The following is a 55,590-nucleotide window of genomic DNA, read 5'->3' as shown; positions in this document are numbered from 1 at the left end:
CGTTCTGTGCAAAAGTCCATTGCACGGTTGCAGGCGATGCAACATAGCGCCTGAACGCCGTCGCGCTCCCTCGCCGCGCCCTACCCGCCCTATTGCCATCGACGCCCTGGCCGATAACCCCTCCAGGCCCGACTGCCGTGCGAGCTCAACCTGATCGGCGACCTGGCCAGGACGGCTGTCTTGCGCCCTGATGGCGAGCACCGGGTAAAAACCATACAATTTTGCTGGCAGCATAAATAGGCTCATCGCTGATCAAGCAAAAACAAACTCCTATATTTTCTGTTTATACAAATAGAGCGGCAATCCATGCAAAAAGTGATTGGTATTTATGGTGCAGGCGGTTTCGGCCGAGAAGTTTTACCCTTGGTTCGCGCGCAATACCCGGATGAGCAACTGTGCTTTATCGTTGACGCAGCAGAAGAAAAACACGTCAACGGCTGCCCGGTCTACACCTTCCAAGAATACGTGGACCTGCCCCACACCGGGAAGTCTGTGATCATTGCCATTGGCAGCAGCACCGCACGTGAAGCGCTCGAAGCCAAGTGCAGGCAAGAGCACCTGGGCATCGCGTCGGTAACAGCATCCAGCTCAATCATTTTAGATTCGGTCGAGGTGGGCGAAGGCGCAGTACTCTGCCACTTCACCCACCTGACCTCCAATATAAAAATAGGCAAGCAATTCCACGCCAACATTTATAGCTACGTGGCGCATGATTGTGTCATCGGCGATTACGTCACCTTTGCCCCAAACGTTCATTGCAATGGCCATGTGCACATCGAAGATCATGCCTATATCGGCACAGGGGCAATCATCAAGCCGGGCACCTCAAGCAAACCGCTGGTTATTGGCAAAGGCGCAGTTGTTGGCATGGGTGCGGTTGTGACCAAGAGCGTGGCCGCTGGGGTAACCGTAGTGGGCAATCCCGCCAAACCCTTGCTGTGAACCACCTGAAGCGCTTGATGCGAGCGCTTCCAGAAGCTGCTGGGCAAGCGTCTGGCTTCAAGCAAGATCTGCGGGTCGTAGCCATGCTCGCCGGCGCAAGCCTCGCCTTTGGACAAACGCGTTGATAAGGACCGCTACATCTGTGCAAAACCGGGGCATGGTGTTGAGTCCTAGCAGAGGGCTGTGGCTCACGCGCCTGTAGTGGCGGGTACGCGGCCCGGGATGCCCATTGTGATCAGTACCAGCACAGCGGTAGCGAAACGGTATCGGCAACGAAGGTGAACGGCAAATCCAGGAGCACAAGCGGACCAATAAACTGTGCGAGCTGATATTCAACCTCAAGCCCCTCATAGCAGTCATACGAACCATGGGAAACTGCTGCAGTCCAGGCACAGCCACCCACTTGTGAGATGGCCAATATCAACATGAGCTTCTGTAGCATGTAATGTCCTTATTACCTTTCCGTTGTCTGTCCTATAGACGCTATCGTGAAAAGTTAGTCACCTACCTCCCCCTGCGCGCCCAACGGCAACCAGCGATCCAGACTGCTCGGGTTGAGACAATCTCAAACATAGGGCAATCTTTCAGAGACGCATGCCCAGAAAAGGAGTTCTCAGATGGCATTTTCACCGAGGGAGCGAACCGCACTGCTCGCGCTCAAAGGCGTAGGCCCAACCGTTATCACCCGCCTCGAGCAAATGGGTATTGAATCGCTGGCAGAGCTCGGCAAAGCGGACGTCAGTGACATCCTGGCTCACGCATCAGCCGCACTAGGCTCGACCTGCTGGAAGAACAGCCCTCAAGCCCGAGCAGCCATTACCGCCGCCGTTGACCTGGCGAGAAGCACTCCAGAACACTCGCTCGCCGGCTAGCATGGTTCGATCATCTGCGCAGGTGCCAGCCAGTACTTTTCCAATGGTGGCCGGATAACGTTCAGACGGGGTTACCGGCGGTATAAAAAGGCAACGCATGGACCTGCAATTCAAGCGACTCAGTGAAATCAGCAGCGCCGATATCATCGAGCTCAACAACAACCCCGATGTCTTGCGCCACATGCCCTTGGGCCGCCCTGACTTTGACGAAGCCAAATGCTCAGCGTGGGTCGCCGAAAAAGAGTCACAGTGGCTGCTCAATGGATATGGCCCATGGGCTTTTTGGGTGAATCAGACATTTGCCGGCTGGGGCGGTTTGCAGCAAGAACAAGGTGATGCAGACCTGGCCCTGGTTTTACACCCGGACTACTGGGGCTTGGGCAAGGCAATTTTTGATGAGATCGTTCGGCGAGCCTTTCAGGAGATGGGACTGGGGTCGGTCACTGTCTTGCTTGCGCCAAGCAGAACACGCATCAAGGGTATTCTTCGAATAGGCTTTCGCCGTGATGGAGAGGTCGAGGTCGACGGCATACGCTTCGCTCGCTACCGGCTTCTTGCGAGCACTCGCGCTTGCATCCAACGACGGTAACGGGTGATTTTCTGCGGCTGTTTGCCTATGGCTTTTCTCTCCCGTGCAGGGCTCGCCCCCGTGCAAACGGCCGTAGAATTTGCAGCTGTCGACGCCAAGCGCCAACAGGTCAGTGAGCAGATCGCAACGTTACAGGCGCTGGACCGTCACCTGGTCGAACTCAAAGGCGAGATGAGCGCGCTGTTCGGCCAGCAAACCCAGGCCTGTCCTCGTACGGCTGGATCGCTCGCCTGCCAAGATAGCTGAACGCCGACCTCAGGCTATCCTCCGCAGAGCGCGGGCTGAAGCCCAGTTCCCGGCGCGCCTTGGCGATGCTGTACTCCTGGCGCACGTCATGGAACAGGCGTACCTGGCTCAGCAGCAACTGCGCCGGCCTGCCGGTCAGGCTCGCTATCCGCTCCTGTACCCAGGCGACACACATCAGCAACCAGCGCGGTGCTCGCGGAGGCTGACGATACCCCGGCACCCGTGCATTGGCCGCCTCCAGCAGATCGGCCAGTGACGAGGAGCGCTCGTTCGCGAGGATGTAGCGCTGCCCTGCCCGGCCCTTTTGCGCCGCCAGAATCAAGCCCTGGGCGACGTCACGCACATCGACGAAATTGAAGTGAAACCCCGGGTCCAGTGGCATCTGACGTTGGCGCACGGATTCGAGAAAGCTCATGGTGTCGGTCAGTTGCGTCGCATTGGGCCCGATCATGGCCGAGGGCAAGACCGAGACCATCCACAGGTCCAGCTCCCGCGCAGTCTGCCAGGCCATTCGCTCGGCGAGGATCTTCGACTTGTAGTAAGCGTTTTCGGTCTCGTCGTTCCAGGTGTCTTCATCCAGCGGTTGACCATCATGCCCGATCGCGGCCACCGAGCTGACGTACACGACCCGTTTCACACCCGCGCGAGACGCGGCCTGCAACGCATTGCGCGTACCCCGCACATTAGGTTCGACGATCTCGGCTTCTGGCCGCCTGGCCCAATGCCTGAACACCGCAGCCACCTGGAACAGTACCTCGACCCCTGCCATCGCCTTGAGCAGGGACGGTTCATCCTGCAATTCGGCATAGACGAGCTCGCAATCCAGCCCGTCAAAGGGCTCGGTCCTTGTCGTATCGCGCACGCCGGCCCGCACACGGTAGCCCTGATCGAGCAACGCCCTGACCAGGGTATTCCCCAGATGCCCATTGGCGCCTGTCACCAGACACAACTTGCTCACAGAACCTCCTTGTGACAGAACCCTGCCGCGTTTAATCGCCACAGCTTAAAGTCTGTCCCTAGGGGCATAGTCAAGCGGATACTGGGCAGTAGTTCTGATTTCACACTTCGAGCGGGAAACAGCGTCGTCAGGTGATTCGCCAATGCCTGCCCGACCACGGCCATCCAAGAGCACGATTGCCGTCAGCTTCCCCCGCCGATCAGAACGTGTAGGCCACTCCTGCCTGCACCGTGCGCGGAGCTCCAGGGTAGACATAGCTATTGAAGGCCCCTTCGTCATACCCCTTGTTGAACACGTTCTTCACGTCCAGGTTCAGGCGCACGTGCTCGTTGACCTTGTAGAAGCTCAGCAGGTCCACCACGCTGTAGCGTTCCATGGTGTAGGTCAGCGCTTCGGTTTGGCCACTGCGATCGTCCACGTACTTGACCCCCACCCCCAGGCCCAGGCCCTTGGCCAAACCGTCCTGGAACTCGTAGGTGTTGAGCAGGCTGAAGCTGTTGCGCGGGATATTGGCCAGGCGTGTGCCGGTGGGCAGGCGATTGTCCTTGGTCACCTCGGCATCGACGTAGGCGTAGCCGCCGATCATCCGCCATTCAGGGGTGATGTTGCCCGCCACGTTGATGTCCAGGCCACGGCTGCGTACCTCGCCGGCCGCCAGGCTGTAGTCGGTGTTCAGCGGGTCGCGGGTGAGCACGTTTTGCTTGACGATGTGGTACACCGCGGCATCGACACTCAGTTGCCGATCCAGCGCCTCCCACTTCACGCCCAGCTCATAGGACTTGCCTTTCTCCGGGTCGAAACCACCGCCGCCGGCCGGCGTGCCGGTGTTGGGTTTGAACGAGCGGGCGGTGTTGGCGTAGACCGCGACCGTGTCGCTCAGGTCGTAGAGCAGGCCAAAGCGCGGGGTGACGCCGTTCTGCCCTTTGCTGAAATCGCGGCTGTTGACGAGTTTGTCGTCATAGTCGTGCTCGAAGCGTTCAAAACGCACCCCGGCGAGGGCCTTGAGGCGCTCGGTCAGGGCCACCTGGTCCTGGATGAAGAAGGCCCAGGTCTGCAGGTTCTCCTTGTCCCAGGTGGTGACGCGGGTCAGCGCCGGGCGCGCCTGGCCAAGTACCGGGTTGTAGATGTCGATCGGGTAGGTACCGTTCGCCGCCGAGGAGCGCCGGATGATCGAGTTGTAGTCGTAGTCCTCGTACTCGACGCCGGTCAGTAGCGTATGGGCGAAGCCACCCGTGTCGAAATGACCGGTAAGGTTGAGTTGCCAGTCGCGGTCGGTCCATTCCAGCTTGCGGTAGTTGAAGTTGCGTTGCAGGGTGCGGCCGTCGGCCGGTGCGCCGTTGGCCTCCACGGCGTTGCCCTTGAGCGAGCCGTCGAGGAACTGGAAACCACCGCCCAGGGTCCAGTTGTCGTTGAGCAGGTGCTCGAAACGCACTTGGGCCATGTTGTTGTCGTTGTGCAGCAGGTTGTCGCTGCCTTTCTCCCAGATGTAAGTGTCGCGGGAGGCGCTACCGGTCTGGGTGCTGTAGCGGGTCAGGCCACGGTCGAGTGGGTGATTGTTGCGCATGAAATCGCCCTCGAAAACGACCTTCGTGCTGTCGTTGACCTGCCAGCTGATCACCGGTGCCACGTCGTAGCGTTCACTCTCGACATCGTCACGGAAGCTTTCACCGCCCTCACCGAGCACGTTCAGGCGGTAGGCGAGGCTACCGTCCTGGCTCAGCGGGCCCGTGGCGTCCAGGGTGGCGCGGTGCATGCCCTGGTCGTCGAACTGGCTGCCCAGGATGACCTTCGATTCGGGCAGCGGTTGCTTGCTGACCACGTTGAAGGTGCCGCCGGGGTCACCGCGGCCATAGAGGCTGGTGGCCGGGCCGCGCAGCACTTCCAGGCGCTCGACGGTGTTGGCGTCGGGGGCGTTGGGGTAGCCGCGGTTGATCGGGAAACCATTGCGGTAGAACTCGCCGGTGGTGAAACCGCGTACGGTGAAAGTGGTCAGGCCCTGGCCGCCGAAGTTGTTGGCGCGGCCGACGCCGCCGGCATAGTCGAGGCCATCCTGCAGGCGGGTGGCGCCGGTGTCCTCCAGGACATCCTTGGGCACCACGCTGACCGACTGCGGGGTTTCGTGCAGGGCAGTGTCAGTGCGTGTCGCACTGGCCGAACGGTTGGCTTTATAGCCCTCTACAGGCCCATCGGCACGCTCGTAATCGATCGCGTCAGCATTGATGCTGACTGCTTCTAGCTGAATGTTACCCGCCGCAAGAGGCGGTTCTGAGGCCCATACGAGTGAAGGCGCAGCGTGGAGCAGACACAGCGAGACGATCGTGCGACGCATCGATTGCGGTTCCAGAACAGGGAAGAACGGACAGTGAGGGTGAAGCGCGGCGATGGTATATGGTAACAATTCGTATTAGCAATAATTTTCTGCAGTCCCTCCCCTGGCGAGTCTCCTCAGCGGAATGAACGTCCGGGTTCACGCCACCTTTACGCCATCGAATCCGGTAAGCGTATTGGCCGGGCGCTTACCCCATCGTCAACTGTCTCCCGGTACAGGCCATTTCGACCGGTTCTGCCTGTAGCTCTGGCTCCCAGAAATCTTCCCATGTACTTTTAGCCATGGGAGTGGCGCCCCATCTGATCTCCTCGAGTGTTCGTCCGAGCGTCGGCCCCACCCGTGAGGCCATCGTACAAGTCGCCGCAGGACGAAAGACAGAGGCGATAAAACGGGCAAGACGCCCGCTACCTGCCTGAACGATATGTAAGGATCATGGATGATTGAGGTGAAGGATGTATCGCCCCCAGTTGGGCGAAAAGGGCAATACCAGGCCGAAGCATTACTGGTGTTCGTGGCCTTGGGATGGGGCCTGGGTTTTCCGCTGATGAAAGAAGCGGTGACCGGCAACCCGGTCCTGGTAATCCTCTGGCTGCGTTTCGCGCTTGCCGCACTGGTGGTGCTACCTTTCGCCTGGCGCAGCCTGAGCCAACTTAACCGTGCCGGGTTCAGCGCCGGCGTACTGCTCGGCACGCTGTTGTTCTGCTCATTCTTTTTGCTGATCTACGGCTTGCAGTACACCACGGCGGTCAACACCGGCTTTCTTGCCGGGCTATGCGTAATCTGGGTACCGCTGCTGGCAGGCCCACTGTTCAAAGTACCTACCGGTACCGGCACCAAGATCGGCGCGGTGCTAGCCCTTGCGGGGATCTTCGTGATGTCCGGTGCCGACGTGCAACAACTGCACAAAGGCGACCTGCTGGTGGTGTTTGGCTCGATATTCACGGCGTTGCACATCCTGGCCCTTGACCGGCTCGGTCACAAGGCTGGCAGCGCGGCTCTGGCCTTCATCCAGATCGCTACCATGGCCATTCTGGGCCTGCTGTGCAGTGTGTTTATGGTGGGTCAGGTATTGCCGACGCATCTGGATGCAAGTGTTGTTCGAGCGGTGGTGATCACCGCCGTATTGGCGACAGCATTTGCGTTCTGGGTCCAGACTCGCTTTCAACAACGGACAACCCCGGCACGAGCGACCTTCATCTATAACCTTGAACCGGTGTTCGCTGCGGTATTCGCAACACTGATTCTCAACGAGTCGTTGAGCCCGACGGTCTTTCTCGGCGGTGCAATCATTGTGCTGGGTATTGCCCTGTCGGAGTACTGGCCGGCCCTTCGCGGATATTGGCGCAGGCAAGCCGCGTCCTGACCGGGCGCACACCAGGAGACACAGAAGGAACGATGACCGCCTGAACGCCAGAGACGTGCAGGTGGTGACCGCACGGCGGCGATGATCCGTAGCGTATTTCTTTCCCAGGCAGGATCAAATGGCAGACAAAGTACACGACTACGAAGTTCAGGTAACTTGGATGGGTAATGAGGGCACAGGAACGTCAATTTACCTCGGTTGTTTTGAGGCCGAAGGTAATCTTGGCGTCGGGGTCTGACATCGAAAAAGCTAAGGCACTTCACCGGATCGCACACAAAAAGTGCTTCATTGCCCGTTCGGTTAACTTCCCCGTCAGTCATGAACCCGAAATATCGATAAGCCTGGATAGCTAACGTAACTAGAAATGCTGCTCACGTAGATGGGCACCATTTCTGTTTCGCGCAGCTACCAACGGCAGCCCCACCCACTAGCGGCAGCACGGGCAATGTCAGGCGACGGGGCAAGTGGCGAGCCGACCAGCGTCATCACCAGGCCGATGGTCGCCGACGCCCATATATGGACGGCCAGCAGATAGAGCTGCCAGGTAAAGTCCTGGTCCGTCGCGAACGTCGGCGAGGAAGACGCTCAGCCAACAGCCAGACGATTGCGCCCAGCCGCTTTGGCGATGTAGAGCGCCTGGTCTGCTTTATCGAGCAACGATTGCCATTGATCCAGGTTCGCTCCCGGCATGGAGGAGAGGCCGATGCTCACGGTAACATGCCCAAAGGGACTGCTTTCGTGAACGATATTTTGTCCGTTCAATCGATCAAGCATCAGCTGTGCAACCACCGTCGCCCCTGCGATGTCGGTATTGGGCAGGATCACAGCCATTTCCTCGCCACCGTAGCGGGCCAGCAGATCGGTTGGCCGCCGGACACATTCTGCAAGCACACTACCAACCTCCCTCAGGCACGCATCACCCGCAAGATGACCATAGGTGTCGTTGTACAGCTTGAAATGGTCGATATCGATTATGAGTAATGCCAGGAGGGTCTCATCCCGCTGGGCTCGATGTACTTCCATGGCCAGCGTCTCGTCGAAGCAGCGCCGGTTCGCCAGACCGGTCAGCGCATCGTTCATTGCCAATCGCTCGAGCTGCTGGTTGGTCTCGAGTAGTTGCTGCTGCGCCACCAGCAACGCCCCTTCTATCTCGATCCTGCGTCGGATATCGCGGATCAGCATCCACCCGATGATTCCGGTGACCCCAAGCAGGCCCGACACCGCCAACAGCGACAACACCGCTTCGAGCTTCCAGGACGCCAGTGCCTCGCGCTTGCCCAACGCGACAGTGGTCACCAGCGGGAGCCTATCGCTTTTGCGAAAAGCGTAAAGCCGCTCCACCCCGTCCAGGCTGGAGGTGAATGAAGCCGTTCCCACCGTTTTATCGACCAGGTACTTGGCGTAGATCGGAGACGTTGAAAAATTGCGTCCCATGTCCTGCTCGCGAAACGGATAGCGCACCAGCATCGAACCGTCGGTGTAAGACAAACCGATTGCGCCTTCCTGCCCTAAATCGATCTTGCCGAAGAGCCGTAGAAAATTTTCGATCCCCAGGGTAACCGCCACCACTCCAGCAAAATTGCCCTGTGCGTCATTGAATCGACGGCTGATGGTGATCACCCATTCCTGGTTGGATCGGCTGCGGATTGGCAGGCCGATAAAGGGCTCGCGGGAAGGATCGTTGAGGTGATGAATGAAGTAAGCCCGGTCGCTGCTATTGGCGCCTGCCGGAATCGTGCGGTTGGATGACATCAACCACCGGCCTTGCTTGTCATAGATGGTGACGCCGCTCATCTGTGGCATCAGCGGCTGCTGACGGCTAACGAGCAGACTCAGGCGATCGATCTGCGCGGGGTCGCTGCCTTCCGTCTCCAGACGCTCGACCAGGCCAAGCAGCAAAAGCGAGCTCTGCCTGACGATGCCGTCAGCATAGGTGGCGAGCGCCTGAGTCAGGTTCAGTCCATGAATGTTGATTTCTTCCAGTGCTCGTTCTCGCGAGGCCACCACTTTCCACAAGGTCAGCGATGCCAAGGAACAGCCAATCACCAGTAGCAAAAGAATAACGAGGTGGATATCACGCTTCACGTCAGTACCTGATGGAGAGTCCGGATTCTCGCGCGGGCTGTCTAGGGCCGCAGCAGAAGGCAATTCCTGGCCTTGGCCAACAATACAAGGAGTGCAACGAAAGCGCAGCAGGGAAAGGCTGGTGGCATGTTTTGTCCATCGTGATCATTTCGCTTTTGGTGAGGATCAAAAGAAACCCGGTCGCCAAGCCGGGGTCTTCATTGGCCGCCATTCGTCCAATGCGCGGCACTCCTCACGGATTTAGCATCTCTGAATGTTAAGCGTGGATGTCCCGCGCATCAGAACGGAGAGCCCGCATGGAAAGTGACGAGAATGCACCTGGTAACAGGTCGCAGCAGAACGTAACCCGAACAACCACTAACGAAACCGGCCATGATTCCCGGCGTGATGAGCCTGAGGTCCCTCTGCCGCCGGATGATGAGACACCTGTCGAGCAAGAGCTTTCTGACATGCATACCAACCATTCGCAACCAACCGAGCGTCCGCAAGCAGTCAATAAGGGCCGCACCGATCAGCCTGACGCCGACTCACAGATGAACGATCAGGATGAAAACAAGGAACCCCGCGGCGTACCTGCAAGCGACCCTGAATCGGGCGCCTGAGTCTATTCAAACATTCCGATTGCCCGCTCAGCGCGGGCATTTTCATGGCTCAAATTTACTGCAGCCAGGGTAGCCTTCGGGAGGCCTGGCCCCTGACAAAGCAGTAGTACAATGCTATGGAACAACACCGGCAGCCCGCGCACCTATTGCGCTTGCAAGCTACTCAGGTACTTTTTGCAAAAATCAGATTCTGAAATTCTATCGGCTCGGCCTTCCCAACCCTTATACGGAGCGTCGAGGGTGCCCATTATTTCATCCTTGACCTTGTCAGTCATGGCGGTTAGCTCTGCAGCGCTCTTATTGATACCGTGCGCTCGCATGTACTGCCCGGTTTCGAGGGCAGCGTTGGTAACGACTGATGGGTCGACGTTGCTCCCCATCGAATAGGCCACCGCACAACGGTTAGCTTGGTAGATGTGACCCTCAGGGTTCTCGCAGCCGTGTAAAAACAGAAACGCTGTTGCGATCAGCGCTGAGCAGGTTTTATAAGCCTTCATTTTCCTTCCCTGTAATGATTTTTGGCAGAAGCGTTCTCGGCAGGGGTTATACCGCGTGTTGCAATTGCCGCCGAGCGGATTGAAGGAGGTGGCCGATGGCGAGAACGCACGTTCAATTCATCGAGAAGGCGATCGCAAAGCGGAAATTTCAAGAAGAGGTGGCGCGGAGACACCCTACCGGGTGAAGTCTTTGGGACAATCCTTGGCCTGCCCAGATGCGCGCGAAATCTTGTCACGGTATCTTGCACCCACTAAAAGAATCGACTGCAGCCCGTCCTTTTCAAGCAATAAGGCAGAGCAGCCCAAGTTGCAAGATTCGCTCGATGTAAAGCAGACGTTCTGACCCGTGAACCGATAAAGATTCGCTGGCCAACCCGAGCAATCATACAGCCCCAGCCCGGGGCAGAAATACTCTTCAACCTCTCCGGCAGCGATTACATTGGATCCAATGGCATCCTGGAGGCTCCCTGCAGCAAAAACAGGCATACATGTAAATGTAGAAGCAAGGAGAAAGAGTGATCGTTTCAGCATGTGCAGTTCTCAAGCAGACTTAAATACAACTCTGTTCTTAAGATAGCTAATTTATATTCCAAATCAAATAATATCGATTAACCCTGCCGTGGGGTCCGGCAGCACGGCTCAGCGTTATGCGCTTTCGGATGCGCGCTGGGGAGCCGCTGGTTACTCGCTGACGCGTTACACCGCTACTACGATCGATATCGAATGCAGTCTGTCATCCCGCAGCGCTCGATGAGACGCAGCGCCAAGCCCGGCCTTGCGCCGGGATTGTCATGCCTGCCAATTGCAAAAAGCCCAGCACGGGGCTGGGCTTCGTCGGCGTACTCAAATGGCCTTGGACACGCTGCAGCGAATCGTATCAACGATCGTTCTTGGAAGACGACCTGACCGCGTTGCTCAGCCCTTTAGCATTATGATCACCCGGCGTGGTAGCGGAGATTGCAGTTGACTTGGACAAACCGCGGGTGTCCTTGGAATGAGCAATGCCGGAAGTAGAAGTGCCATGACCATTATCGTCATTGCGGTCGCTACCGTAGCGGTTACCACTCACGCCGTGATCACGTGTCGCCTTACCGGCATGATCGCCGCCAAAACTGGCACCGTTACTTTTACCACCATGGCTGCCATTTCCTGCACCCATGCCGCCTCCGTTTCCACCGCCGTGGCCGCCGCCGTGGCCACCACCACCCCCTTCACCCCTTGCGTAAGCTGAGCCGATAGGAGAGAGATCGGCCGGCAACAGCGCCGCCGTCCCCATCACAAATGCACAGGCAAAAACGGCCACCAGGGTTTTCTTCATTTTTTGTACGGCTCCAGAGGTAGGACTAAGTACCTGGTAAGACTGACCACGATCTCTTAAGTTCTTGCCCTGCCGACGAAATGCAGCCACCGCTACTGCGGGCTCGGTCCGTCAGTGATCGCTCTAAGCGCAGAAGTACCGGAGCCAATAGGCTTCCCGGCAGGCACTGTTAAAGCTGAAGTGGCAAGGGCTAACCGTTTTGTCGAGCGGCTGGCGAACGATTCCGTAGCTAATCCAGCATTCAGCGCAGGCTGCGTCGCTGGGAAAGTTATCCTGCTCCGCGAGCCGTTTGATGAGTGCGCCGTCATCGAAGGTGCGACTTTACTAACCAGGTTAGCGGCTCGACAAATCTGCGTAAGCATCCGGCGAAGTCCTCGACCCGGATGCTGATGTCACATGCCCTAGATAGTTGCGAGAAGTAAACAGGTGGACCAGTCCTCACACCGAGTACTCATGAGCTGCGGCTGTGGGACGACACGGTTACTCATGTTCAGCGGCCAACATTGATCTGAACTGTAGAACAACCTCTGGCGATAGCCCCGCAGCTTCAAACACTGCGCAGGTGAAGCTAACAGGTGCAGGGCCTGGTGCAGTAATGATCCGGTCTGCAACCATAGCGCCTGTACAGCTGTGATAAAGAGCCTCCCCTTTATAATTTGCAGCCTTCTGTTTTAGGAAATCAGCGCTGTTCGAGGTGTGAGGCGTCGTGTTGAGGAGGTCAGCCCTCGCCAGAGCCAGCGTTGCGCCACATATTCCAGCGATTGTCGCCCCCGCGAGTCGGCTAGCGCGAAGAAAGTCTCCAATATCTGGCGCTTCTGCTTGCTCCCAGACCATGCCTCCGACGATGACGACAACATCTGGTTTCCAGTCCAGGCATTGTTCCAAACTGCTATCCACCGTTACGGCCAACCCTCCCTGCGAGAAGAACTGCCCCGGAGCTGGGGCAAAAAAGCGGACGTCGATTCCGTAAAACGGTGATGCGGTGCCTGCAATGAAAGCGTATTCCCAATCAGCAAAACCGGGTGTCAGTACCAAACCTATGCGTGCCATCTGTCAGAGTCCTCCTTGAATCCCGGGAACATAAAGCGGTAACAACCGGATTTCAAGGCTTGTTTTAGGCAGCTCCCTGCCGATCAAGTCGTCTTGGCTACAGGGTCTCAACGCAGATATGCGACGATGTCGCCTGCGAACTTGCTCCGACCAGCGACAGGGAACAGGCCGCGAGCACTGGGCCAGACTGAACGCCCTGCCTCGCTACATGTTCCTGCTGCGCCCTTCTAGGCCCACCAACCTCCGCCGGCTTCAGCACTGGTGACAACTCACCGATATCTACCAACATGCCAGCTATCGGTGAGTTGTCACCGGCACCACTGCGCCTCACAGGGCACGCCGTCGTAGTCACCGTCCATCTCCATGCCTGGGCAATTTTGCAGAAAGTTTTTGGCCTCTTTGCACGAGGTCATCTGGGAACAATATTTGCGCCCATCGCATTTGAATGGCGGTGAAACAAGCTTCGGAGCAATCGTAACTGAAGAGGCTGCTGTGGGAGGCGATAGCCGGACCTCAGTCAAGGATTGCAATTGAGGGGAAAGCTTCCAAGCCAACAGACCAACAACGAGCGCTACCAAAATCAGTTTCATTTTGATTCATCCGTGATGAGAGGCCGTTTGCATTTGCGCGTTGCCTGCTTTCCAGCGTAACCCACTAATCCACGTTCAGCCTGCCGGTAGGCAGGTGAGAAAGCGGCCACCGTCCACTTCCTCGCTCCCAGTCAGGTTCATTCCGACCCGGGCCATGCCGGTGATTTTCACGTCGAGCAGCTGCGGGAAAACATCGGGGCCTGGCCCTGAACCAAATATCCAGGCGCTGATAGTCGAGCGCCCAAGGCCTGACAATTACCGATCAGCAGCAGAACCGAGCGCCTGATGGAGCCTGTACGACACCAACATAAAGAGCCCCACCTTGAGAACTAGTGGCTAGATGGTTGCTCGCCAACCAGGGGAGGAATGCCGCCCAAGGCCTAGCGCTTGTGGCAAAAATGAGAATCGTCTGATTTCGAATTCGAGGTGGCGTAGGTAGCTTCACCTATCCATTTTGAACGAGTACGAATTAGCAATGAACTTACACAATTCGGAATTAACGCAAAGCAAGCAAGCAAGCAAGCAAGCAAGCAAGCAAGCAAGCAAGCAAGCAAGCAAGCAAGCAAGCAAGCAAGCAAGCAAGCAAGCAAGCAAGCAAGCAATTATAAATTAAAACCAACTTTACTTGCAAGTATTCTTATTGCAATTTCTGCTTGTGCGCCTACCGTGCAGCACGAAACTTCTGCAAGCACTCCCCTTCGCGATGAAGCCAACAAACTCAAAGCTGAAAACCCGGATTACCATTGGGAATTTATTGAGAGGCCAGGCAAGTAATGGCACTCAACAACATAACATGGCTGCTGTTCACCCTATTGCTCTGCGCCAGCACTTCATCAATGGCCGCAATTTGCACACCAGTATCAAATTTCAAGACGCTTATACTAAATAGTTCACTTAGCGATATGAAACTTGATATCCCCCGAGATACACCTGATGGCACCACTGTCTACGAACAGTCTATGGGCAGCGTGGGCGACACAGCCTCATATGACTGCAGCGTCAACACCAATATGGGGCTTATTGCTAATCCGTCCTTCAGCACCCATACCACCAAGGGCTACTTGTTCGCGATGCCCGGGACCGGACTGTCCTGGTACATTAAAAGTGGGGATAAAAACGAGGGCCTGCCCTCCTATGACGACAACGTTGTCACAACAACAGGTAGTCGATATCTCATGGGTGCTACCTATACGCTCGGCTTGGTAAAAACAGGTAATATTCCCACCAATACCAAACCGATCAACGGGCTACTGGCCACCTATAAGAAAGGTGATCTGGAACTTATCAAGTTCTATCTTAACATAACCATTACCCATCAATCTGCCTCCTGCAAAAGTCCGGACGTGCAGGTCAATATGGGCACTGATCACACCGTCAGCAGCCTTGACACTGCAAACACGCCCAAGGTCGCCTTCAACATTAACCTGATTGACTGCCCAAAGGCGATTAACAAGATCCATTACACGCTCAAAGCCAACACTTCCATTATTGATGCACGAGCGGGAATTGTTGAGTTAAGCGCCGACTCAATCGCTCGCGGGATTGGCCTTCAGCTATTCAACGAAAATAGTCAACCCATTGAACTCGAAAAGAGTCAGGTCTTCACCGACAGCACCGGCAACAGTGGTGGAAACTTCCAGATCCCCCTCAAAGCGGCCTACTACCGAATACCCAATGAATCACTCACACCTGGCACGGCAAACTCGAGTGTGACCTTCATCATGAGCTACCTTTGAAGCCTCCCTCAATGAAGGGTCTCGCTATAACCACTCAGGGCGCGCAGCTGGTATTCGGTGACAGCCTGGTAAAGCGACTCAGCCTCCAGCCGCAGGCGCTCGACTTCCTTTGCCGGTTGACCGGCATCCAGGGCTTCAGGATAGCGGCGCAGCGCATCGATGGCCTGCTGAATCAGCGGCTCGCCGGCCTCGATTACTCCCGCCAGGGTCCTCTTCACGCTTTGTCGCTCTGGCCATTTGATCAAAGCAGTATAGGCCATCGGCCATTTCTTCTTAGCTGCAGAGCGCGCCAGATCAATGACGACCGCCAATGTCTGGTTCCGGCCATAAGCAGCCGCTGGACAGAGTAGTAACTAATAGGTAGCGTCGATCTCGTGCACTAAATCTTTACCGCAGCTGAGCTTGGCGTATTAAACGGAGGCGTTGCAATGACAACAATCGATGTGAAATCCCGATTCAAAGCAAAGCTTCTTCGTCCGGCAACGCCTGATAATGATACGTCCTGGGCGTTTGTAGTACTGCCAAAAGACGCGAGTGAACAGCTTCCAAGGCGAGGAAGGACGACTGTTGAAGGCACAATCAATGGGCACCATTTCCAGGCAACCCTTGAGCCGGATGGTCAGCTGAGCCATTGGTTGCAGGTAAGTACAGAATTACTCGAAGCCGCCGGTGCGGCCGTTGGGGATATCGTGACTCTAGCGCTAACCCCTGTGAAGAAGGAACCCGAGCCTGACATCCCAGCAGATTTTCAGGAGGCACTGGCAGCCTATCCTGAGGCTTGTACAGTCTGGAACAATACAACGACCATCGCACGAGTAGACTGGATACACTGGATCACTTCAGCCAAGCAACTTAAGACGCGCGCAAAACGAATTGGTAATGCCTGCGATATGCTTGCATCCGGTAAGAAGCAGGTTTGCTGTTTCGACCCGTCCGGCTACTACAGTAAGGCCTTCCGTGCGCCTGAGGCAGAAAATTGTTAAATGGGACATTCCGTTGAATACGCCCAATAATGCATTCAAATCGCTCACCGGGACCGGCTAAAAATGGCCTTTTAGCTTAATTGTCATGAATGTCTGCAGCGGGTTGTGGCTTCAACCGGTGGATGCAACACACTGGATTTTGCGAGGGCTTTGGAAGTTGCAGCAAAACAGTTGCTCGCACTTCAGAAACGGGAACGGTCCTGTGTCGCGAAATGAGGGCGCAGCCCTCGCAGCATTCGATAAGCACACGCGATCAGCCCCGTTCGCGAGCTTCAGCTACGCAATCGATCCCACTGCTGCACCATAAACACCCCCGCACTCCCAAGCCAGGCCAACCACGCGGATGCCACCTGCCAATGGCTGAACACCGCCAGCGGCTGGCCCATGAAGAACACGGTCGCAATCAACGAGAGCAGCAGCGCCATGCCCACCAGCGGCACTCGCAGCAGCGCGGTCAGCCAGCGCGGGGCGCCCCACCTTTTCAGCACAGTGAGGCCGCCCAACAGCAATGCCCCGATGATCAATAGAAACGGAATGCCAATCATGGCCATCGCCGGCTCCACTTCGCCGCCATCCTCGCCAGGCACGTAGAAGCTTGCGAACCAGAGCTCGCGGCACAGCACGTGGGTGAGATAGATCACTGCAATTGGCGCGAGCGGGTAGATCAGCACGCTGATCAGGGGGTTGCGGGTGTTCATGGTAGCCACATCCTTGTGCTTGGGTGCAGTCGACTACGGCAGTGGATAGCTCGGCTTGCAGTCCGGGTCGCGGAACGGTTCATTGCCGTAGGTGAATTCGTTGACCTCGCCGCCAGTGGAATAGGTGACAGCAGGTTTTGGTGTCAGATGCCAGCCATCTCCTTGTGCGTCGCGCTCGACCAGGCTGAAGTACATCATACACTTGCCCGACAGTAGCCGTTTATCCTGGCCGCAGACGCTGGGCAGAGATCAGCCCGACCGGCAACTGCGCCATAACCGCCAGGCGCTAGCTCGGCCAGTCGGTCACCAGAAGCAACGCCGCCCCCCGCCGTGCGTGTCAGCCGCCACGCTAGCTGTGCACAAAAACAAGGAGACGCCTCAGGACTTCTACGCCAATGACGCGGTATGGGATGCGGTCTACAAGAAAGCAGTACCGGAACTGAAAGACGCCATGGACCTGGCGTATCTGACGGGCCAGCGTCCTGCGGACGTACTGGTGATGAGGCGGGACGATATCGAGGGGGGTTATCTGGTTGTCCAGCAGAACAAGACACACAAGAAGCTGCGCATCATGCTCTCGGTGGACGGCGTAGATAACAGCCTCGGCAAGCTGATCAAGCAAATGGCTGCGCGGAACCAGGTGCACAGCTCCAGCTATTTGATTGTCAGCGAGCGGGGCAAGCGCATGTCTGCATCGATGCTGCGCAATCGCTGGGATGAAGCTCGGGCCCTGGCCAGATCTACAGCCTTGGAGGAAGGCGACAGCCTTCTCGCATCTCGGATTACGCAGTTCCAGTTCCGCGATATCCGCCCGAAGGCAGCATCCGAAATCAAGGATATTGAGGACGCCAGCCTGCTATTGGGGCACACCAAAGGCGACATCACCGAGCGGGTTTATCGCCGGGTTGGGGCCATCGCAAAGCCGTCAAAATAAGGAAAGTTTCGGAACTCATTCCGAAAAGTATCGGAACTCATAGGCATTCGCCCGAACTGAAATGGGTCTTTTCTAGACCCCAGAAACGCAAAAAGCCCTGAATAATCAGGGCTTTGAAGATGGCGGAAGCGTAGAGATTCGAACTCTAGGATAGTTGCCCATCGACGGTTTTCAAGTCCACAATTATTTCTTATAAAAACAATTAGATAGCCAATTTTATGTTCCGCATTTCACCTAATCTGAAGGGGCTGAAACTCTTCCGTAGCAAGGGTCACATTTTCAGTTGCGGAACTGATTTTGAGCGCTGGCTACAGACTGTGTCAGTGGCGCCTTTGATTGAGTGCCGCCAGCGGTCGGCGGCATCATCCTTTGCCCCGGAGAAAACGTTTACCGCGGCAGCGGCAAAGGTATCCGCGATTTGAATGCCATGGCACTCATGCGAGGATGCGAACTCGATTGGGCCTGACAAATTGCAGGTGATTGGATGCTCCTCCTTATATTCCAGCGAGTTAAACCACACACTAAAGCACCATTCCACATCATTCGGGGGATCAATTCCCCCCGCGCACTACGAGCGGAACGCCATGCAGCTAGTCACCTTGGCGTACTCAGATCCCCTCCGCATCTGAAGTGAACCGAAAAAATCAACAGAGCAGCGCGACGTGAGCAAAACTGCCCGTTCAAAGAGCTCCAAGGGCGCGCTCCAGCTCGGTTATGGCGAATTCCACTTCATTCACCGCCTTGCTGAGCTCCTCCGGCGAAGCTTGCGGATCCGCACATACAACCTCCATGCGCCGGCAAAATTCGACCAATTGCTCTCCCTTCACAACACGCGCAGCGCCTTTAATTCTGTGAGCCAGTTCCCCTAACTTATCCGTCTCACCATTTTCAAGTAGGACTCTCAGTGACTGACAATCTCTGCGATTATTATTGATCAGTTCGCCGAGTATCTCGCGGAACTTCACCGGGTCGCTGTTGATGAGCAACTCCAAAGGGCCCAGATCAACCAGCCGTAGCGAGTCTGGCGCCATCAGTGGCAATGCGGTCTCAGGATACGCGCTTTCTATTTCCCGATCCTGGTTTAGCGTCAACAACCTCGCGTCCAGCTCGTCGAGTCCGATTGGCTTGATCAGGCAATCATTCATGCCCGCTTTAATACACTGCTCTAATTCTTCCGGCTGTGCATCGGCAGTAAGGCCAATAATCACCGTGGGCTCAAGCCCTTGCTCCTGTTCGACTTTGCGAATTGCTCGTGCGAGGTCAGCACCATTCATGACCGGCATGTGGCAATCGGTAATGACAACATCGAAGGGCTGCTTGCCCCAGCAGTCGAAGGCACACTGACCGTCTTCTGCCTCATAGACATCGTGCCCCAAAAATTCTAGTTGTTGGTGTAAGACTTGGCGGTTGACCTGGTGATCATCCACAACCAGAACTTGCAAACAGTAACGTTGATGAGTCAATGGTAAGGCAGGCAATTGCGTGATACTGATGCGCTCTAATACCTGAAAGCGCAGCTCTACTTCTATCATCGTTCCACGACCTAACGCACTGCTCATAGTTACACGACCGCCCATCATTTCGCACAGCGAACGACAGATCACTAGCCCCAGTCCCGTACCCTCGGTCTGTTGCACATTGCGTTGCGCCTGGACGAAAGGTCTGAACAAGCGCTGCTGGTCAGTAGGGCTTATGCCAACGCCGGTGTCTTCCACGCTGAGGTGAATATTGAGCAGGCTGGCATCGACCAAAAACCCGGAAATACTGATCTTGATCGAGCCTTCTTCGGTGAACTTGATGGCATTGCTGATCAAGTTAGAGAGGATTTGCTTGAAGCGCAGGGCATCGACCAGCACGTCACAGTTGATGCTCGAATCGATGTCGAGGATAAGGGTCAGGCGCTTTTGCCTGGCTAGCCCCTCGAACACTCTGGCCACCGACTCGATCAGTTCGCGCAAGTTGGCACGCTTGGGCGACAGACTAAGTCGTCCGGATTCGATGCGTGCGATGTCGAGGATATCGCCGATCAACTCCAGCAGGCTTTTTGCCGAAGTATGGGCTATTTCAATACTGGCGCGGTCGATCGGCTGGCTTTCGGCGCGCTTAAGCGCCAGTTCAAGGATGCCGATTACGGCGTTCATCGGCGTGCGGATTTCGTGGCTCATGGTCGCCAGAAAGCTGGTCTTGGCACGGCTGGCGTCATCCGCGTGGACCTTCGCTTCTCGCAACTGCTCCACCAACTGACGGTGCTCGGTGATATCCAACCAGCCACAGATAACCCCCTTTATGTCACCTTTGGAGTCCTGGAACGGTTGCACCCAGTGGTTGATCCACGCCTCCCTGCCTTGGAGCTGAATGGCATGCACCGACTCGATCGTCTGGCCGTCGCGCATCGCCTTAAAGTAGATGCGATGAAAGTCCGGGAAGCTCTCGAAGTTTTCCTTGGGTAGCTGGCGCACCGTTTTGTTCAGCACCTGCTCGGCACTTAAGCCGACACTTTTCAGGTAACTGCGATTGCACGAAAGCATGCGCCCCTTGAGATCACGCACGTACAGCGGCGGCGGCATGCAATCAGTCAGCGTTTCGACAAACTGCAGTTGATCGTTGAGCATTCGCTCTGCCCTCGCCCGGGCTTTGATCTGGCGACGCAGATAGACCACCCAGACCAGCGATAACAACAGCAACAACGCCGCACCCGCGATGATGTTGATGATCACCCGTTGGTAGTCGACCCAGGTCTGGCCGCTCATCCCTGGTGGTGAACGCCAGCGGTTGGAAATCGCATTGATCTCATCCGGAGCAATGCTTTGCATGACCTTGTTGATAATCGATTGAAGTTCAACATCACTTCGACGCATCGCAAAGTTGAGCGTGGCCGGCCCAACATCAAGCATCTGGTTGATCACCAATTTGTCGCGAAACAAGCGCTCCATGTAATAACGCGCTGCGGGCAACGCCACGATGGCGGCATCGGCCTTGCCTTTATAGAGCATGTTCATTGTATCCAACGTGGTGCCAGCGTCGATTATCACTGCGTCGGGGTAGCGCTTGCGCAGTTGCTGTGAGCTCACGTGCCCAGTAGGAATCGCCACGCGCTTGTCGGCCAGATTTTGCAGCTTGCCTTGCTGCTCTTTGCTGCTAAGCAACACAAAGGGACTGGCATCCAGTGGTCTGGAAAAGCGCAAGTACGCTTCACGCTCAGGACTAGCGGTCATCAAGGCCAGATCAGCCTCGTTATCTTTCAGTGTTTCGATCATCTGCGGATAGCCGCCGCGGCGCAAAACGACCTCAAAATTCAGGCCAGTACTTAGTGTTATCACTTCGAGCAGGTCAGCGAACCCACCGGAAAAGACGCCGCTCGAGTCGAAGTAGGCACCCGGTGCCATGTCGTCATTAATCACCAATCGCGCTACCGGGTTACGCTTGATCCAGCGTAACTGCTCTAAGGTGAGGTCTAAGGGTTCTTCACCTGGAATGAAGCTGTTGCCGACCCACCGCTTGGCCAGGTTGTGCAACGTATCGTCGCCGATGGCCTCGATGGCGACGTTGATGAGCCGCTGCAAGCGTGAGTTATCCGTGCGCAAGGCAAAACCGTAGCCGCCTACCGGTAGGTCGCTGAAACGCTCAAAGCGCAAGTAACCATAGTACGAGTTGTTGATTCGGTAGTAGGCGCTGTACAGATCGTCTAGGTAAACGTCAGCTTGGCCAAAGGCGGCAGCGGCAATCGCCTCGTCATGCTCGGCAAACACCCGCAAATCAGCCCGCGGATAGCGTTGCTTGAGCTCGGCGCTGTGTTCATAGGTGATGGCTACGCGCAAGCCGGCAAGATCAACGGGAGAATGCCGGGGTTCGGCACTGCGTTTGAACACCGCCAGCCTATCCTGGGCGTAGGGAATGCTCAGTAGCAGGTCCGGGCGTGGCCCAGTGCTGCCGTGAATACTGATCACATCAACGCTTCCGACCCGTAATGCCTTGCGCGCATCCTGCTCATTGGCGAAGACCACGACCTTCACCTGCAATCCCAATAGCTGCGCGATGAGAGCAGTTGCATCGGCACTGATGCCCTCATACAGGTTGTCTTGGGCGTTGATCGAAAACGGCGCGGACGCGGATGCCGACACGCCGACCTTGAGCTCGGACTTGTGCCGCAGCCACTGCCAGTCTTCGCTTGAAACCGCCATATCGGGACGATCAATACGCAACTGGCTGGACAGTACCTGTGGGGCTGGAGGCAACGATGTAGCCATCACCGGGGTGCAACCCAAAAACAGCCCGACGGACAGACAGAAAAGACGTAGATACATGCGAGATAGAAGACCGAAAGTGCCTGAAGTACGGGAATCCGTTGGCTGACGGCTATTCATTCAAGAACCCAGCATGATGCTGGCGCCCCGTCATGGCTGTGGCAATAATAGTTCAAAGTCGTCTCTGTCGTTCAATCTTCAACGGTCCCAACCCGCTTGAACGCTACAAAAGGCAATGAAATGAGCTTCCGGCATGGGGCGTGCAAAAAGAAAGCCCTGGGCAAGGGTGCCACCTAGCTCAATGAGACGTAGCTGTTGCTCGGTGGTCTCTACACCTTCGATGACCAGCGAGACCCCCAACGCTCTGGCTAAAGCAACAGTACAACTAATGATTGCGGCACATTTGGGCTGGCTTTGCATCTTGCGCGTAAACGTCCGATCGAGCTTGATCTGGCTAAACGGAAGCTCGCTGAGCCGGTCCAGTGAAGAATAACCAGCGCCAAAATCATCCATGGCAAGGCCGCAGCCAAGCATGCGTAGCCGCACTAGGTTCTCCAGGCTACTGGCCGGTGCACTAACGACACCGACTTCAGTGATTTCGAACATCACGCTGCCCGCTGGAACCTGAAATCGCTTGAGCAGAACGGCAATGCGCTCCGCCAGCTCGGCGCAGGCCAGTTGTGCGGCGTGCAGGTTGAACGCCAGGTTGATCATCCGTCCTTGTGTTGCCAGCCTTTGCTGTAGGGCCAGGCCCTGCTCAAACAGCTGCCAGAACATCCTATCGACCAAATTGTGTTCTTCCATGACTGGCAAAAAATGCGCCGGAGATAACACGCCCCACTGCGGATGCGTCCAGCGCGCCAAAACTTCTGCTCCGGCCAGCAATTGCCCCTCGAGGGTAACCTTGGGTTGGTAGTAGGCTTCGAATTCGCCATTATCTAGGCCGCGTTGCAGGTCGCTCAAGGTCGGTAACTCTGCAGGTGACAACAGCCTCGGAACGGAATTGCAATACTCCCGGTAACGCTTGACCAATAAACTAAATCCATCAAGTTTGAACGGCTTGCCCAGGTCACCCAAAAAAGTTAGGCCCAGACAGCGAATCATCGCGACCGTGGCCTGACGTAGCAGCGGATCCAGCTCGCTGCACAACACCACAGCACCGACTTTGCCGCTGCTGCTAGCATGACGCAGGAACGCCAAGCCATCCATACCGGCCATTTTCAGGTCACAGAGGACAATGTCCACGGCGTCACAAGCGTCGAGGACAGCAATGGCTTCTTCTCCGTCAGCCGCTTGCAAAATGGGTCCCGGAAGCACCTTTTCCAATGCGGTCACGGTGACAAGGCGCTGAAAGGGCTCATCCTCCAGCACCAGAACAGTCAAATTTTGCATTGCAGATCTACACGCACGCGATTAAAGGACGAACAGTCTGCAAGGAGAGCTTCCTGCATCTCCATGAGAGATTTCCCATGTGCACTGGGAAATTTCCTAAGGCTGACACTACCCTGTACGTACAGCTCTGCTGGCAATAGCCAATGGTGTTAACCTTGTACCGCCAAGGCTATACCACTCCGTAACAAACGCTTTTCAAGGTAGAAATCACACTATGCACAGCGTTCTGATAGTTGACGATCATCCAGTCATTCGTCTTGCCGTCCGGGTACTGCTGGAAAAGCACGGTATGCGTGTGGTGGGCGAAGCAGACAATGGTATCGACGCTGTTCAGCTCGTGAGAGACCTGACACCACAAGTGGTTGTCCTCGACATTGGTATTCCAAAGCTGGATGGCTATACCGTTATTTCTAGAATCAAGACCCTAAATGTGCGCAGCGCGATTCTGATATTGACCTCTCAACCCGCTGACTCTGTGTGCCGACGTTGCATCCAGCTGGGTGCTCGTGGCTTCGTCAATAAAGAAGAAGACTTGGGCAGCCTGATCACCGCGATCAAAGCCGTAGATGCCGGCTATACCTTCTTCCCATCTCTGACCTTCGACAGCGTCAATGCAGCGGAGCAACTTACTGAGCTCGAGCAAATTCAGTCCCTGACAGATCGTGAAGTAACGGTATTGCAGTACTTGGCTCAGGGGTATTCCAATAAGCAGATTGGTGAAATGCTCTTTCTCAGCAATAAAACTGTTAGCACCTACAAAACCCGTTTACTACAAAAGCTGGGGGCTGCCTCGCTGGTCGATCTAGCTGAATTCGCCAAACGCAATGCTTTGATTCCCTAACCGTCAGTCGCAGGCCTGTAGGAAATTTCCTAGGCCTGCATCGGCAACGTCCTACTCACTTATCCCCCTGTCATTCCTAAAATTACTCTAGCTCAAGGGTGCAGAGATACCCCGGCGTAAAGAGAGTTCAATTGAGTCCCAGTCAAGGACATCAACATCAATTTAGGAGTATCAAATGAAAGTTAGTACGTTGGCCGGCGCGGTAATGGCAATCACCTTGGCAGCCACCTCTGCTGTCAGTGTTGCTAAAGATCAGGGCCACGGTGTGATTACCTTCAAGGGTGCGATTATCGATTCGCCATGCTCGATCTCTCAAGAGTCGCAGTACCAGACTGTCGACATGGAGCAAATCTCCAACGTCTCCCTGAAAAAAGGTGGCAAATCCAACCCAACCACTTTCAAAATCGAACTGCGTGGCTGTGATCTGGGCGCTCTGAAGTCCGCGACAGCCACATTCACCGGTTCACCCTCGTCGAACCCTGACCTGCTGGCGCTTAAAGGTACTGCCCAAGGTGCAAGCCTGGCCATTGCCGATCACACCGGTGCGCTGATCAAACTCGGCAGTACTTCGCCTGCGCAGTCGCTGTCCAATGGCGACACCTACCTGCAGTTCAATGCCTATCTGCAGGGCGACATGGTTGCTCCGGAAGGCGGCGGTGAAGCAGCCGCGGCCGAAATCGTACCGGGCAACTTCGAAACTTTCGCTAATTTCACCCTCGCTTATCAGTAACGGATCTCGTTACTGAGACGCCCCGTAGTTCGCACTTACTGCGTACTGCGGGGAAACTTGCGGAGGTGTAAATGATTCGCTCAACCGCATTGTTACTGCCCCTGGCCCTTTGCGCCTTGGGCGTGCCTTTCTGTTTTGCTGAGCCTGTGGTTACCACCGCGCTCAAGGGACGAGTGCAAATGACCGGGAGCATTGTCGATAGCGCCTGCACCATTCGTGTGGGTAATGACAGCCAGACGATTGCGTTTAAGCCTACAGCGCTTAACGGTTTAGTCAATGGAGATACTTCTTCTAAACAGCCCCTTAACATTTATATAAATGATTGTATTGAATACCGCACGGACGACGACACAGAGCCTTCGCAGCGTTTCAAGCTGACATTTGAAGGTGCATCCGAAGGCGAATATTTCAGCATTCAAGGTGCCGCACAGGGTATTGCCTTGCAAATAAAAGACTCTCAAGGGCAGTTAATTTCACCCGGCATGTTACTTCAGCTCAACAGCGCGTCTGCCGACATGCTGACGCTTAACTACTCACTGTCACTCGTCGGCAGTGGGCATGCACTGGAAGCGGGCGACTATCACGCCACTATAAAGCTGAGTATTCAGCACTTCTGAACTGCCGTCACTCAGTGTGCAGTTTCGCTCAAGGATTTAGTCACGTGGCTCTCCGTAAGGCATTGGCTACTACGGCGTTGTGTTGTGTCGCGACGTGGGTAAGTGGCGCCGAAGAATTCCAATTCAATACCGATGTACTAGACCTCAAGGATCGCGAGAACCTTGATCTTGGGGTGTTTGCGTCGGCTAACTTCATCATGCCCGGCCAGTACAGCCTGACGGTCCACGTGAACCGCGATGCGTTGACAGAATTCCCGATCGATTATCTCCCTGCCGAGGACGATCCGAAAAGCAGCGTTGCCTGTCTTTCCCCGGTACTGGCCAATGAACTGGGCCTGAAAGAACACGTCCTCAAGTCCCTGACTTGGTGGCATGACGGCGCCTGCCTGGACCTCAAAAGCGTTCCTGGCATGCAGGCACGTGGCAACCTGGGCACTTCGGCGCTTTACGTGAGTATCCCCCAGGATCAGCTGGAGTACACCGCGGCAAACTGGGACCCGCCTTCACGCTGGGACGAAGGCATTGCCGGCGTGCTGTTCGATTACAACCTCAATGCCCAGACCACCGAACGCAAGCAGGGTAAAGGTCGCACCGATAACCTCAGCGGCAACGGTACCGCCGGTATCAACCTGGGTGCCTGGCGCTTGCGCGGCGACTGGCAAAGCCAGTTGCAACGCAGTGCCGACCAGCCTTCACAACAGCAATTCGCCTGGAGCCGCTTTTACGCTTTGCGCGCTGTGCCGTCGCTGCGCTCGAACCTGATCGTCGGTGAAGACTACTTGGACTCGAACCTGTTCGGCAGTTTCCGCTACACCGGCGGCAACCTGAGCAGTAACGACAACATGCTGCCACCCAACCTCAGGGGTTATGCCCCGGAGGTCAGCGGTGTCGCCCGCACCAACGCACGCGTGGTGATTCGGCAACAAGGCCGGGTGCTCTACGACACTCAGGTCCCCCCCGGCGCTTTTCGTATCCAGGATCTCAACGATGCAGTCTCTGGCCAACTTGACGTGCGCGTCGAAGAACAGGACGGCAGCGTCCAGGAGTTCCAGATGGACACAGCCAGCATTCCTTACCTGACCCGTCCGGGTACGGTGCGCTACAAGCTAGCTGCCGGCAAACCCTCCGACTGGGAGCATCAGCTTGATGGCCCGGCCTTCGCCACCGGTGAGTTCTCCTGGGGCGTGAGCAACGGCTGGTCGCTGTATGGCGGTGGCCTCGGCGCTAAGGACTACGGCTCCTTGGCAGTGGGCGTGGGACGCGACCTGATGGCGTTCGGTGCGCTGTCGTTCGACGTCACCCAATCGCGAGCGACGTTGCCGGAACGCGACACATTGAGCGGTAAGTCCTACCGCGCCAGTTACTCCAAACGCTTCGATGAGTACGATAGCCAGGTCACCTTCGCCGGCTACCGGTTCTCCGAGGAAAACTACCTGAGCATGAACGAATTCATCGAAGCCCGGCGTGGCAGCCAGTCATTGAACCAGAGCAAGGAACTGTACACCGCGACATTGAGCAAGCAGTTTCGCGATGCCGCACTCAGCGTGTACTTCAACTACAACCACCAGACGTACTGGAACAGCCGGGCTAGCGACCGCTACAGCCTGTCGTTGTCGCGCTATTTCGATGTCGGCGGCTTGAAGAACCTTAGCCTGTCGCTGACCGCTTTCCAGAACAAGGGCAACGGCACTTCCGATGACGGCGCCTACCTGTCGGTCAGCATCCCCTGGGACAGCACCGGCTCGTTCAGCTACAGCTCATCGGTAAACCGCGGCGACACCTCCCACAGCCTGAGCTACTACGACCGTATCGATGAGCGTAACCACTACATGCTCAGCGCGGGCAAGGCCACCAGCGGTGCGACCGCCAGCGGTTTCCTGTCCCATGACGGGGATCAGGCCCAGGTAGTGGCCAGCGCCAGCTACCAGGCCGGTGAGTACACCTCGGCCGGACTGTCCCTGCAAGGCGGCGCCACCCTCACGGGCCAGGGCGCGGCCCTGCACCGCAGCAACGTCATGGGCGGCACCCGGCTGCTGGTCGATACCCAGGGCGTGCCCGACGTACCGGTGCGCGGCAACGGCGGGATTACCCGCACCAACCGTTTCGGCAAGGCCGTAGTGACCGACGTCAACAGCTACTACCGCAACCAGGCCAGCATCGTGCTGGACGACCTGGCCGACGATGTCGAAGCCACCCAGTCCATTACCCAGGCGACCCTGACCGAAGGGGCGATTGGCTACCGCCGTTTCGATGTAATCGCCGGCCACAAGGCCATGGTCATCATCCGTATGGCCAATCGCCGTGCGCCGCCTTTTGGCGCCAGCGCACAAAACAGCCGCGGCCAGGAAACCGGCATTGTCGGGGAAGAAGGATCGACTTACCTGAGCGGCATGAAGCCGGGCGAAACCATGTCGCTGCATTGGGACGGCAGCGCGCGCTGCCATTTCACCCTACCCGACCCGGTGGTATCCCCCGATCGACAACTGGAGCTGCTGTGCCAGCCCCTCAGCGACGCGGACGACTCCGCCGCTTAATTTATTTGCAACAGGTACCGCTATGAAAACTCGATTCAAACGCAACACCCTGACCCTGCTCGCCCTGTTCGGCACGTGCGCTGCGCAAACCAGCCTGGCCGCCGTATCGCTGGACCGCACGCGGGTAATTTTTACCGGCAGCGAGAAATCGGTCAGCCTCAGCGTCAGTAACCAGAACACCCAGTTGCCTTACCTGGCCCAGGCCTGGATCGAGAACGAGCAAGCCGAGAAGATCTCCAGCCCTCTGGTGGTGGTACCACCGATCCAGCGCCTGGACGCTGGGGCCAACAGCCAGGTGAAGATCCAGGGCCTGCCAGAGCTCGGCCAGTTGCCCCAGGACCGCGAGTCGCTGTTCTACTTCAACCTGCGCGAGATTCCGCCACGCAGCGATCAGCCCAACACCCTGCAGATTGCCCTGCAGACGCGGGTGAAGCTGTTCTATCGGCCCGCGGCGATCGCTCCGAGGTCCGGCGTCAACCAAACACCCTGGCAGGAACAGCTGACCCTCACCCGCCAGAACGACCGCTACCTGGTGAACAACCCGACGCCCTACTACGTCACCCTGATCGATGCCACCTCCAACCTCAAGGCCGCCAGCGCAAACGACTTCAAACCCCTGATGATCGCCCCAAGGGGCCAGCTCGACCTGGGCGTTAGCAGCAAGGCGTTGGGCGACAAGCCGGTGCTGACTTACGTCAATGACTACGGCGGCCGCCCGCAGTTGCAGTTCAACTGTGCTGCAGGCACCTGCACCGCCAGTCCTGTTGCCAGCAAACGCTGACACCCAATGACCCACTCCAGTGAGGGCAAATCATGAAGCCTGGACTCCGAAGCTGTCTTGCAGCACTGCTCTGCAGTACCAGTGTCGCGACTCACGCCGTCGACAACCTCGCGCAGTCGGCCGAGTTCCAGGTGACCGGTACCTTGCTTGAAAGCGCCTGCTACCTGGACCCCAGCTCCGCCTATCAGACCTTGTCGCTGGGCGATTTGAGCACCGCCCGCCTGTCGCGCCTCGGCGATCAGGGCACGCCCGTGGCCCTGCACCTCAAACTGCAAGGCTGTGTACGCAGCGACGGCGGCCGCCATGACGACCAGCAGGGCACCCTGATCTGGAGCGCCATCGAGCCGGTGGCCGTGCTGGCCTTCAAGGCGGTCACCGATGCCGATACACCCGAGCTGATCAAGGTGGTCGGTGCCGAGGGTTTCGGTCTGCGCCTGCTTGATGTGCAGGGCAACGACGTACACCTGGGGCGCACCGCCCCGGCCTGGTTCGTCTCGCCCGGCGACAGCCAGCTGACATACTACATCCGCCCTGAACGCACGGCGGCCCCGCTGCGCCCAGGCGCTTTTCGCGCCAGCCTCAATGTGAACCTGACGTATGACTGAGACCACCGTCATGACTATCGCACGTCCGGCACTGCTGGTATTGCTGCTTGGCTGTGGATCTCTGGCCCAGGCCGTCGAGAAGCTGGTGACAATTAAAGGTGTTGTCTATGCGGCGATTCCTTGCGTGATCAATAGAAACGCGCCAATCAGTGCCCCATTCGGTGAGGTGCAGACCGCTGGCATCGATGGCAAATACAAGACCATCACCCTCCAGTACACGCTCGACTGTAGTCGCTCGGCGACCAATGAGCTGCGGATGCAGGTGCGCGGTAACCCAGCGTTCGACCGCACGATGCTGGAGATACCAGGTCACGACAACATCGGTATCGCCCTTAAAAAGGATGGCGACCTATTTGCGCTCAATACCTGGTCCGACTTCGATCCGCGCAAACACCCCGTGCTGCAAGCCGTGCTGGTCAAGCGCGACAGCAGTGAAATCAAAGCCGGCGCGTTCAAGGCCAGCGCAACCCTGGTGGTGGATTATCGATGAATCTTCTGCATCGCTGCCTTGCAGTACTGTCGATTACCGCCTTGCCCATCTCTTGGGTTGACGCGAGCAATCTTGAATTCACCGGCACCCTGTTGGCTCCCCCCGGTTGCATGGTCAGCGACAAGGGCGGACGTATCAATGTGCGCTTTACGCAAAACATCGCCGTCAACCGCATCGATGGCGAACGCTATCGCCAAGCAATCCCCTACCAGATCGACTGCCCGGGCGCGTCCGATATCAACATTACCTGGCACATGCGCCTGACCCTCAAGGGTACGCCCGCACATTTCGACAATACTGCGCTGAAAACCTCGGAGAACGATCTGGGCATCAAAGTCCTGCTTGGCGGTACCGCATTGGCGCCCAACGAATCGCGAGAAATCGACATCCGTGCATCTACACCGCCCGTGCTGGAAGCCGTACCGGTAAAGCTGGCCGGCGCGGAGCTGCCCAGCACCGAATTTACCGCCTCGGCGCTTTTGATGGCCGAGCTCTATTAGGAGGATACATGGGCAAGTGGGCCATGACCCTGGGTGCCTGGGTTGCCGCCAGCCTCTGGTTGCCGGCGACCCAGGCGGCAGAAAACAACCTGTACTTTTCCGGCACCTTGGGGAACGAGCCTTGCATGCTCGCCGAGGGAGATAAGTTGATTGAATTGGACTTCAAAAGCGTGATCGACAAGGACCTTTACCTCAACGGTAGAACCAAGGGACGCCCCATCGAGCTGCACCTGCAGAACTGCGACCTGGACGTCGGTAAACGCATGGTCAGCCTTACCTTCAGCGGCAACGAAAGCAGCTCCCCCCCCGGGCTTCTAGTGCTCCGAAGCACAACCGTGCAAGGCCTGCTGGTGGGACTGGAGACTATTGAAGGCGTACCCCTGCCTTTGAACAAGACCCATCAAATCGGCGTGCTGAGCAGTGGCGACAACCTGCTCAGCTTCAATGCCTACCTACAAGGCGAGCCAAAAGTGTTAGCCAAACGCACCCTCGGTCAGGGCGACTTCGAGGCGTCCCTGACCTTTGCCTTGAGTTACGAGTGATCAACATGAAAATACCTTTTGCAACAAAGCTGCGCAGCGCCCTGGCAGCGGTGCTGCTGTGTGGGGCCGTGGTTCAGGCTCACGCCATCTCCATCTACCCGACGAAAAGTGAGTATGAGCCGGGCGGTGTCCGGTATTACTTCGTAGTAAACGATTTTGGCCCCGTGAATATGAAAAGCCCCTGCGCAACTTACTCTGCGGCTAATGGAGTTTGTCGAATTTTTCTAGCAGCAACTACACGCCCGGACTACTACATACCGGTAGGGGTATATTCTACTTGGGATGTGCCCATTCGTCCTGGCTCGAACCTGCTACAGTTGCAGAAAGACTTGGAAAGTAAAGGCTTTCAAATCCCGCTCAGAGGATCAGTCCTCGTAACTGATAAGACCGTGTTCCCTAACCTTTGCATCAGTTTTGCAGCCGCGCTAGTTGCCACAAACGAGTCTGTGCGTGCGTCTCTGTTTGGACCCTGCGCCCCTGTAACTGCACCACCGTTGCGGTGCGAAATCACTGGAGATACCACGATCGATCATAAAAATCTCGCTGACAATGTATTGGACGGAGCTACCGCCTCGACCCAGCTCTACGTACAATGCCGCGGCCCGGCCAGCGTGACTGTCTCGACCTCACAAACCGATATCTACGGCGTAAGGCTCAAGGATGATCGCAGCCTGTACAGCAAGATCACGGTCAATGCCGAGGACGCCACGAAAGGCATCAATGTGCCGATTTCACAAGGCGTAGCCACACCACTGACCATTACTTCGACACTGATGAGCCGCGGGAACGTCACGCCCGGTGCCTTTCTTGGTTCCACAATAGTTACCATATCACCACCGTAGGCATATCGATTTCCCGCGACAATCAGCGGTGCACCCGGAGATCTGGCGTCACCGTCCACTTTGGGTCCAGGCTGTGTGAAAACGCATTGAATACGTCGAAAGTTGAGAGCTGCGGGCGTTGCCTGCGAAACCAGCAGACTGAAGCGCGAATTGCCCTGGTCAACTACATAGGCGTTCGCCTTGGGCGCTGGGGCGCAAGAACTGTCGCTACGCAGCAGCAAACGCGCCGCTGCGATCATGAGTTTGATCCAGTCGGCTCGGAACAATGGGCACGATTCGTATGCCTATCTCAAAGATGTGCTGACGGCAGTTGCCGACGCAGCGGGCAGCAGCCAGGGTTTGTCCAGCGTGAGGCGCCAGCGCAAGGTGGCGGCTTCCTTTCGGGCGCCTTGCAAACGGCCGCCGGTGTGGCCGGTGGCATGGTGCTTGGTAACATGCTGATGGGTATGTTCCAGGACGATGGTGCTGATCAACTCGCGAGCCAGGCACCTGCAGAAGAACCACCAGTGGCACAGGAAGAGCCGGTATCAGATGACCACTATGCTGACGAGGGCTTCTTCGGTGGAGGAGACGACGAAGAGTTCGTTTAACTTCCCAGAGTGAGCACAACATGCCGGTCGTCAAGACCGGCATGTTGTGCTTGCTGACGACCGCTTCCCGCCAAAACAGGTAGGGCGTCCAGCATTATTTAATGGTTTGGATAATAAGTCCGGCCGATGTAGAGGCGTACAATACCTAGTCACACCCCGTTTGAATTGAAAGAGCGCTACCGCAGCACCGACTGAAATCAGCGCAGATAGACAGTCGAAAGCGTCTTCAAACCCGTTGGGCCAAAGCACGTGGTAGCCGAAGGGCAGCGCCAAGTTAAGGATCATGCCAACCATAGCCACTGTGATTCCGGTCAGAGGGGCGGTGTACTTCAATTCGTTGGGTGGACTCCACCACGGGCCCCAGCCAGGATGAAGAGAAAGGATGGCAGGAACGTGAACCAGGTGACCATGCTCGCTGCTATCGCGCCGGCATCACAGTGAATGACCGGGGGTTCAAATCCCCCCGGCTCCACCAAATAATCCTTACAAATCAGGCACTTAGCGAACCTCGCAAGTGCCTTTTTTGTGCCTAAATGGGTTGTTTTGTCTCGGTAATGCCAGCTTTATGACAGCCTTCCTAGCCCATTCCACATCTGCGGCTATGCCCCCATCGCATCAACCGTGATTGCGTTTTCCGACGATTTTTCGGTTTGAAATCGAGCCACAGCGGTCTAGCAGGGGTATTAAATCTGTGTCGGCTTATACACAGAGACCCACACATGCCGACACATGCGCCCAAGAAGTACCTGATCAGTCACGCCTCCCTGCAGCACTGCTTTGACAAGAGCCGCTCTGGGCTCGAGAAGCTGCGCGAAAGCGACCCCAGCTTCCCTCGCCCCATCAAGTTTGGCCCGAGCAAACAGGCAGGCGTTTACTTCGTCGTCGCGGAGGTGGAAGCCTGGCTGGAGAGCAAGATCAGCGAGCGTGATGGAGTCACTCGGGCTCTCTCTGAGAGAGATGAGCAATGACCACACATGAGCAGATACCGTCGTTCTTGGCGGAAATGCCCGAGGCAGCACGTGCTTCGTATCTGAATCCAAGCATCGTGCCAAAGCCACTGCCGAGCGGATTGGCCAGGGTTATGCCCTGGCGTGGAGAGCTACTGCCTGCTGTTCTTCAAGAATACGTGCGGGATGTCGCTGAGCGAACCCAGTGCCCGCCGGATTTTGTTGGGGTCGCGCTTGTAGTTGCTGTCAGCGCCGTGGTCGGGCGCAAATTCACCATCCACCCGAAACAGCATGATGATTGGACTGTCGTTCCCAACCAATGGGGAGTCATCATTGGACGACCGTCTGCGATGAAAACACCAGCGCTCAAGCAAGCGCTTCGTCCCTTGGACGCATTGGAGACAAGAGAGCGAAATCGGCACTCCATGGCGTTGGAGGAGTACAGGACCAACAGTGAGCTGCTCGACATCGAGCGCAAGGCTGCTAAGAGCAAGGCCACGAAACTTATAGGCAGTGGCGACAAACCCGGAGCGCGGGAGGAACTCACCAAGGTTTCGAGTGATGTGCTGCCTCCAGTGCAGCGTCGTTACACCGTCAACGACTCAACGGTAGAAAAGCTCGGTGAGCTGCTCAACGAAAACCCAAATGGCCTGCTGCTAGTACGTGACGAGCTCGGGGGCTGGCTCGCAACAATACAGAGCGAGGACGGCTCAGTGGCACGCGCTTTCTACCTGGAGTGCTTCGATGGCAACGGCTCATTTACCTACGATCGTATTGGCCGAGGCACCCTGTTCATCGAGTCATGTTGTTTATCGCTGATAGGCGGAATCCAACCCTCACGAATCGCATCCCTGGTGAACGCCGCGATCAGCGGCGAAGTGGATGACGGCCTGATTCAGCGCCTACAACTCGCCGTCTATCCCGACGACATTCGTGAGTGGCGTCTGATCGATCGCTGGCCGAACCAAGCTGCCGCTGAGCAGGTGGAACAGATTATTAACCACCTCGACCAGCTCCCATCCGAGCCTCGTGCTGCTCTCAGGTTCAGCCCAGAAGCACAGGAAATATTTAACGCCTGGTATACGCGTCATATGCGACAAAGCCGGAGCGAAGAACTTCACCCAGCATTGCAATCCCATTATCTAAAAATGCCGCAGACCATCGCGGGGTTGGCCCTACTGTTCGAACTGGTCGATGGTGGACAGAGAGCCGTGGGCACAGAGTCCACGTCCCGCGCCATTAACTGGGCGAACTACCTGATGAGCCATGCCTTGCGACTCTACGGCGCAGCTATCAACGCCCCACTACTCGGTGCCAGTCTGATCTTGGAGCGTCAGCAGAAATTACCCGAACCGTTCACCCCACGCGAGGTGCGTCAGAAGGACTGGATGGGATTGGGTTCACAGGACGCTGTGAACAACGCACTCGCCGTTCTGGCTGAACACGACTTAATCATTGGCTACGAGGTGGCCGGAGAAAAAGGTGGCCGCCCATCAACACGCTACATCTGGCGAAAAACGTAGCCTCGACCCAATCTCTTTACCAAAAGGCCGGTAGGGCAACCTACAAAACCTACGAAACCAAGTTTTGTAGGTTCTGTAGGCACCCTTCTCCTGGTTGGGATAAGTAAACTGCGCAAAAATGGACGCACCTCAGCGCTTGGGGCAACAGCCAGGCTTGCGAATCAGCCGCTCTGAATCTGTCGAATCAGGCCGGAACCGGCCAAAAGCAGCCTGTCGCCAGCGTATGCTTTAACAACCAACATCAGCCCGTCGAGATTTAGGCTCTGCCAGGTGGAACAAAATCATGTCCCGTCATCTCTGAAGATATCTCGTCGAGAAACTGGGTAGTGGAAGTCATAAGGAACTCCGATAGTAACCAGTTGTACCTACCTTCGAAATGGCGTGCCAGAACATCTGGTGAATACCTCGCCATCTCTGAAAGCCGATGCATTGCAGCGAACGACAGAGTTAGATGTGATCGCCTGATGTGGCCATCCACACCATCATTCCTTTTCAGGTACCACAGCTTTTGTGGGCTATGGATGTAATAAACGTCTCGTCGTAGTTTGGCGTGATATGCAATGAAGTTGTTTACATTTGTGTGTTCATCCCCACCTCGCTCCCATCGGAAACGCTTCTTCGACCTAATAACAAACTTGTCGGAAATTGACTTATCCCTCTGAAAATAAGAAGGCAATCTTTTCAGAGTTTTTTCATTCGCATACCTGCCTTCTAGCTCAAAGCTCATCCATGCTTCAGAGCTTCCATTCGCGCAGCAAACTACCGGATTCTTGACAGGTACAAAAAGCTCAGGGCGCTCTTTGCTGAGCATATAGGCTCTATGTATATAGGTAAGATTGTATAGCACATCCGATAGTTTGTAGGAAACTGGATTGACATCTTCACCCAGATATCTACTGAGATCCGTCAAAATACCTGCTGCTTTGAAAGTTACAATCTCGTTGGAAATTGATGTTCTTTCACCAATAACCTCACCAGAAACTCCGTGACGGTCGGAAAGCTTACATTTTTTAACCATCAATAATGTCTTGACCGCATTCAACATGCAGTAATAGGCCGTTAGAGGCGCGGACTCCTTAGGCAAAACTAAAGTGGCGGCGGAGAACTGTCGAGCTTGATCCCAAAAGAAACGTGCATCTTGCGTACTATTACGCTTCAGCCAAAGATCAATATAATCCCAAGTATCGGTCACTAGCACGGTCCGACTCTTAAGATCTGGAACTGTTAAAGCTTTGTGCATTGTTAGAGCGCTATTCTTATATGCCAACATCCTATGAGCCACACAATCATCCTTTCTCAATAGACTCGTATTAAATTGATACTACAGTTTGAGTCCCGGCGCAACGACCCGACTCGGATGAACTCAAGACGCAGCACTTTAAAACCTTTGGCTTAATACAATCCTCGCTCAATAACTCTAACTCGGTATCGCAAGTAATTACTAGGTGTGTTTCGAGGGGATACTGAAACGCGCCCTTTAGTCTCGCTGTAGGATGACAAAATCTCCCAGTGACCAACTCGGATTACCACCGGTTGATCGGCAGCCCGGTGCCACTGAGTAATATCGAGAGGCTCGCCAGGTAAGACTGCTTTTGGTCGCAACCAGCCACCTTCGGCGGCCATTCTTGACCGGCTTGGTCTACCGATCACTATCTGACTAGCATGAACACATGTCACCGTCGTCATTTGCTGCCCATTCACCGTACTGGCCCTGCGCTCAGGAAAACACACCGTCATCTGCCGTCCGTTTCTCGTCGCAGTCGGAGCCTTGCATTTACACCTTTGATGCAGGATCGTCGTCTGACGCTGGTTTGCCGCTACCACTGGGCCTTCCCCGCGAACAGATTAACCCCTCAGGAGCGGCATCATACTGACATCCCCCCTTCACAACGCTAATTGCCTGGAAAAACCTCGTAAAAACGCTGAAGCCCAGTATTCATGTGGCTTGCAGCCGCAACACTCCTTCATGACACCTCTTAACGACACCCCTTCACAACGCCAATTGCCCGGCTAAAGCCCGTGAAAACGCTGAAACCCAGTATTCATAAGGCTTGCGGCCACAACACCCCTTCACGTCACCTCTTAGCGACACCCCTTCGCAACGCCAATTGCCGGGACGACACCCGTTAAAAACCATAGACCCAGCAACCATGCGGGCTGCAGCCACGACACCCCTTCACGACACCCCTTCCAGCAAATCGGTAAGTTTCTCTATGGGAGGTGAAGCGTCAGACTCCCATAAGCAATAGATGGGAGGTGAGCCCTATTTTTACGATGTGTCGCGAAGCGGATGTCAGGGCCACCCGAAAGCATCAGATCAGCCGCTTGGGTTTTCCGAGGTCGAGGGGAGACTGGGCTCACCTACATTGAAGAGCGCCACCATGACCCTATTCGCCACTATGGCCAATCTGATGGCCTCAATCGTCCAGCCGACAAAACCGCTGTACACCACAGTGGTATATCCCATCCAAGGGAAAGCAGTCGTGCTGCATGACGGTCTCAATATCCGCAGTGAGCGCACGTGGTACCAGTATCCCGAGTCGCTGACCGGCGAAGAAGAGAATTCGACCTACCCGTTCGATCTTCACATCGACGATAACGCGGTCTGGGTCGAGCCCATCATGCAGCCTGCAGAGCAGTTTCATGAAGCTGATGGAAGACGGTTGGTTAAACCCGCCAACGGAGTGCCGATGATGGATGGCTGCCTCGATGCCATGGGCAATGCTTACGGCATGGACTCGATGAGCGAGAGTCTGTGGTTCGATCACGGTGGCGCGTTCGCAGACTGAATCAGCGCCCGCCAGTTGCCGGCGCTAGAACGTTAAACCAGCATGAAAAATTGCTATGCGTTTCTGTACAGTGAACGAGTCTCTTAGACTCTGATGCCCATCAGCACGGGAGAAGAACATGGACCGGTTTGAGCTACTAATCTATTCAGTGTTCGGCGTGCTCTGCGCCTTGGGGGTAACAGCCGCGATTGGTTACAGGATCGCCGCTTACTTGGACAAGCAGCACGAAAACAGCAAACACAGGGAAACACGCCCGAACTCGACTGCCGATTAATTGAATCAAGTGCGCCATCAGGTCACGTTCAAGCATACGCCCAGGTCAAGGAGGATGACATCGTGAGCAAAATAGAATGCCAGTGCTGTAAGAGGATGATGGTTCCGAAGGTGATCACCAGCGCTCCGCTTTACCTGAGCGGAGTTCCACTAGGGGGTGGTGATCCTGAGTCATCTGTATGCCCCTTCTGTCTGTCGCCAAAGTGGATGCTTACCGAGCGCCAGGCTTTGGCCGCGGGAAGGGCCAACGTAGAGTTCTACGGCATCATGGTTCTCGCCCTAGTAAACATAGTTGTCTTCGTTCGTTTCGGCGAACTGGCGGGTGGTATAGCGCTTGCGGTGTCAGTCGCAACCGTTTTCATGCGAACCAGGGTGATTCGAGCCCTACGCCGTCGCCTGGGCCGTTGAACGAGCCAGTTCTCCACAGGCGATCGGAATGCTACCCAAGAGTAGAATATAGCGGGGGGTTAATACGTAGGGATGTCGCTACTACTCGACAGCATGTAAAACTGCGTCGTTACTGGGTCATTTGATCACGGATTTATAATTACTGTAGTTTATTGGCCCCTGTATGGCGAGCGGTAGCCCGAATCACAGGCCTGTACCGAGCAGTTCACCAACACACTGGCGCAGCCCCCTTCCAAGCAGCTCTTTTAAGCACCGAAGGTTTGCCCCTCCAAAGGTGAGCTTGCAAGTTCAATTCCTGTCTGGGATGCCATATTTAAAATGGCCTGCAGCATTACTAAGGATTCGCGCTGCCTTCCATGGGTGTAAGATGTGTGCAAAAAAATGATTGCAGGCTCATAGACTCCCACGCGAAGCAGCGTTGGATTACCTTATGCGCTCAATTTCGCTGGCACGACAGGGGAAGCAAAATGAACAAGCTAGGGAGAAACGACGAATGCTGGTGTGGCTCGGGCAAAAAATTTAAGAAATGTCACCTTGGTCGCGAGTCAGCTCAGCCACATAAACCTTGGGATCTTAGCGCTGCCCACAGGAAACATTTCTCGAAGAAGCTGTGTTCAGCCCCCGACGCCTTTCATTCACAATGCTCGGGGTCAATCATTGCTGCACATACTGTGCCCCGATCGGGAAGCTTGAACCAGATCGCAGATGATGGACACGTTATGTCTTTCATGCCGTCTCTAGAGGGGCTGATCAAGCACAATGGTGTTTTGAAACCTGAAAGGGTGGGTGTCCGAAGAGCTTCTACATTCAGCGGCTTCTGTTCCACCCATGATGATGGGCTTTTTGCGCCAATTGAGAAGGATGCATTCGTAGGGAGTCAGGAACAGTGCTTCCTTCTGGCCTACCGTGCTTATGCACGAGAGATTTACACTAAACGTGCGGCGTCGGAGCAGGCCAAGCTTTATAAGGACCTAGATAGGGGGCGCTCGCCAGATCGACAGATTGAAATCCAAGCGTTCGCCCACCTCCATGGCGCAGGAATTGATGCTGCGTTACGTGACATAAAAATTCATAAAGCGCGCTTTGACAGATGTTTGACGAGTGAAGACTTCTCACCGGTGCGCTCCTACATCATCGAGCTAGAAGGTGCACCACCAGTAATGTGTAGTGGTACCTATGCGCCTAATGTCGATTTTTGGGGGAGGCAGTTGCAGGATATGGCTGATCTAGCACTGGTCCCAGAACTAATGAGCGTGACCTCTTTCTTTGGCGGAGAAAAGGGGCAGATAGTTTTTTCATGGATGGCTGAGGACGACAGATGTTGCATGGCTCTAATCAAAAGCTTGGAGCAAATCAATGATGATGATCTGTCCTCTACCCTTGTAGCCTATTTCTTTGACCATTTTGAAAATGTTTTTGCCTCTCCGTCTTGGTGGGATGGATTAGGGCAGTCGAATCAAGATGCCTTGATCCAACGAATGATCGGTGAAGTAGGTGTCGCATTCGGGCTCGTACCACCTAGCAAGTCGACTTTCAAAATAGCACCGTGGGTCATATCCAGGCGCTATCGAGTCGGCTTCTAGGGGTTGGAATCTCGAATGCGCAGTACTGTGGTAGACGAGCAATTGGCGTGCCTCGCGGTGGCTCGAATGCCCAGGCCCGCAGCCAGGAGCTCTTTTACGCGATTGTGTAGATTCTCGTCGATTGGGCGGCCCTGATATTTACCGGCCAGTTTTGCCTTCTGGATACCTTGGGCCTGGCGCTCGCGGCGCTGCTCGTAGTCCTTCCGGGCGATCGCCGCCATCATCTCTACTAGCATCGAGTTGATGGCGGCCAGCATCCTTTGAGTGAACTCGTCGCCCTGCGTATCGCGCATACCTTGGTGACTGGTGGGCAGATCCAGAGCGACGATGCGCAAGCCCTTGGCGTCGATCGCACCCCTGAGCTTGGCCCAATCACTGGCGGGGAGCCGGGATAGGCGGTCGATGGACTCGACCAGCAACACGTCACCCGTGCGGGCATCCTTGAGCAGGCGGAGTAATTCAGGCCGATCCGCGGCTGCACCGCTGGCGTTCTCCAGATACTCGCAGGCGATGACCTTGTTGTGGTCGCTGGAGAACTTCTCCAGGGAGACCCGAGCGCGGCCAGCGTCTTGCTTGTCGGTAGATGCACGAAGATAAGCACGGATGAACATAGTACAACCTGTATCAGTTAGGGTGTTGTCCTAAAGCTGTTGCACTTTAGGTGTTACTTTTCAATATAAAAGGCTGACAAAGCCGAAAATTTCCCGTATCAGCCTAGGCATACCCAAAAATCGCCGCAGGTTGCGAAAAACCACGGCGATACAACCCAGCAGAATTATTTCCCTACGAAGTAGAGCGCCCTGCCCTGATTGAAGATTGCCGCTGGGATCGAATCTTTTCTCAGCCGCTGACCAGGGTGGTAGATGTAGATCCACTCAGGCAGGTATTGCGATACAAGCAGCATGGCTTCCGACGTAGTCATGTCGTTCTTGTAGGCATCAAGCGTGAACTGGTTGTCACGTATGAAGATCGGCCCGTAGCTGAGTGGCGATCTCAGAAAGCTCGGCGATTTAGCAACCTCTTCACTGTATGGAATCGGCCGCTCCGCATAACTATCTGCCAGGGATGCATAACCGAAGTGATGACCATCAGGATATTTACCGGTCTGCATTGGCAGCTTCGATAGGCCATTGGCAAAAACTCTCTTGCGAGCATCTTCGACCTTACGCAATGCGAGAGCAGACGCCGCCTCCGGCGAGCTTGCCTGGTCAGCAGGTACCCACGCGACAACCTGAGTTGCATGCGCCGGATCGCTCGACCCACCCAACAGCATCAAGCCCAAGCCAATTCCCGCTGCTGCGCCACCACTCAAACCTGTAGGTGGCGAAGCGAAGCTAACCGCGCTTAATCCAGCATCCCCGAGCACTGTTCCAGAGCCGCTGGCCGGGCTCGCCCTATCAACTGCCACTGCCAGCTCGATTGGAACGTCACGCTGCCCGGAAATCCCCATGGCGGTCAGAACATGCATAGCATCCGACCATTTTTCCCTCGGTACATCTTTCGGCTCAGGAAGCTGCACAGTCCTAGCCCCCTGGGTACCAGAGCACCCAACCAGAAGAGCTACTGTCGCGGCCAGCAAGCCGATTCGGATCGTTGTTGATTTGTTACCCATGGCGCCACTCCCTGTTTTGATTGCCACAGCTTACGGAAACCTTCAGGAAACCCAACGGCATAAGCCTGTGAGCTGTGCCGGCTTGGGATTTCCAGAGCCTGGCATAGCGTGTCATGCAACCTCATGCATGCGGAGCGCCACCATGGAATTTCGTCACCTAGGCAATGGACAGACTTTCCCACCCATAGCGCCGAATGGCCGGATTTACGCCTTACCTGCCACACAGGAAAACCACGTAGAAATTTTCTGCCTGACGCCTGAAGGCATCGTTGGAAGCGGCGTTTCGGCCAACTGGGCTGAAATCACGGGCGTCTACTACGACGATGACTCTTGGGAAATCATCCTGCGCAATTACACCGGGAGGGGAATGCGTTTCCGCCGCGGCCATCCCTGCTTCATGGTTGCGGAGGGAGACGAAACGATACTGACGACCATTCAGGGGTACTCAATCCCCATATGCATAATGAACCGCATATCTTTTGAGAAAACCAATGATTCCTGCCAAAAACCCACGCCAAAGCGAACCTAGATAAAAGAAATCTACCTTTTACGGCAATTTTAATTTCCGACGATAAATGCGCTTGAAAACGAAACCTATCCCTCCTGAACCCCAGTACCTTGTTCTAAAACGGACTGATACGGAGCACTGAATATGATCCAAAACATATTACCTGGCAGGGAGCGAACATCCCAATGAGCACACCGCGCTGGGTTCTTATCAAGCATGCGCCTGAACTAATTCCTCATCACCTCTGCCGCCATGCGCGGCGCGGAGAAAATCATGGAAATTCAGACTGAAACTCTGGGTGAAGAGGAAATTGCAGCTATCACTGGCTATCAACTGCCATCGAAACAAATTCAATGGCTAGCCAGTAATGGATGGCAATACGCCCTATCTGGCGCCAGACGTCCGGTCGTTGGCCGAGTGTACGCTCGCCTCAAGTTGGCTGGCGTTAAGCCAACAGCAATGAACGCCGTCGCAGAGACTTGGACTTTCGATTTGTCTCGGGTGGGTTAGCAAGATGCGTCCGAAACAAACCGCTAATAGAGATCTTCCGCCGCGAATGATTCGGCGTACGCGAAAGCGCAAAAACGGCAACATCTGGGTTGCTTACTACTACGACGGCAGGGACGAAGATGGCAGGCGTCGAGAGATACCTTTAGGTAACGACCTGGACATCGCCAAAGTAGAATGGGCGAAGCTCGACAGGAAGGCCATTCCAAAGATAACGCGCTTGATGGGTCAGCTATTCGATCGCTATGAAAGGGATGTCATCCCGGGTAAAAAGCCGCGAACCCAGAAGGACAACCTGGCTGAGCTCAAACAGTTGCGCAAAGCCTTCGATGATGCACCGATGGAGCTGATTACACCTCAAGTACTTGCTCAGTATCGAGATCGACGGACAGGCAAGGTTAGGGCGAATCGAGAGATTGCCCTTCTCTCTCACATTTTCAACATGGCAAGGGAGTGGGGCATTACTGACCGCCCAAACCCAGCGACCGGTATCCGCAAGAACAAGGAGACTCCTAGGGACTTCTATGCTGGGCCGGCGATCTGGGATGCTGTCTACGAATACGCCGCTCCTGAATTGCGCGATGCCATGGACCTGGGCTATTTGACCGGGCAACGCCCAGCGGACGTGCTGGCCACTCGAGCCTCGGACGTGGTTGATGGCTTCCTACAATTCGCCCAAGGCAAAACGACGAAAAAGCTGAGGATACGTCTTGGCACGGAAACAGAGACCAGCCAGTTGGGGATACTGGTTGAGCGCCTTCTGAGCCAACGCAAGGCGCGACGGGTTCGCAACCCTTACCTAATCGTGACAGAGGACGGCCGCAACGTGACGCCAGCGATGCTGCGCCTTCGCTTTGACGATGCGAGATCCAAGGCCGCCGCTAAAGCGATGGAAGACCTTGATAGCGTTCTGGCCGACAGCATTCGTCAATTCCAGTTTCGCGATATCCGCCCCAAAGCAGCGAGCGAAATTGAAGACCTGGCGCACGCGAGTAGGTTACTAGGGCACACCGATAAGCGGATCACGCAGACTGTTTACCGCCGCGTCGGGGAGATCGTTAAACCAACCCGATGAAACCTTTTTTACAGAGGAGTTGCGGAACACCATCGAAAAGATGCGGAACACCTGGCCTTTTCAGCGTCAAGTTTTCCGCCCTCCAAAAACGCAAAAAGCCCTGAATAATCAGGGCTTTGAAGATGGCGGAAGCGTAGAGATTCGAACTCTAGGATAGTTGCCCATCGACGGTTTTCAAGACCGTTGCCTTAAACCACTCGGCCACGCTTCCTCGTATTGCGGGCGCCATAATACCGAAATGAAACAAGCTGTCAAACTCTCTATGTGGCTGCTTTGCGCGGCTCTGTTATGATCTTTGCATCTGAACGTTTCAAACCCACAGGAGTGTCGCCATGCGCGAACAGGATTACGCCGTCAATCACGGCCAGCAGGTCGAGCAGCAGGAGGTCAGCCGCGTCCTGCGTAACACATACGGGTTGCTGGCTATCACCCTCGCCTTCAGTGGCATCATGGCCTACGTGGCGCAGCAGATGCGCGTTGGCTACCCGAACATTTTCGTGGTGCTGATCGGCTTCTATGGCCTGTTCTTCCTCACCAACAAGCTGCGTGATTCGGTCTGGGGCCTGGTCTCCACCTTCGCCCTCACCGGTTTCATGGGCTTTTTGCTCGGCCCTATCCTCAACCGTTACCTGGGCATGGCCGGTGGCGCCGAGGTGGTCAGTTCGGCGTTTGCCATGACGGCCCTGGTGTTCGGTGGTCTGTCGGCCTATGTGCTGATTACCCGCAAGGACATGAGCTTCCTCGGTGGTTTCATCACCGCCGGTTTCTTCGTGTTGATGGGTGCGGTGCTGGCCAGCCTGTTCTTCCAGATCAGCGGCCTGCAGTTGGCGATCAGCGCCGGCTTCGTGCTGTTCTCGTCGGTTTGCATCCTGTTCCAGACCAGCGCGATCATTCACGGTGGCGAACGCAACTACATCATGGCGACCATCAGTCTGTATGTGTCGATCTACAACCTGTTCGTCAGCCTGCTGCAACTGTTCGGCCTGATGGGTCGGGATGACTGATTGATTGCTGGTGTGATGCGTTGAGAGAAAGCCCGCTTCGGCGGGCTTTTTTGTGGGTGGGGTTTGGCAAGGCTTTGCCTTGCATCGCTGGCAAAGCCAGCTCCCACAGGGATAGGTGTCAACCTCAAGGCACTACCGTAAACGGGTGCGGGCCCGTAGAATGCGCTCCTTTTTTCTTCCGGGGCAGCACTCCCATGAGTTCAATCGAGCAAGGACCTGGCACAGCCGCACAGGCCAATGAACTGGTCCTCGGCCTTGAAGACCGGCCGCGGCCGTTGATTGCGATGCTGGCGGCGCTGCAGCATCTGCTGGCGATCATTGTGCCGATCGTCACGCCTGGCCTGCTGATCTGCCAGGCGCTGGGGGTTTCGGCCCGCGATACCAACCTGATCGTGTCGATGTCGTTGGTGATCTCCGGGATCGCCACCTTCGTGCAATGCCGTCGTTTCGGGCCGTTTGGTGCTGGGCTTTTGATTGTCCAGGGCACCAGCTTCAACTTTGTCGGGCCGTTGATCGCCGGTGGCGCGCTGATGGTCAAGCAAGGCACGCCGGTTGAAGGGGTGATGGCGGCGATTTTTGGTGTGGTGATTGCCGGTTCGTTCGTGGAGATGGGCATTTCACGCATCCTGCCGTTCGTCAAACGCCTGATCACCCCGCTGGTGACCGGTATCGTCGTGTTGATGATCGGCCTGACCCTGATCAAGGTCGGCCTGATCAGCATGGGCGGCGGCTTTGCGGCGATGAGCAATGGCACTTTCGCCAATGGCGAGAACCTGCTGTTGTCGGGCGTGGTGCTGGCGATCATCGTGATACTCAACCGTATTCCGGTGGTGTGGATGCGCAGCTGCGCCATTGTCATCGCCCTGGCAGTGGGTTACGCCCTGGCCGGATACCTGGGCCGCCTGAACTTCACCGGTATGCACGAAGCGGCGCTGTTCCAGGTGCCGGTGCCGCTGCATTTCGGCCTGGGTTTCTCCTGGGCGCTGTTCATTCCGATGCTGGTGATCTACCTGGTGACCTCGCTGGAAGCCATTGGTGATGTGACCGCCACCAGCAAGGTCTCGCGCCAGCCGGTGGAAGGCCCGCTGTGGATGCAGCGGATCAAGGGCGGCGTGCTGGTCAACGGCGCCAACTCGCTGCTGGCCGGGGTGTTCAATACCTTCCCGAGTTCGATCTTTGCCCAGAATAATGGCGTGATTCAGCTGACCGGCATTGCCAGCCGCCATATCGGTGTGTGGATTGCGGCAATGCTAGTGATCCTTGGCCTGTTCCCGAGCGTGGCCGGGGTGATCCAGGCGGTGCCGGAACCGGTGCTCGGTGGCGCGGCGATGGTGATGTTCGGCGCGGTGGCGGCTTCGGGGATCAATATCCTGGCCAGCATCAGCCTGGATCGTCGTGCGCTGCTGATCATTGCCGTGTCGCTGGCGCTGGGCCTGGGGGTGGCGCAGGTGCCGGAGTTCCTCGCGCATATGCCGTCGGCACTGCGCAATGTGCTGGAGTCGGGGGTGGCGACCGGGGGGATTTGTGCCCTGGTGCTGAACTGGTTCTTGCCGGAGCATAAAGACAAGGCTTGAGACAGTGTTGAAGCCATCGCTGGCAAGCCAGCTCCCACAGGGGGCGAGGTAAGCCCTGAAGAGCCCGCGGCATGTTGCTGCGGGCTTTTTGCTTTATCATTCCCGCAGATTTGCTGAAAGAGCCTTCCATGAAGTTCGCCATTGCGGTTTTTTCTCCGGCCCATGCGCCCTCCTCGCGCCGCGCCCTGCGTTTTGCCCAGGCGGCGCTCGCCGGCGGGCATGAGATTGTCCGGCTGTTTTTCTATCAGGACGGTGTGCACAGCGCCTCGGGCAATGTCGTGGCGCCCCAGGATGAACTGGACCTGCCCGCCGAGTGGCGCGCGTTTGTCAGCGCGCAGCAGCTCGATGCCGTGGTGTGCATCGCCGCCGCCCTGCGCCGCGGTGTACTAAATACCGAGGAAGCCCAGCGCTACCAGCGCCCGGCAGCCAACCTGCCGCCACCCTGGGAGCTGTCCGGGCTTGGCCAGTTGCATGAAGCGGCGCAAGGCGCCGATCGGCTGATGTGCTTTGGAGGCGATTGATATGGCCAAGTCCTTGCTGATTATCAGCCGCCAGGCGCCATGGGCCGGGCCATCCGCCCGCGAAGCGCTGGATATCGCCCTGGCCGGCGGTGCCTTCGATCTGCCGCTGGGCATGCTGTTTCTCGATGATGGCGTGTTCCAGCTCGCTCCCGGCCAGCAACCGGTCCAGTTGCAGCAGAAGAACCTCGCGGCCAACCTGCAGGCATTGCCGATGTTCGGTGTCGAGGAACTGTTCGCCGCCAGCAGCAGCCTGCAGGAGCGTGGCCTTGCCGCCGACACCTTGAGCCTGCCGGTGCAGGTGCTGGATGACGCTGCGCTGGCGGCGTTGATCGACCGTTTCGACCAGGTGGTGACCCTCTGATGAGCACCTTGCACGTGATTTGCCACTCGCCGTTTGGCGACAACCGCCTGAGCAGTTGCCTGCGCCTGCTGGGCAGCGCCGATGGCCTGCTGCTGTGCGGCGATGCAGTGTATGCCCTGCAACCGGGCAGCGAGCCGCTGCGCACGCTGCAGGCCAGCCAACTGGACGGACGCCTGTTCGCCCTGGACGAAGACCTGCAGGCCCGCGCCATTGCCATCAGCGACCTGGGCAAGGCCGTCGACTACCCGGCCTTCGTCGCGTTGTCGCTGCACTATGACAAGGTCAACAGCTGGCTATGAGTACCCTGACTGTCGGCGAGCGCAGCATCGCCCTGGATAAAGACGGCTACCTGGTCGAACTGAGCGACTGGTCCGAAGAGGTGGCCGCCGCCCTCGCCGCCCATGAAGACCTGGAGCTGACCGCGGAACACTGGGAAGTGCTGGCGCTGCTGCGTGACTTCTACCAGGAGTTCGAGCTGTCGCCGGCCACCCGTCCGCTGATCAAGTACACCGCGCTCAAGCTGGGCGCGGACAAAGGCAACAGCCTGCACCTGAACCGCCTGTTCAAGGGCACCCCTGCCAAACTCGCCGCGAAACTTGCGGGCCTGCCGAAGCCGACCAATTGCATATGACCGAGCACACCCCGCTGATCACCGAAACCCCGGCCGAACACCCGTTTGCCCAATTCGTGCGCATCCTTGGCAAAGGCAAGCGCGGTGCCCGTGGCCTGAGCCGCGAGGAAGCCCGTGAGGCCATGGGCATGCTGCTCGATGGCAAGGTCGAGGAAACCCAGCTCGGCGCCTTCCTGATGCTGCTGCGGCACAAGGAAGAAAGCCCCGACGAGCTGGCCGGCTTCACCGAGGCCCTGCGTCAGCGCCTGCAAACACCCGCCATCCAGGTCGACCTGGACTGGCCAAGCTACGCCGGCAAAAAGCGCCACCTGCCCTGGTACCTGCTGGCCGCCAAGTGCCTGGCCGCCAATGGCGTGCGCATCCTCCTGCACGGCGGCGGCACCCACACGGCCGGGCGGCTGTACACCGAACAGGTGCTGGAACTGCTGCAGATTCCGCTGTGCCGGGACTGGCATGCGGTGTCGGAGGCGCTCGACACTCACCAGCTGGCCTTTATCCCGCTGCAGGACTGGGCACCGCGCCTGCAACGGATGATCGACCTGCGCAACACCCTGGGCCTGCGTTCGCCAATTCATTCCCTGGCCCGGGTGCTCAACCCGCTGAATGCCCGCTGCGGCCTGCAGAGCATCTTCCACCCTGGCTACCAGGCAGTGCACCGCGAAGCCAGCCGGCTGCTCGGCGATACGACGATCGTGGTCAAGGGCGATGGCGGCGAGATCGAGATCAACCCGGACACCAGCAGCCACCTGTATGGCACCGCCAATGGCCTCGACTGGGATGAAGAATGGCCGGCCCTGGCCGCCCAGCGCCATGTCAAACCGGCAAGCCTTGAGCCCGAGCAACTATTGGCCGTATGGCGCGGCGATGAACAGAACAGCTATGGCGAACTGGCCGTGGTGGCGACCATGGCCCTGGCCTTGCGCGGCCTCGGCCAAGGCCGTGAAGAGGCCTTCGCCCAGGCCCAGCGCTATTGGGACCAGCGCCACTGATCGAATAGATCGATCAAACAGGCCCGGACTTTGCGCTATTCGTTCGAACCCAGGTCCGTACACTGGGTTCTATATCAGAACGAATCGCCAAGGAGCTCAGCATGGGCCTGTTGATCGACGGACGCTGGCACGACCAGTGGTATGAAAGCAGCAAGGACGGCACCTTTCAGCGCGAAAGCGCACAGCGGCGCAACGCCCTGCCCGCCGCGCAAGCCGGGCGCTACCACCTGTATGTATCGCTGGCCTGCCCCTGGGCCCATCGCACCCTGATCTTTCGCAAGCTCAAGGGCCTTGAGGGCCTGATCGATGTGTCGGTGGTCAGCTGGCTGATGGGCGAACATGGCTGGACCTTCGACCAGAGCAAAGGCTCGACCGGCGACACACTCGAGCACCTGGACTTGCTGCATCAGCGCTATACCCGCGACGACCCGCACTACAGCGGCCGGGTCACAGTGCCGGTGTTGTGGGACAAACAAGAGCAGCGCATCGTCAACAACGAGTCGGCCGAGATCATTCGCATCTTCAACTCGGCGTTCGACGAGCTGACTGGCAATCGCCTGGACCTGTACCCCGAAGCGCTGCGCGGGCAGATTGAGGCGCTTAACGAACGGATTTATCCCGCGGTGAACAATGGCGTGTACCGCGCAGGCTTTGCCACTTCACAGGCGGCCTATGAGCAGGCCTTCGATGAAGTGTTTGCCGAACTGGATCATCTGGAGCGGTTGCTCGCCACCCAGCGCTACCTGGCCGGAGAGTACTTGACCGAGGCCGACTGGCGGCTGTTTACCACGCTGATTCGCTTTGATGCGGTGTACCACGGGCACTTCAAGTGCAACCTGCGGCGCATTGCCGACTACCCGAACCTGTCGAACTGGCTACGGGAGCTGTATCAGTGGCCGGGGATCGCCGAGACGGTGAATTTCGAGCATATCCAGAAGCACTACTACATGAGCCACAAGACCATTAACCCGAACGGGATCGTGCCCAAGGGGCCGTTGCAGGATTTTGAGCTGGGGCATGACCGGGAGCGGCTGGTGGGGCGAGGGATTTGGCGCAAGGCTGGGGAATAGGGGTGGATTCATCGCGGGGCAAGCCCGCTCCCACAAAACCTGTGGGAGCGGGCTTGACCCGCGATGATTTCAAGGCTGGGCGCCTTCGAACCAGGCCAGCTTCTCGTGCAGCTGTACTACTTCGCCAACGATCACCAGGGTCGGCGCATGCACTTCATGCTCGGCCACCAGCTTGGGCAAGTCGGCCAAGGTGCCGGTGAACACCCGCTGGTTTGGCGTGGTGCCCTGCTGAACCAGTGCCGCCGGGGTGTCGGCTGCACGGCCGTGACGAATCAACTCAGCACAGATGGTCGGCAAGCCAACCAGGCCCATGTAGAACACCAGAGTCTGTGCCGGCGCCACCAGGTCATGCCAGGGCAGGTCGCTGGTACCGTCCTTGAGGTGACCGGTGACGAAACGCACCGACTGGGCATAGTCGCGGTGGGTCAGCGGGATGCCGGCATAGGCCGAGCAGCCACTGGCCGCGGTAATCCCCGGCACCACCTGGAACGGAATGCCCTGGGCCGCCAGCTCTTCGATCTCTTCGCCGCCACGGCCAAAGATGAACGGATCGCCACCTTTGAGCCGCAACACACGCTTGCCTTGGCGCGCCAGGTCGACCAATTGCTGGTTGATCTGCGCTTGCGGCACGGCGTGGTCGGCGCGGCGCTTGCCGACGTAGATACGCTCGGCGTCACGGCGGCACAGTTCGATGATCGCCGGGGCAACCAGGCGATCATAGAGCACCACATCGGCCTGCTGCATCAGGCGCAAGGCGCGGAAGGTCAGCAGGTCCGGGTCACCGGGGCCGGCGCCGACCAGATACACCTCGCCCGGCGCCTGGTAGGTGGCACCGTCGATCTTGGCTTGCAGCAGACGCTCGGCTTCAGCGCCCTGCCCGGCCAGTTGCCGCTCGGCGATCGGGCCCTGGAAGACATCTTCCCAGAAGCCACGACGCTGATTGACGTCCGGGTACAGCGCCTTGACCTTGTGCCGAAAGCGCGCGCCAAGGCCGGCCAGTTCGCCATAGGCGGCGGGAATCCAGGTTTCCAGCTTGGCCCGGATCAACCGCGCCAGCACCGGCGCATCGCCGCCGCTGGACACCGCAACCACCAATGGCGAGCGGTCGACGATGGCCGGGAAGATCACCGAACACAACGCCGGCGCGTCGACCACATTGACCGGCACGCAGCGCTGGTGGGCATCCGCCGAGACCTGAGCGTTGAGCGCCTGGTCGTCGGTGGCGGCAATGATCAGCTGGCAGCCGTCGAGGTCGCCTGACTGGTAACCACGGCTGAGGATTTCACCACCGCTGTGCCGGGCAAGCTCGGCCAGTTGCGCTTCGATCTCGGGCGCCACCACCCGCAGCACAGCCCCGGCATCAGCCAGCAGACGCGATTTGCGCAGGGCAATTTCGCCTCCGCCGACGATCAGCACACGGCTGCCGCGCAGTTTGTGGAACAGCGGCAGGAATTCCATTTAACCGATGACCTCCAGGCCACCCATGTACGGCTTGAGCACTTCCGGCACGCGGATCGAACCGTCGGCCTGCTGGTAGTTCTCCAGCACCGCCACCAGAGTGCGACCGACGGCCAGGCCCGAACCGTTGAGGGTGTGTACCAGCTCCGGCTTGCCGGTTTCCGGGTTGCGCCAGCGCGCCTGCATGCGGCGGGCCTGGAAGTCGCCACAGTTGGAGCACGAGGAGATTTCGCGGTACTTGTCCTGGCTCGGCACCCAGACTTCCAGGTCGTAGGTCTTGACCGCGCTGAAGCCCATGTCGCCGGTGCACAGCGCCAGCACCCGGTACGGCAGCTCCAGGGCTTGCAGGACGCGCTCGGCGTTGGCGGTCAGGCCTTCCAGAGCTTCCATGGACTTGCCCGGCTCGACGATCTGGACCATCTCGACCTTGTCGAACTGGTGCTGGCGGATCATGCCGCGGGTATCGCGGCCCGAAGCACCGGCTTCGCTACGGAAGCACGGGGTGTGGGCAACGAACTTGACCGGCAGTTGCTTGGCATCGAGGATCTCGCCGGCAACGATGTTGGTCAGCGACACTTCGGCGGTCGGGATCAGGTAGAAGTCGGCTTCGCCGTCGCGGCTGATCTTGAACAGGTCTTCCTCGAACTTGGGCAGTTGGCCGGTGCCTTGCAGCGCCGGGGCCTGGACCAGGTACGGGGTGTAGGCTTCTTCGTAGCCGTGCTCGCTGGTGTGCAGGTTGATCATGAACTGCGCCAGGGCGCGGTGCAGGCGCGCGATCGGGCCGCGCAGCAGGGCGAAACGGGCGCCCGACAGCTTGGCGGCGGTTTCAAAATCCAGGCCGCCGCTCAGCTCGCCGAGGGCCACGTGGTCCTTGATCTCGAAGTCGAAGGCGCGCGGGGTGCCCCAACGACGGACTTCGACGTTGTGCTCTTCATCGGCGCCGACCGGCACGCTTTCGTCCGGCAGGTTGGGAATGCCCAGGAGGATGCCATCCAGTTCGGCCTGGATGCCGTCCAGCTCGACCTTGCCACTGGCAAGCTCGCCCGCCATACGCTCGACGTCAGCCATCAGCGGGGCGATGTCTTCGCCCTTGGCCTTGGCCTGGCCGATGGATTTGGAACGGGCGTTACGCTCGGCCTGCAGTTGTTCGGTACGGGTCTGCACCACTTTGCGGCGTTCTTCCAGTGCCTCGATGCGCGCGACATCCAGGCTGAAGCCACGGGAGGCCAGGCGGTCCGCCACTTCCTGAAGTTGGCCGCGTAACAGTTTGGAATCGAGCATATCGTTCTCTCGTTGGTTCAGAATTTGGTCAAAGACAGGCCGGCCCAGGTTGCGAGCAGCCCGCCAAATACGCTGATCCCGGCATAACCGAAGGCCAGCGGCGCCTGCCCGCTTTCAAGCAGGCGCACGGTATCCAGTGAAAAGGATGAAAAAGTCGTAAGACCGCCGAGAAACCCGACGATCAGGCCCGCGCGCAGCTCGACCGGCACCAGCGGGCGATGCAGAAACAGCCCGTAGAGCAAGCCGATCAGCAGGCAGCCAATCAGATTGACCGCCAGCGTACCGAGATAGAAGTGGCGTGGCCAGTGCGCGTTGACCCAATTGGCGGTGGCAAAGCGCATCAAGGTGCCAACAATACCCCCGGCGCTGACTGCGGCGATCACGGCAATCATGGTTTTCTCCGCTGCCGCGGGCTGTTGCGGTCGAGTTCGGCCAGGTGCTTGAGCTTCTCGCCGATCTTCAGCTCCAGGCCACGCGGCACCGGTTGGTAGTAGTGGCGCGGCGCAAGGTTGTCGGGGAAGTAGTCTTCACCAGCAGCATAGGCATCCGGCTCGTCGTGGGCGTAGCGGTATTCGTCACCGTAGCCCAGTTGCTTCATCAGCTTGGTCGGTGCGTTGCGCAGGTGCAGCGGTACTTCCAGCGAACCGTGCTCGCCGGCCTCGCGCAGGGCAGCCTTGAAGCCCATGTACACCGCGTTGCTCTTCGGTGCACAGGCCAGGTAAGTAATGGCCTGGGCCACCGCCAGCTCGCCTTCGGGGCTGCCCAGGCGCTCCTGCACATCCCAGGCCGCCAGGCACAGGCTCAGGGCGCGGGGGTCGGCGTTGCCGATGTCTTCGCTGGCCATGCGCACCACGCGCCGGGCGATGTACAACGGGTCGCAACCGCCATCGAGCATGCGTGCAAACCAGTACAAGGCGCCATCGGGGTTGGAGCCGCGCACCGATTTGTGCAGTGCCGATATCTGGTCGTAGAAGGCTTCGCCGCCCTTGTCGAACCGCCGGCGGCTGTCGCCGAGCAGGCTCTGCAGCAACTCGACGCCGATTTCGCCACCGTCCTCCGCCAGGTCCGAGGCGTTCTCAAGAAAGTTGAGCATGCGCCGGCCATCGCCATCGGCGGCGGCCATAAGCATCTGGAAGGCTTCGTCGCCGACGCGCAACTGGCGCTTGCCCAGGCCGCGCTCTTCGCTCAGGGCGCGATTGACCAGCTTGCGCAGCGCGGCTTCGTCGAGGCTTTTCAGCACATAGACCCGCGCCCGCGACAGCAGCGCGTTGTTGAGCTCGAACGAAGGGTTCTCGGTGGTGGCGCCGATGAAAATCAGCGTGCCGTCTTCCACGTACGGCAAAAAGGCGTCCTGCTGGGACTTGTTGAAGCGGTGTACCTCGTCGACGAACAGAATCGTCCGCCGCCCGTACTGCCCGGCCTGCTGCTTGGCGATGTCCACCGCGTGGCGGATCTCCTTGACCCCGGCCAGGACCGCCGAGACGGTCTCGAAGTGAGCATCGCAGAACTGCGCCAGCAGCCGCGCCAGGGTGGTCTTGCCGACCCCGGGCGGGCCCCAGAAGATCATCGAGTGCAGCGCGCCCGCTTCCAGTGCCTCGCGCAGCGGTTTGCCGCGGGCCAGCAGGTGCTCCTGGCCAACGTACTCGTCCAGGTTGGCCGGGCGCAGGCGCGCGGCCAGGGGCTGGGCTACGGGGTCGCTACGAAACAGGTCCATGGGCGGCGCTACTACCTCTTACTCGGAGATGACATCCGCACCTTTGGGGATATCGAACTTGAACTTGCTCGCCGGGATCGCCTCGTTGGCCTTGACCGCGGTGAACAGGATGTTGGTGCGCTGGCCGACGCTGTCGATCAGTTGCATGTCATTGACCAGGCCGCGACGGAACGACAGGCGCAGGGAGTCGAACAGGGTGTCCTTGGTTTTCGGCTTGAGCACGAAATCCATGACCTCGCCCTGCTCCTTGGAGGTGATGTCGAAGCTCTGGCTGATCTTCGATACGTCACCAGACAGCAACAGTGCCGGGGTTTCGGTCAGGCGCTGGTCGAGTTTCTTGATGGTAGCCTGTTCCAGGTCCGGGTCCCACAGGGTGACGTTCTTGCCGTCCGACACCACCACTTGCTCGGCTGGTGCGTCGGTGTGCCAGTAGAACAGGCCCGGACGCTGCACGGCCATCTGCCCTGTGGTTTCCTGCAACTGGGTGCCGGTGCCATCGAGGGTCAGCTGGGAGAAATTGGCGCTGATGGTCCTGGATTTGTCCAGCAACTGGGTCAGGCGCGCGGCATCGGCCTCGGCGGCAATTGCCGAAGCGCTGGACAGGGCCATAGCGGAAACCAACAGCATGCGAATCAGGCGCATGGAAATCCTCGTTGCAGTATGAAGGGGCCGGCGGCCGTCACTGGCCGCCAGCGGGTTGGATCATCAGTCGCGGGACGGCCCGGGGGCAATCACTTCGCGCGAACCGTTGGTGTTCATGGCGGTGACCACACCGGCCATTTCCATCGCCTCGATCATCCGCGCGGCGCGGTTGTAGCCGATCTTCAGCTTGCGCTGTACGGCGGAGATGGACGCACGGCGGCTTTCCAGCACGAACTGCACGGCTTCATCGTAGAGCGCATCGGTCTCGGCGTCATCGCCGTCACCGCCACCACCGCCGCCGTCAAAGCCGCTGCCGGCCTCTTCAACGCCGCTGAGGATGTCGTCGTTGTAGTCCGGGGCGCCGCGCAGCTTCCAGGCCTCGACCACGCGATGGACCTCGTCATCGGAAACGAAGGCGCCGTGCACACGGATCGGCAGGCTGGTGCCTGGCGGCATGTAGAGCATGTCACCGTGGCCGAGCAGCTGTTCGGCGCCGCCCTGGTCGATGATGGTCCGCGAGTCGATCTTGCTCGAGACCTGGAAGGCCATCCGCGTCGGGATGTTGGCCTTGATCAGGCCGGTAATCACATCCACCGACGGCCGCTGGGTGGCGAGAATCA

General features: G+C 57.5%; 57 protein-coding genes, 1 tRNA gene and 4 pseudogenes (1 of these 62 only partly in view). 38 read left to right on the top strand and 24 right to left on the bottom strand.

What is annotated here, in order from left to right:
- Nucleotides 1–306: 306 nt before the first annotated feature.
- Nucleotides 307–942 carry an acetyltransferase gene (locus PspR32_RS09730; RefSeq protein ID WP_010225484.1) on the top strand — a complete coding sequence of 212 codons (636 nt, stop codon included), beginning with the start codon at nt 307–309 and terminating at the stop codon, nt 940–942.
- 235 nt (nt 943–1,177) lie between these two features.
- Here the strand turns inward: PspR32_RS09730 and PspR32_RS09725 are convergent, their stop codons facing one another.
- Complete coding sequence (locus tag PspR32_RS09725; protein ID WP_010225486.1) at nt 1,178–1,384, bottom strand: YceK/YidQ family lipoprotein; 207 nt, start codon at nt 1,382–1,384, stop codon at nt 1,178–1,180.
- 175 nt (nt 1,385–1,559) lie between these two features.
- Here PspR32_RS09725 and PspR32_RS09720 point away from each other — a divergent pair, with 175 nt between their 5' ends.
- Entirely contained in the window at nt 1,560–1,814 is a 255-nt protein-coding gene (locus PspR32_RS09720; RefSeq protein ID WP_010225488.1) for a hypothetical protein, read from the top strand.
- Nucleotides 1,815–1,911: 97 nt separating this feature from the next.
- Nucleotides 1,912–2,403 (top strand): GNAT family N-acetyltransferase, encoded by a 492-nt coding sequence (locus PspR32_RS09715; protein WP_010225490.1) that lies wholly within the window; start codon nt 1,912–1,914, stop codon nt 2,401–2,403.
- Between the two features lie 160 nt (nt 2,404–2,563).
- Here the strand turns inward: PspR32_RS09715 and PspR32_RS09710 are convergent, their stop codons facing one another.
- Nucleotides 2,564–3,607, bottom strand: a complete 1,044-nt coding sequence (locus PspR32_RS09710) for an NAD-dependent epimerase/dehydratase family protein (protein WP_010225495.1) — start codon at nt 3,605–3,607, stop codon at nt 2,564–2,566.
- Between the two features lie 199 nt (nt 3,608–3,806).
- On the bottom strand, nt 3,807–5,936 hold the full coding sequence (locus tag PspR32_RS09705; protein WP_159388378.1) for a TonB-dependent siderophore receptor: 2,130 nt from the start codon (nt 5,934–5,936) through the stop codon (nt 3,807–3,809).
- A 436-nt stretch (nt 5,937–6,372) separates the two neighbouring features.
- Here PspR32_RS09705 and PspR32_RS09700 point away from each other — a divergent pair, with 436 nt between their 5' ends.
- A complete protein-coding gene (locus PspR32_RS09700) occupies nt 6,373–7,299 on the top strand; it encodes a DMT family transporter (RefSeq protein ID WP_051636735.1) in 927 nt (308 codons plus the stop codon).
- A gap of 585 nt (nt 7,300–7,884) precedes the next feature.
- On the opposite strand, the gene PspR32_RS09690 is transcribed toward PspR32_RS09700, so the two are convergent.
- Complete coding sequence (locus PspR32_RS09690) at nt 7,885–9,384, bottom strand: sensor domain-containing diguanylate cyclase (RefSeq protein ID WP_036994616.1); 1,500 nt, start codon at nt 9,382–9,384, stop codon at nt 7,885–7,887.
- A 296-nt stretch (nt 9,385–9,680) separates the two neighbouring features.
- Between PspR32_RS09690 and PspR32_RS09685 the strand changes: the two genes are divergently transcribed.
- Nucleotides 9,681–9,986 carry a hypothetical protein gene (locus tag PspR32_RS09685; protein WP_159388377.1) on the top strand — a complete coding sequence of 102 codons (306 nt, stop codon included), beginning with the start codon at nt 9,681–9,683 and terminating at the stop codon, nt 9,984–9,986.
- Between the two features lie 143 nt (nt 9,987–10,129).
- Here the strand turns inward: PspR32_RS09685 and PspR32_RS09680 are convergent, their stop codons facing one another.
- A complete protein-coding gene (locus tag PspR32_RS09680) occupies nt 10,130–10,483 on the bottom strand; it encodes a hypothetical protein (protein ID WP_159388376.1) in 354 nt (117 codons plus the stop codon).
- 55 nt (nt 10,484–10,538) lie between these two features.
- Here PspR32_RS09680 and PspR32_RS09675 point away from each other — a divergent pair, with 55 nt between their 5' ends.
- Complete coding sequence (locus PspR32_RS09675; protein ID WP_159388375.1) at nt 10,539–10,826, top strand: hypothetical protein; 288 nt, start codon at nt 10,539–10,541, stop codon at nt 10,824–10,826.
- 534 nt (nt 10,827–11,360) lie between these two features.
- Here the strand turns inward: PspR32_RS09675 and PspR32_RS09670 are convergent.
- The 3 genes from PspR32_RS09670 to PspR32_RS09660 form a co-directional block, all read right to left on the bottom strand.
- Nucleotides 11,361–11,801 (bottom strand): hypothetical protein, encoded by a 441-nt coding sequence (locus tag PspR32_RS09670; RefSeq protein ID WP_159388374.1) that lies wholly within the window; start codon nt 11,799–11,801, stop codon nt 11,361–11,363.
- 480 nt (nt 11,802–12,281) lie between these two features.
- The gene (locus tag PspR32_RS09665; protein WP_010225504.1) at nt 12,282–12,851 is read right to left on the bottom strand and encodes a DJ-1/PfpI family protein; all 570 of its coding nucleotides are present in this window, start codon (nt 12,849–12,851) and stop codon (nt 12,282–12,284) included.
- 308 nt (nt 12,852–13,159) lie between these two features.
- Entirely contained in the window at nt 13,160–13,441 is a 282-nt protein-coding gene (locus PspR32_RS09660) for an excalibur calcium-binding domain-containing protein (protein ID WP_081492840.1), read from the bottom strand.
- Nucleotides 13,442–13,916: 475 nt separating this feature from the next.
- On the opposite strand from PspR32_RS09660, the gene PspR32_RS26160 reads away from it, so the two are divergent.
- On the top strand, nt 13,917–14,054 hold the full coding sequence (locus tag PspR32_RS26160) for a hypothetical protein (protein WP_174242295.1): 138 nt from the start codon (nt 13,917–13,919) through the stop codon (nt 14,052–14,054).
- A gap of 160 nt (nt 14,055–14,214) precedes the next feature.
- Entirely contained in the window at nt 14,215–15,177 is a 963-nt protein-coding gene (locus PspR32_RS26325) for a fimbrial protein (protein ID WP_159388373.1), read from the top strand.
- 8 nt (nt 15,178–15,185) lie between these two features.
- Here the strand turns inward: PspR32_RS26325 and PspR32_RS09650 are convergent, their stop codons facing one another.
- The gene (locus PspR32_RS09650) at nt 15,186–15,437 is read right to left on the bottom strand and encodes a hypothetical protein (RefSeq protein ID WP_159389369.1); all 252 of its coding nucleotides are present in this window, start codon (nt 15,435–15,437) and stop codon (nt 15,186–15,188) included.
- A gap of 168 nt (nt 15,438–15,605) precedes the next feature.
- Between PspR32_RS09650 and PspR32_RS09645 the strand changes: the two genes are divergently transcribed.
- On the top strand, nt 15,606–16,160 hold the full coding sequence (locus tag PspR32_RS09645) for a YdeI/OmpD-associated family protein (protein WP_159388372.1): 555 nt from the start codon (nt 15,606–15,608) through the stop codon (nt 16,158–16,160).
- A 272-nt stretch (nt 16,161–16,432) separates the two neighbouring features.
- Here the strand turns inward: PspR32_RS09645 and PspR32_RS09640 are convergent, their stop codons facing one another.
- Together PspR32_RS09640 and PspR32_RS09635 are read right to left on the bottom strand one after the other, a co-directional pair.
- The gene (locus PspR32_RS09640; RefSeq protein WP_036994610.1) at nt 16,433–16,858 is read right to left on the bottom strand and encodes a hypothetical protein; all 426 of its coding nucleotides are present in this window, start codon (nt 16,856–16,858) and stop codon (nt 16,433–16,435) included.
- Between the two features lie 33 nt (nt 16,859–16,891).
- Nucleotides 16,892–17,056 (bottom strand): hypothetical protein, encoded by a 165-nt coding sequence (locus PspR32_RS09635; protein ID WP_158491185.1) that lies wholly within the window; start codon nt 17,054–17,056, stop codon nt 16,892–16,894.
- A gap of 157 nt (nt 17,057–17,213) precedes the next feature.
- On the opposite strand from PspR32_RS09635, the gene PspR32_RS09630 reads away from it, so the two are divergent.
- Nucleotides 17,214–17,792, top strand: a complete 579-nt coding sequence (locus PspR32_RS09630; protein ID WP_442967002.1) for a tyrosine-type recombinase/integrase — start codon at nt 17,214–17,216, stop codon at nt 17,790–17,792.
- A gap of 680 nt (nt 17,793–18,472) precedes the next feature.
- Here PspR32_RS09630 and PspR32_RS09625 read toward each other — a convergent pair.
- Nucleotides 18,473–22,156 (bottom strand): ATP-binding protein, encoded by a 3,684-nt coding sequence (locus PspR32_RS09625; protein WP_232531829.1) that lies wholly within the window; start codon nt 22,154–22,156, stop codon nt 18,473–18,475.
- Nucleotides 22,157–22,234: 78 nt separating this feature from the next.
- Entirely contained in the window at nt 22,235–23,428 is a 1,194-nt protein-coding gene (locus PspR32_RS09620; protein ID WP_159388371.1) for an EAL domain-containing response regulator, read from the bottom strand.
- A 214-nt stretch (nt 23,429–23,642) separates the two neighbouring features.
- On the opposite strand from PspR32_RS09620, the gene PspR32_RS09615 reads away from it, so the two are divergent.
- From PspR32_RS09615 to PspR32_RS09560, 12 genes and pseudogenes are all read left to right on the top strand, one after another.
- Nucleotides 23,643–24,269, top strand: coding sequence for a response regulator transcription factor (locus PspR32_RS09615; protein ID WP_159388370.1), 627 nt, complete (start codon nt 23,643–23,645; stop codon nt 24,267–24,269).
- A 205-nt stretch (nt 24,270–24,474) separates the two neighbouring features.
- The gene (locus PspR32_RS09610) at nt 24,475–24,999 is read left to right on the top strand and encodes a fimbrial protein (RefSeq protein WP_198421652.1); all 525 of its coding nucleotides are present in this window, start codon (nt 24,475–24,477) and stop codon (nt 24,997–24,999) included.
- Nucleotides 25,000–25,070: 71 nt separating this feature from the next.
- A complete protein-coding gene (locus PspR32_RS09605; RefSeq protein WP_159388368.1) occupies nt 25,071–25,616 on the top strand; it encodes a fimbrial protein in 546 nt (181 codons plus the stop codon).
- Between the two features lie 44 nt (nt 25,617–25,660).
- Complete coding sequence (locus tag PspR32_RS09600) at nt 25,661–28,150, top strand: outer membrane usher protein (RefSeq protein ID WP_198421651.1); 2,490 nt, start codon at nt 25,661–25,663, stop codon at nt 28,148–28,150.
- Nucleotides 28,151–28,172: 22 nt separating this feature from the next.
- On the top strand, nt 28,173–28,931 hold the full coding sequence (locus PspR32_RS09595; RefSeq protein ID WP_159388366.1) for a fimbria/pilus periplasmic chaperone: 759 nt from the start codon (nt 28,173–28,175) through the stop codon (nt 28,929–28,931).
- A 32-nt stretch (nt 28,932–28,963) separates the two neighbouring features.
- On the top strand, nt 28,964–29,536 hold the full coding sequence (locus PspR32_RS09590; protein WP_159388365.1) for a fimbrial protein: 573 nt from the start codon (nt 28,964–28,966) through the stop codon (nt 29,534–29,536).
- Complete coding sequence (locus tag PspR32_RS09585; protein WP_159388364.1) at nt 29,529–30,026, top strand: fimbrial protein; 498 nt, start codon at nt 29,529–29,531, stop codon at nt 30,024–30,026. Before PspR32_RS09590 ends, PspR32_RS09585 begins: the two co-directional genes overlap by 8 nt.
- Complete coding sequence (locus PspR32_RS09580; RefSeq protein WP_159388363.1) at nt 30,023–30,526, top strand: fimbrial protein; 504 nt, start codon at nt 30,023–30,025, stop codon at nt 30,524–30,526. Before PspR32_RS09585 ends, PspR32_RS09580 begins: the two co-directional genes overlap by 4 nt.
- A 23-nt stretch (nt 30,527–30,549) precedes the next feature.
- Entirely contained in the window at nt 30,550–31,068 is a 519-nt protein-coding gene (locus tag PspR32_RS09575; RefSeq protein WP_232531828.1) for a fimbrial protein, read from the top strand.
- Between the two features lie 5 nt (nt 31,069–31,073).
- Nucleotides 31,074–31,910 carry an MrpH family fimbial adhesin gene (locus PspR32_RS09570; protein ID WP_159388361.1) on the top strand — a complete coding sequence of 279 codons (837 nt, stop codon included), beginning with the start codon at nt 31,074–31,076 and terminating at the stop codon, nt 31,908–31,910.
- Nucleotides 31,911–32,088: 178 nt separating this feature from the next.
- Nucleotides 32,089–32,262 (top strand): annotated as a pseudogene (locus PspR32_RS09565) (transposase domain-containing protein); the annotation flags it as partial.
- Nucleotides 32,263–32,293: 31 nt separating this feature from the next.
- A pseudogene (locus tag PspR32_RS09560) lies at nt 32,294–32,500 on the top strand (DUF2076 family protein); the annotation flags it as partial.
- A gap of 94 nt (nt 32,501–32,594) precedes the next feature.
- On the opposite strand, the pseudogene PspR32_RS26320 reads toward PspR32_RS09560, so the two are convergent.
- A pseudogene (locus PspR32_RS26320) lies at nt 32,595–32,931 on the bottom strand (chromate transporter); the annotation flags it as partial.
- Between the two features lie 288 nt (nt 32,932–33,219).
- On the opposite strand from PspR32_RS26320, the gene PspR32_RS09555 reads away from it, so the two are divergent.
- Both PspR32_RS09555 and PspR32_RS09550 read left to right on the top strand, forming a co-directional pair.
- Complete coding sequence (locus tag PspR32_RS09555; protein WP_021205333.1) at nt 33,220–33,468, top strand: helix-turn-helix transcriptional regulator; 249 nt, start codon at nt 33,220–33,222, stop codon at nt 33,466–33,468.
- Nucleotides 33,465–34,970: a YfjI family protein gene (locus PspR32_RS09550; RefSeq protein ID WP_159388360.1), complete on the top strand. Its 1,506-nt coding sequence runs from the start codon at nt 33,465–33,467 to the stop codon at nt 34,968–34,970. The genes PspR32_RS09555 and PspR32_RS09550 overlap by 4 nt, the downstream gene beginning before the upstream one ends.
- Nucleotides 34,971–35,226: 256 nt before the next feature.
- Here the strand turns inward: PspR32_RS09550 and PspR32_RS09545 are convergent, their stop codons facing one another.
- On the bottom strand, nt 35,227–36,162 hold the full coding sequence (locus tag PspR32_RS09545; protein ID WP_159388359.1) for a YaaC family protein: 936 nt from the start codon (nt 36,160–36,162) through the stop codon (nt 35,227–35,229).
- Between the two features lie 1,189 nt (nt 36,163–37,351).
- Between PspR32_RS09545 and PspR32_RS09540 the strand changes: the two genes are divergently transcribed.
- The 3 genes and pseudogenes from PspR32_RS09540 (at nt 37,352) to PspR32_RS09535 (ending at nt 40,023) form a co-directional block, all read left to right on the top strand.
- Nucleotides 37,352–37,759, top strand: a complete 408-nt coding sequence (locus tag PspR32_RS09540; RefSeq protein ID WP_159388358.1) for a hypothetical protein — start codon at nt 37,352–37,354, stop codon at nt 37,757–37,759.
- A gap of 1,037 nt (nt 37,760–38,796) precedes the next feature.
- Nucleotides 38,797–38,976, top strand: a pseudogene (locus PspR32_RS26665) (SEC-C metal-binding domain-containing protein); the annotation flags it as partial.
- Between the two features lie 153 nt (nt 38,977–39,129).
- Entirely contained in the window at nt 39,130–40,023 is an 894-nt protein-coding gene (locus tag PspR32_RS09535; protein WP_232531827.1) for a hypothetical protein, read from the top strand.
- On the opposite strand, the gene PspR32_RS09530 is transcribed toward PspR32_RS09535, so the two are convergent.
- On the bottom strand, nt 40,020–40,634 hold the full coding sequence (locus PspR32_RS09530) for a recombinase family protein (RefSeq protein ID WP_159388356.1): 615 nt from the start codon (nt 40,632–40,634) through the stop codon (nt 40,020–40,022). The genes PspR32_RS09535 and PspR32_RS09530 overlap by 4 nt on opposite strands.
- 164 nt (nt 40,635–40,798) lie before the next feature.
- Nucleotides 40,799–41,635, bottom strand: coding sequence for a hypothetical protein (locus PspR32_RS09525; RefSeq protein ID WP_159388355.1), 837 nt, complete (start codon nt 41,633–41,635; stop codon nt 40,799–40,801).
- A gap of 142 nt (nt 41,636–41,777) precedes the next feature.
- Between PspR32_RS09525 and PspR32_RS09520 the strand changes: the two genes are divergently transcribed.
- From PspR32_RS09520 to PspR32_RS09510, 3 genes are all read left to right on the top strand, one after another.
- Nucleotides 41,778–42,164, top strand: coding sequence for a hypothetical protein (locus tag PspR32_RS09520; protein ID WP_159388354.1), 387 nt, complete (start codon nt 41,778–41,780; stop codon nt 42,162–42,164).
- 252 nt (nt 42,165–42,416) lie between these two features.
- Entirely contained in the window at nt 42,417–42,653 is a 237-nt protein-coding gene (locus tag PspR32_RS09515; protein ID WP_159388353.1) for a DUF4224 domain-containing protein, read from the top strand.
- A gap of 4 nt (nt 42,654–42,657) precedes the next feature.
- Nucleotides 42,658–43,725: a phage integrase gene (locus tag PspR32_RS09510; RefSeq protein WP_159388352.1), complete on the top strand. Its 1,068-nt coding sequence runs from the start codon at nt 42,658–42,660 to the stop codon at nt 43,723–43,725.
- 123 nt (nt 43,726–43,848) lie between these two features.
- Here PspR32_RS09510 and PspR32_RS09505 read toward each other — a convergent pair.
- Nucleotides 43,849–43,936, bottom strand: a tRNA-Ser gene (locus PspR32_RS09505).
- 121 nt (nt 43,937–44,057) lie between these two features.
- Between PspR32_RS09505 and PspR32_RS09500 the strand changes: the two genes are divergently transcribed.
- From PspR32_RS09500 to PspR32_RS09465, 8 genes are all read left to right on the top strand, one after another.
- Nucleotides 44,058–44,729 (top strand): Bax inhibitor-1/YccA family protein, encoded by a 672-nt coding sequence (locus PspR32_RS09500; protein WP_036994557.1) that lies wholly within the window; start codon nt 44,058–44,060, stop codon nt 44,727–44,729.
- Nucleotides 44,730–44,923: 194 nt separating this feature from the next.
- On the top strand, nt 44,924–46,303 hold the full coding sequence (locus PspR32_RS09495) for a nucleobase:cation symporter-2 family protein (protein ID WP_010226719.1): 1,380 nt from the start codon (nt 44,924–44,926) through the stop codon (nt 46,301–46,303).
- A 128-nt stretch (nt 46,304–46,431) separates the two neighbouring features.
- Nucleotides 46,432–46,824: a sulfurtransferase complex subunit TusD gene (tusD, locus tag PspR32_RS09490; RefSeq protein ID WP_159388351.1), complete on the top strand. Its 393-nt coding sequence runs from the start codon at nt 46,432–46,434 to the stop codon at nt 46,822–46,824.
- 1 nt (nt 46,825) lies between these two features.
- A complete protein-coding gene (gene tusC, locus PspR32_RS09485; protein WP_010226721.1) occupies nt 46,826–47,185 on the top strand; it encodes a sulfurtransferase complex subunit TusC in 360 nt (119 codons plus the stop codon).
- Nucleotides 47,185–47,484 carry a sulfurtransferase complex subunit TusB gene (gene tusB, locus PspR32_RS09480; RefSeq protein WP_010226722.1) on the top strand — a complete coding sequence of 100 codons (300 nt, stop codon included), beginning with the start codon at nt 47,185–47,187 and terminating at the stop codon, nt 47,482–47,484. The genes tusC and tusB overlap by 1 nt, the downstream gene beginning before the upstream one ends.
- The gene (locus PspR32_RS09475) at nt 47,481–47,816 is read left to right on the top strand and encodes a TusE/DsrC/DsvC family sulfur relay protein (protein WP_159388350.1); all 336 of its coding nucleotides are present in this window, start codon (nt 47,481–47,483) and stop codon (nt 47,814–47,816) included. The genes tusB and PspR32_RS09475 overlap by 4 nt, the downstream gene beginning before the upstream one ends.
- Entirely contained in the window at nt 47,813–48,805 is a 993-nt protein-coding gene (locus PspR32_RS09470; RefSeq protein WP_159388349.1) for a glycosyl transferase family protein, read from the top strand. Before PspR32_RS09475 ends, PspR32_RS09470 begins: the two co-directional genes overlap by 4 nt.
- A 101-nt stretch (nt 48,806–48,906) precedes the next feature.
- Nucleotides 48,907–49,875: a glutathione S-transferase family protein gene (locus tag PspR32_RS09465; protein ID WP_159388348.1), complete on the top strand. Its 969-nt coding sequence runs from the start codon at nt 48,907–48,909 to the stop codon at nt 49,873–49,875.
- A 69-nt stretch (nt 49,876–49,944) separates the two neighbouring features.
- On the opposite strand, the gene cysG is transcribed toward PspR32_RS09465, so the two are convergent.
- The 6 genes from cysG to ftsK all read right to left on the bottom strand — a co-directional run.
- Nucleotides 49,945–51,333, bottom strand: a complete 1,389-nt coding sequence (cysG, locus tag PspR32_RS09460) for a siroheme synthase CysG (RefSeq protein ID WP_159388347.1) — start codon at nt 51,331–51,333, stop codon at nt 49,945–49,947.
- Nucleotides 51,334–52,614 (bottom strand): serine--tRNA ligase, encoded by a 1,281-nt coding sequence (gene serS / locus PspR32_RS09455; RefSeq protein ID WP_036994550.1) that lies wholly within the window; start codon nt 52,612–52,614, stop codon nt 51,334–51,336.
- A 17-nt stretch (nt 52,615–52,631) separates the two neighbouring features.
- Entirely contained in the window at nt 52,632–53,006 is a 375-nt protein-coding gene (gene crcB / locus PspR32_RS09450) for a fluoride efflux transporter CrcB (protein ID WP_036994548.1), read from the bottom strand.
- The gene (locus PspR32_RS09445) at nt 53,003–54,328 is read right to left on the bottom strand and encodes a replication-associated recombination protein A (RefSeq protein ID WP_036994546.1); all 1,326 of its coding nucleotides are present in this window, start codon (nt 54,326–54,328) and stop codon (nt 53,003–53,005) included. Before PspR32_RS09445 ends, crcB begins: the two co-directional genes overlap by 4 nt.
- Nucleotides 54,329–54,346: 18 nt before the next feature.
- A complete protein-coding gene (lolA, locus tag PspR32_RS09440) occupies nt 54,347–54,970 on the bottom strand; it encodes an outer membrane lipoprotein chaperone LolA (RefSeq protein ID WP_010226741.1) in 624 nt (207 codons plus the stop codon).
- Nucleotides 54,971–55,033: 63 nt separating this feature from the next.
- On the bottom strand, nt 55,034–55,590 hold the 3' portion of the coding sequence (gene ftsK, locus PspR32_RS09435) for a DNA translocase FtsK (protein WP_026001533.1). The gene runs 1,855 nt beyond the window's last position; 557 of the gene's 2,412 nt are visible here — the last part of the coding sequence; the start codon falls outside the window, past its right edge; the stop codon is at nt 55,034–55,036.

Source organism: Pseudomonas sp. R32, from assembly GCF_009866705.1.
Classification (GTDB): domain Bacteria; phylum Pseudomonadota; class Gammaproteobacteria; order Pseudomonadales; family Pseudomonadaceae; genus Aquipseudomonas; species Aquipseudomonas donghuensis.
Note: the sequence above shows the minus strand (reverse complement) of the source record. Positions and strands in the feature narration are given on the sequence as shown.

What these genes read in the sequence shown, in the direction of transcription:
- PspR32_RS09730 (WP_010225484.1), top strand. Translation starts at nt 307, where the DNA reads ATGCAAAAAGTGATTGGTATTTATGGTGCAGGCGGTTTCGGCCGAGAA.
- PspR32_RS09725 (WP_010225486.1), bottom strand. Translation starts at nt 1,384, where the DNA reads ATGCTACAGAAGCTCATGTTGATATTGGCCATCTCACAAGTGGGTGGC.
- PspR32_RS09720 (WP_010225488.1), top strand. Translation starts at nt 1,560, where the DNA reads ATGGCATTTTCACCGAGGGAGCGAACCGCACTGCTCGCGCTCAAAGGC.
- PspR32_RS09715 (WP_010225490.1), top strand. Translation starts at nt 1,912, where the DNA reads ATGGACCTGCAATTCAAGCGACTCAGTGAAATCAGCAGCGCCGATATC.
- PspR32_RS09705 (WP_159388378.1), bottom strand. Translation starts at nt 5,936, where the DNA reads ATGCGTCGCACGATCGTCTCGCTGTGTCTGCTCCACGCTGCGCCTTCA.
- PspR32_RS09700 (WP_051636735.1), top strand. Translation starts at nt 6,373, where the DNA reads ATGATTGAGGTGAAGGATGTATCGCCCCCAGTTGGGCGAAAAGGGCAA.
- PspR32_RS09685 (WP_159388377.1), top strand. Translation starts at nt 9,681, where the DNA reads ATGGAAAGTGACGAGAATGCACCTGGTAACAGGTCGCAGCAGAACGTA.
- PspR32_RS09680 (WP_159388376.1), bottom strand. Translation starts at nt 10,483, where the DNA reads ATGAAGGCTTATAAAACCTGCTCAGCGCTGATCGCAACAGCGTTTCTG.
- PspR32_RS09670 (WP_159388374.1), bottom strand. Translation starts at nt 11,801, where the DNA reads ATGAAGAAAACCCTGGTGGCCGTTTTTGCCTGTGCATTTGTGATGGGG.
- PspR32_RS09665 (WP_010225504.1), bottom strand. Translation starts at nt 12,851, where the DNA reads ATGGCACGCATAGGTTTGGTACTGACACCCGGTTTTGCTGATTGGGAA.
- PspR32_RS09660 (WP_081492840.1), bottom strand. Translation starts at nt 13,441, where the DNA reads ATGAAACTGATTTTGGTAGCGCTCGTTGTTGGTCTGTTGGCTTGGAAG.
- PspR32_RS26160 (WP_174242295.1), top strand. Translation starts at nt 13,917, where the DNA reads ATGAACTTACACAATTCGGAATTAACGCAAAGCAAGCAAGCAAGCAAG.
- PspR32_RS26325 (WP_159388373.1), top strand. Translation starts at nt 14,215, where the DNA reads ATGGCACTCAACAACATAACATGGCTGCTGTTCACCCTATTGCTCTGC.
- PspR32_RS09650 (WP_159389369.1), bottom strand. Translation starts at nt 15,437, where the DNA reads ATGGCCTATACTGCTTTGATCAAATGGCCAGAGCGACAAAGCGTGAAG.
- PspR32_RS09645 (WP_159388372.1), top strand. Translation starts at nt 15,606, where the DNA reads ATGACAACAATCGATGTGAAATCCCGATTCAAAGCAAAGCTTCTTCGT.
- PspR32_RS09640 (WP_036994610.1), bottom strand. Translation starts at nt 16,858, where the DNA reads ATGAACACCCGCAACCCCCTGATCAGCGTGCTGATCTACCCGCTCGCG.
- PspR32_RS09635 (WP_158491185.1), bottom strand. Translation starts at nt 17,056, where the DNA reads ATGATGTACTTCAGCCTGGTCGAGCGCGACGCACAAGGAGATGGCTGG.
- PspR32_RS09625 (WP_232531829.1), bottom strand. Translation starts at nt 22,156, where the DNA reads ATGAATAGCCGTCAGCCAACGGATTCCCGTACTTCAGGCACTTTCGGT.
- PspR32_RS09620 (WP_159388371.1), bottom strand. Translation starts at nt 23,428, where the DNA reads ATGCAAAATTTGACTGTTCTGGTGCTGGAGGATGAGCCCTTTCAGCGC.
- PspR32_RS09615 (WP_159388370.1), top strand. Translation starts at nt 23,643, where the DNA reads ATGCACAGCGTTCTGATAGTTGACGATCATCCAGTCATTCGTCTTGCC.
- PspR32_RS09610 (WP_198421652.1), top strand. Translation starts at nt 24,475, where the DNA reads ATGGCAATCACCTTGGCAGCCACCTCTGCTGTCAGTGTTGCTAAAGAT.
- PspR32_RS09605 (WP_159388368.1), top strand. Translation starts at nt 25,071, where the DNA reads ATGATTCGCTCAACCGCATTGTTACTGCCCCTGGCCCTTTGCGCCTTG.
- PspR32_RS09595 (WP_159388366.1), top strand. Translation starts at nt 28,173, where the DNA reads ATGAAAACTCGATTCAAACGCAACACCCTGACCCTGCTCGCCCTGTTC.
- PspR32_RS09590 (WP_159388365.1), top strand. Translation starts at nt 28,964, where the DNA reads ATGAAGCCTGGACTCCGAAGCTGTCTTGCAGCACTGCTCTGCAGTACC.
- PspR32_RS09585 (WP_159388364.1), top strand. Translation starts at nt 29,529, where the DNA reads ATGACTGAGACCACCGTCATGACTATCGCACGTCCGGCACTGCTGGTA.
- PspR32_RS09580 (WP_159388363.1), top strand. Translation starts at nt 30,023, where the DNA reads ATGAATCTTCTGCATCGCTGCCTTGCAGTACTGTCGATTACCGCCTTG.
- PspR32_RS09575 (WP_232531828.1), top strand. Translation starts at nt 30,550, where the DNA reads ATGACCCTGGGTGCCTGGGTTGCCGCCAGCCTCTGGTTGCCGGCGACC.
- PspR32_RS09570 (WP_159388361.1), top strand. Translation starts at nt 31,074, where the DNA reads ATGAAAATACCTTTTGCAACAAAGCTGCGCAGCGCCCTGGCAGCGGTG.
- PspR32_RS09555 (WP_021205333.1), top strand. Translation starts at nt 33,220, where the DNA reads ATGCCGACACATGCGCCCAAGAAGTACCTGATCAGTCACGCCTCCCTG.
- PspR32_RS09550 (WP_159388360.1), top strand. Translation starts at nt 33,465, where the DNA reads ATGACCACACATGAGCAGATACCGTCGTTCTTGGCGGAAATGCCCGAG.
- PspR32_RS09540 (WP_159388358.1), top strand. Translation starts at nt 37,352, where the DNA reads ATGACCCTATTCGCCACTATGGCCAATCTGATGGCCTCAATCGTCCAG.
- PspR32_RS09530 (WP_159388356.1), bottom strand. Translation starts at nt 40,634, where the DNA reads ATGTTCATCCGTGCTTATCTTCGTGCATCTACCGACAAGCAAGACGCT.
- PspR32_RS09525 (WP_159388355.1), bottom strand. Translation starts at nt 41,635, where the DNA reads ATGGGTAACAAATCAACAACGATCCGAATCGGCTTGCTGGCCGCGACA.
- PspR32_RS09520 (WP_159388354.1), top strand. Translation starts at nt 41,778, where the DNA reads ATGGAATTTCGTCACCTAGGCAATGGACAGACTTTCCCACCCATAGCG.
- PspR32_RS09515 (WP_159388353.1), top strand. Translation starts at nt 42,417, where the DNA reads ATGGAAATTCAGACTGAAACTCTGGGTGAAGAGGAAATTGCAGCTATC.
- PspR32_RS09510 (WP_159388352.1), top strand. Translation starts at nt 42,658, where the DNA reads ATGCGTCCGAAACAAACCGCTAATAGAGATCTTCCGCCGCGAATGATT.
- PspR32_RS09500 (WP_036994557.1), top strand. Translation starts at nt 44,058, where the DNA reads ATGCGCGAACAGGATTACGCCGTCAATCACGGCCAGCAGGTCGAGCAG.
- PspR32_RS09495 (WP_010226719.1), top strand. Translation starts at nt 44,924, where the DNA reads ATGAGTTCAATCGAGCAAGGACCTGGCACAGCCGCACAGGCCAATGAA.
- tusD (WP_159388351.1), top strand. Translation starts at nt 46,432, where the DNA reads ATGAAGTTCGCCATTGCGGTTTTTTCTCCGGCCCATGCGCCCTCCTCG.
- tusC (WP_010226721.1), top strand. Translation starts at nt 46,826, where the DNA reads ATGGCCAAGTCCTTGCTGATTATCAGCCGCCAGGCGCCATGGGCCGGG.
- tusB (WP_010226722.1), top strand. Translation starts at nt 47,185, where the DNA reads ATGAGCACCTTGCACGTGATTTGCCACTCGCCGTTTGGCGACAACCGC.
- PspR32_RS09475 (WP_159388350.1), top strand. Translation starts at nt 47,481, where the DNA reads ATGAGTACCCTGACTGTCGGCGAGCGCAGCATCGCCCTGGATAAAGAC.
- PspR32_RS09470 (WP_159388349.1), top strand. Translation starts at nt 47,813, where the DNA reads ATGACCGAGCACACCCCGCTGATCACCGAAACCCCGGCCGAACACCCG.
- PspR32_RS09465 (WP_159388348.1), top strand. Translation starts at nt 48,907, where the DNA reads ATGGGCCTGTTGATCGACGGACGCTGGCACGACCAGTGGTATGAAAGC.
- cysG (WP_159388347.1), bottom strand. Translation starts at nt 51,333, where the DNA reads ATGGAATTCCTGCCGCTGTTCCACAAACTGCGCGGCAGCCGTGTGCTG.
- serS (WP_036994550.1), bottom strand. Translation starts at nt 52,614, where the DNA reads ATGCTCGATTCCAAACTGTTACGCGGCCAACTTCAGGAAGTGGCGGAC.
- crcB (WP_036994548.1), bottom strand. Translation starts at nt 53,006, where the DNA reads ATGATTGCCGTGATCGCCGCAGTCAGCGCCGGGGGTATTGTTGGCACC.
- PspR32_RS09445 (WP_036994546.1), bottom strand. Translation starts at nt 54,328, where the DNA reads ATGGACCTGTTTCGTAGCGACCCCGTAGCCCAGCCCCTGGCCGCGCGC.
- lolA (WP_010226741.1), bottom strand. Translation starts at nt 54,970, where the DNA reads ATGCGCCTGATTCGCATGCTGTTGGTTTCCGCTATGGCCCTGTCCAGC.